Below are 56,280 nucleotides of genomic sequence, written 5' to 3'. Positions count from 1 at the left end.
CCGGACACGCCGGCGCCGGCCGATCCGCCGGTCAACGGTGGCGGGGACGCCCCGAGCACCCCGGACATGGCGGCCGCGGTGGCCGACATGAACGCGGCGCTCGAGGCGCTCGCCACGGCGCAGCGCGACGGCGACTTCGCCGGCCAGGGGCAGGCGCTGGAGGACCTGCAGGCGGCCGTCACCGCCTACCAGGAGGCGCAGCGGGCAGCCGGGGCAGCCGACTGACGACCCCGGGCGGCGGGTGCCCCGGCACCTGCCGCCCGGGAGCTGGTACGGTGTTGTCACCGACGCGGGGTGGAGCAGCTCGGTAGCTCGCTGGGCTCATAACCCAGAGGTCGCAGGTTCGAATCCTGTCCCCGCTACCACCACGAAGGCCCGGCCCCCAAGGGGCCGGGCCTTCGTCGTTCCTGGCCTCCGGTCGTGCTCGGGCCCCGGGCGGAGGACCGCTCAGCGGGCGTGGAGCGCGCCGGCGTCGGCGTGCTGGCGAGACCGGTGGTCCTCCTCCCGCGGCGTGCGGCGGTACGGCGTGGGGCGGGGGCGCCCGGGTGCCGCGGGGGAGCGGGTGCGGCCGTGCGCGGTGCCCGGATCAGCGGGCGGAGGGGTGAGCGCGTGCTCCGGCGGGTGCGGCCTGGTGGTCAGCGCCGCGAGGAGGGTGTGCGGCCGGGTGCGGTCCTGCTCCGGCACCGGCGGGCCGCCGGCCGGCGGCCGGGCCGGCGCGGCCGGGAACGGTTCGCGCCGCGGCGGGTGCGCCGGGTCGGGCAGGCGCAGCTCGGCGAGGTCCTTCCACGTCGAGTGCCGCAGCCCGTCGACGGTGCACCGCACGCGGGCGGAGACCCGGCCGTCGGGGGTGTGCCGCCAGCCGAGCAGCTCGCCGGAGTACCAGATGCCGCGGTGGTGGATCTCCACCGGCTGCGGGTTCCCGACGAACCTGCCCGCCGCCCGATCCGCCGCCACGAGCCGGACTGTAGGCGGGGCGGCCGCGGGGGAGCCGGAGGCGCGCACGCTCCTCCACCCCGGCCGTGGCGGCCCGTCCCACCGTTCACACGGGTCCGTGCAGTCAGCTGCGCGAGGACTGCCGCCGGCGGTCCGACCGGCTCCTGGGGCGCACCGCGCGTGCCTGGACGAGGCCGGTCAGGCGGCGCTCGCCGGGCAGGCGGGTGCGGCGGAGGGCCTGGGCCACGTACTCGCCGAGGAGCGCCCCCGCGGCGAGGGCCAGCCCGACGGTGATCGCCGTCCCGAGCATCGTGATGCCGCCGATCGTGTCGCCCTCGGTGAGCCGGCGCAGGCCGCGGTAGATCGTGAGCCCGGGCAGCAGCGGGATGATGCCGGCGGCGACGTAGACCAGTGCGGGGACCCGCTGCCGGGCGGCGAGCACGAAGCTGCCCAGGCCGATCGCGACGGCCGCCGCCGCCGTCGCCAGCGTGACCGAGAGCCGCGCCTGGTCCAGCCCGACGAACACGGCCCAGCCCAGCGCCCCGGCGGCGGCCGCGGGGGCCAGGGTGCGCCGGGGGGCGTGGTTGGAGACGGCGAAGGAGGCCGAGATCGCGGCGGCGGCGGCGAGCTGGAGCGGGACGTCCGCGAGGCTGCTGGACGGCGGGTCCCACATGGCGACCGGCACGCCCAGCCGCACCCCGATCGACAGGCCGACGGCGACGCCGCTGATGATCCCGGCGGTGAGCAGGAAGGTCTCGAAGGCCCGGGCGCTCGCGGTCACGTAGAAGCCGGTGATCGCGTCGTGCACCGCGCCGACGAGCGTGACACCGGGCAGCAGCAGCACGATCCCGCCGGCCACGACGAGCGAGGGGCGGACGCCGATGTCCACCGCCACCAGGGCCAGCGCCACTGACGTGGCGATCAGCCCGCCGACGGCGTTGAGGAAGAACGTCGGCAGGCCGCGGCGGCCCAGCCGGTCGATGGCGAGGTCGACGAGCACGGTCGCCCCGAACGCGGCTGCGGTCACCGAGGCGCCGGCGCCGAGCAGCACGGCCACCGCGGCGGCGAGCAGCGCCCGGGCGCCCGTCACGACCCACCGCCGGTAGGGCTGGCGGCTCCTCGCGACCGACTCCAGCCGGCGGTCGGCCTCCGCCGGGGTGACCCGGCCCGCGGCCAGGTCACCCACGACGTTGTGGACGGCGGTCGCGCGCGAGTAGTCCAGCTCGCGCCGCTGCACCAGGCGCAACCCGCTGACGGGCCCGGCGTCCTGGGCAGCGTGGCCGGAGACGGTGATCGAGGTGAAGGTGATGTCGCACTCCACCCGCACCAGGCCGCAGGAGCGGGCCACCACCGTGCAGGTGGCGGTCACCTCGGCGGCGCTGGCCCCGGCGGACAGCAGCAGCTCACCCGCCCGGAGGGCCAGGTCGACGGCGCGGTGGGCGTCCTGCATCGGGAGGGGATCCGGTGGCACCCGCCCACGATCCCCGACGCACCGGGGCCCGCGGGGGTGGGCCTCGTCACCCGCGGGAAGATGCAATTTCCGGTGCTTGCTGCAACTCTGGATGATCGTGCCGGCCGACGGGTACCACCCGGCCGGCGGTGCACGCCGGTCGTCGGCCGGCAGTCCCGTCCCCAACTGAAGGAACCGCCCCTCGTGCGAAGAACCTCCGCCGTCTTCTGGGCCTCGCTGGCCGTCGTGCTCCCCTTCATCCTCTGGGGAGCCCTCTCACCCTCGTCGCTGGACTCGGCCGCCGGCGCGGCCCGCTCCTTCGTCGTCGACCGGTTCGGCTGGTTCTACCTGCTGACCGCGACGATCGTGCTGGTCGCCGTCATCGTGCTCGCGGCCACGCGGTGGGGGCGGATCCGGCTGGGTGCCGACACCGACCGGCCGGAGTACAGCACCCGCGCCTGGTTCGCGATGCTGTTCAGCGCCGGGATGGGCATCGGCCTGGTGTTCTGGGGTGTGGCGGAGCCGGTGTCGCACTTCCTCACGCCGCCGACGGCCACCCCGGAGAGCACGGAGGCCGCCCGCGACGCGCTGCGCTACTCCTTCTTCCACTGGGGTCTGCACCCGTGGGGCATCTACGCCGTCCTGGCGCTGGCCCTGGCCTACGCCCGGTTCCGCCGCGGTTGGAAGGCGACCATCAGCGGCGCGCTGCGGCCGGTCCTCGGTGACCGCGTCGACGGCCCGCTCGGCACGGCCGTGGACACCGTCGCCGTCGTCGCCACCGTGTTCGGTGTCGCGACCTCGCTCGGCCTGGGCGCCGCGCAGATCAACGGCGGGCTGAACTCGCTGAGCGACGGCATCGCCATCGGCTCCGGCGTGCAGCTGGCGATCATCGCGGTGGTCACCGTCCTGTTCCTGATCTCCGCGCTGTCCGGCATCAACCGCGGGATCAAGTGGCTCTCGACCGCCAATGTCGTGCTCGCCGTCGCGCTCTTCGCGTTCGTGCTCTTCACCGCGTCCTCCGGCCGGCTGGTGGGCGCGTTCACCACGACCCTCGGCAGCTACTTCGCCGAGCTGCCCACGATGAGCCTGCAGACCGGCCCCTTCGACGCCGAGCGTTCGGAGTGGATCAACGGCTGGACCATCTTCTACTGGGCGTGGTGGATCTCCTGGTCGCCGTTCGTGGCGACGTTCATCGCGCGCATCTCGCGCGGCCGCACCATCCGTGAGTTCGTCGTCGGCGTGCTCGCGGTGCCCACGCTGGTCAGCGGGCTGTGGTTCTCGGTGTTCGGCGGCGCCGGCATCCTCGCCGAGCAGGAGGGCGCCGGGCTCGCGGGCCAGGCGACCGAGCAGCAGCTGTTCGCCCTGCTGGACACCCTGCCCGGCGGCGTGATCGCCGGGATCGGCGCGATGATCCTCATCGTCACCTTCTTCGTGACCAGCGCCGACTCGGCCACCTTCGTGCTCGGCTCGCTGAGCAGCCGTGGCGGTCAGGACCCGGCGCGGGTGGTCAGCGTGATCTGGGGCCTGGTCATCTCCGCCTCCGCCGCCGTCCTGCTCGTCAGCGGGGGCCTGGGCGGGGTGCAGACCCCGGCCGCCTGGACCGGTGCGGTACCGTGGTGGCACAGCGCGGGGTGGAGCAGCTCGGTAGCTCGCTGGGCTCATAACCCAGAGGTCGCAGGTTCGAATCCTGTCCCCGCTACCAAGCGCAGAGGCCCTGCCTGGATCCTTCCGGATCCGGGCAGGGCCTCTGTCGTAGGCGGCGGACGCCGACCCGCGGAACGCCGGCCGAGGACGTCAGGTGGGTCGGGTCACCCTCGTGGCGTGACCGCCGCGCGGACAGGCTCCACCGGGGTGCCGGCCGTTCCACCGGCGGCCGGTCCCGCCTCGGTGTGGTGGAGCACTGCGCTCCCGGCTCCCGCCGGGCCCTGCGCGTCGGCGGCGGACCGGCCGAGCAGCCAGACGACCAGCAGCACGGTGAAGATGACCACGATGACCCCCACGGCCAGGGTGATCATCCGCCGCCGGGCCGGCTTCCAGCCCCCCATGCGGGACTCCGGGTCGTTCGGTCCACCGTTGCCGCGGTGGTCCCCTCCTGCGCTCATCGGTCCTCCCGGGATGGCCCGGTGCCACGCCAGCGGCTACCGGAGGTCGGGGTGCGGTCTCAGCCCGCGTCCGGGTCGATCAGGGCGAGGCCGGACGCGGGGTCGGGCCGACGCCGCAGGTGGGTCGGGCTGGTGGTCACGACCATCTCCAGCGTGGGCCGGGTCACCGCGCGCAGGAGGTGGCCACCGACCGTGGAGCCGTCCCGCAGGCCGCAGACGACGTGTCCGTGGACCTGCCACCCGCCGTCCGCGTCCAGCGTGATGTCGCCGGCCAGCGTCAGGACCTCCGCCTGGCTGTCCACCGGGATCTCGAGGTAGCGCTGCTCCTCGAGGTCGTAGAAGCCCAGGGTCGCCTCGGCGAAGGCGCCGATCGCGGTGAAGGAAGCGGCCGGCAGGTCCACGCTGCGCGCCCATCCGGTCAGGGTGGAGACGACCTCGTCCCCGGTCTCGAAGACGAGCGCCTGCTGTCGAGGCGGGCCGTCGGTGAGCGTGATCGCCTTCATCGTTCCCTCCCGGGGGCGCGAGCTCCTGGTGCAGGCCCGGTACCGGCCCGCCCCGCCGCCCGTCGGCGTCGGTCCGCACGTCCTGACCGGCTGAGCGTCCCCCCTCACCTCGGCGGGCGGCACGGTCATCCGATCGTAAAGTCCCCCGTCGGTTCCGTCCCAGCTCGACGGGTAGCGCGAGGACGGACGGTGCAACCGACGGGAGGGATCTCCCCATGAGCCAGACTGTCGCCGACGTCCTGCTCGACCGCCTCCGGGAGTGGGGGGTCGAGAAGGTCTTCTCCTATCCCGGTGACGGGATCAACGGCATCCTCGAAGCCTTCGGGAAGCAGGACGGCCTGCACTTCGTCCAGTCCCGGCACGAGGAGATGTCCGCTTTCGAGGCGGTGGGGTACGCGAAGTTCACCGGGCGGGTGGGCATCTGCATGGCCACCTCCGGCCCCGGCGCCATCCACCTGCTCAACGGTCTCTACGACGCCAAGCTCGACCACGTGCCCGTGGTGGCGATCGTCGGGCAGACCGACCGGACCGCCATGGGCGGCTCCTACCAGCAGGAGGTGGACCTGCTGTCGCTGTTCAAGGACGTAGCGCACCACTACGTGCACGTGGTGAGCGCGCCCGAGCAGCTCCCCAACGTGATCGACCGCGCGATGCGGATCGCCGCGGCCGAGCACGCGCCCACCGCCGTGATCGTCCCGGCGGACGTGCAGGAACTGGAGTACAGCCCGCCGACGCACGAGCACAAGATGGTCCCGTCCAGCAGCGTGCACACCTCGACCCCGACGGTCGTCGCGGACGACCCGTCGATCCGGGCGGCCGCCGACCTGCTCAACAGCGGCAGCAAGGTGGCGGTGCTGGTCGGGCAGGGCGCGCGCGGGGCCCGCGCCGAGGTGGTCGAGGTCGCCGACGTCCTGGGCGCCGGCGTCGCCAAGGCGCTGCTCGGCAAGGACGTGCTGCCCGACGACCTGCCGTTCGTCACCGGCTCGATCGGGTTGCTGGGCACCCGCCCGACCTGGGACATGATGAACGACTGCGACACCCTGCTGACGGTGGGCTCCAACCTGCCCTACAGCGAGTTCTTCCCCGAGTACGGCCAGGCGCGCGGCGTGCAGATCGACCACGACGCGAAGTTCATCGGCATGCGCTACCCGTACGAGCTCAACCTCGTGGGTGACGCCGCCACCACCCTCCATGCGCTGCTCCCGCTGCTGGAGCGCAAGACCGACCGATCCTGGCGCGAGGGCATCGAGGACGACGTCCGGCGCTGGTGGGAGACCATCCACATGCGGGCGATGACCGACGCGAACCCGGTCAACCCGATGCGGCTGTTCTGGGAGCTCAACGACCGGATGCCGGGCAACGCGATCATCACCGCGGACTCCGGGTCGGCGGCCAACTGGTACGCCCGCCACCTGCGGTTCGGCCCGGACGTGCGTGGCTCCCTGTCCGGGACGCTGGCCACCATGGGCCCGGCGGTGCCCTACGGCATCGGCGCCAAGTTCGGCCACCCCGACCGGCCGGTCGTCGCCTTCGTCGGTGACGGGGCGATGCAGATGAACGGCCTGGCCGAGCTGATCACGATCTCCCGGTACTGGAAGCAGTGGGCGGATCCGCGGCTCGTCGTCGCGGTGCTGCACAACAACGACCTCAACCAGGTCACCTGGGAGATGCGCGCCATGGGCGGCTTTCCGAAGCTGGCCGACTCGCAGACCCTGCCCGACGTCTCCTACGCGGACTTCGCCGCCGGGCTGGGCCTCGAGGCGATCACGGTCGACGACCCGGAGCAGGTCGGGCCTGCCTGGGACCGGGCGCTGGCGGCCGGCCGGCCGGCCCTGCTCGACGTGCACGTCGACGCCGACGTGCCGCCGATCCCGCCGCACGCGACGCTCGAGCAGATGACCGAGACGGCCAAGTCGCTGTTCAAGGGGGACGAGGACGCCTGGGGCGTGGTCAAGCAGGGGGCCAAGACCAAGATCCAGGAGTTCCTCCCGCACCGGAGCTGACCGATGGCGGTCACCGACCTGCCCCCGCCCACGGACCGGCCGCCGGAGCCGGCCGGGCCCGGCCGGGTGGACGTCGCGGCGCTGGCGGCCGACCTGCGCCGCCGGGTCGACGGCGGCGTCCGGTTCGACGAGGGCACCCGTGGCGCCTACTCCACCGACGCCTCGAACTACCGGATGCCGCCGTTGGGGGTCGTGGAGCCCTGCACCGTGGAGGCGGCGGTCGAGGCGGCCGCGGTCTGCCGGGAGCACGGCGTGCCCCTGCTGTCCCGCGGCGGGGGCACCAGCCTGGCCGGGCAGACCACCAACGCCGCCGTCGTCCTGGACTGGAGCCGGCACTGCAACCGGCTGCTGGAGCTCGACACCGACCGGCGGACCTGCGTCGTGGAACCGGGGATCGTGCTCGACCACCTCGATGCCCGGCTCGCCGGGCACGGGCTGACCTGGGGGCCTCAGCCGGCGACGCACTGGACCTGCACGGTCGGGGGGATGCTCGGCAACAACGCATGCGGCGCGTCGGCGCAGGTGTACGGCAAGGCCGTCGACAAGGTCTCCCGGCTGGAGGTCCTGCTGGCCGACGGCACGCGCATGTGGGTGGGCCCCACCTCCGACGAGGAGTACGACGAGATCATCCGGGCGGGCGGTCGCCCGGCCGAGGTCCACCGCGGCCTGCGGGAGCTGCGGGACCGCTACCTGGCCGAGATCCGCACCGGGTTCCCGCGGATCCCGCGGCGGGTGTCCGGCTACAACCTGGACGCCCTGCTCCCGGAGAACGGCTTCGACGTGGCCCGGGCGCTGGTGGGCAGCGAAGGGACCCTCGTCACCGTGCTGCGCGCGGAGCTGCAGCTCTCCGAGCTGCCGCGGTTCCGCCGGCTGGCGGTGCTCGGCTACCGCGACGTCGTCGCGGCCGGTGGCGACGTGGCCCGGGTGCTCCCGCACCGGCCGCACCGGCTGGAGGGCGTCGACGAGGTGCTGCGCCGGAACCAGGACGAGCTCGGCATGAACCCGCGGGCCCTGGAGAAGCTGCCCGGCGGCAGCGGCTGGCTGCTGGTCGAGCTCGCCGGGGACGTCGAGGAGGAGCTGGCCGGCCGGCTGGACGGGATGATCGCCGATCTCCGGTCCGGCCCCGAGCCGCCGGAGGTCCTGGTCCTGACCGATCCGCAGGACCAGGCGGACATGTGGGCCTTCCGCGAGTCCGGGCTCGGGGCGACCGCGCATCCGCCGGACGCACCCGACACCTGGCCGGGGTGGGAGGACTCCGCGGTCGCCCCCGAGCAGCTGGGCGACTACCTCGCCGACCTGCGTGCACTGCTCGACCGGCACGGGCTCACCCCCTCGTCGCTGTACGGCCACTTCGGCCACGGCTGCGTCCACCTCCGCATCCCCTTCCCGCTCGGGGAGGCCGGCGGGGAGGACCCGTACCGGTCGTTCCTGGAGGACGCCGCCGACCTGGTGGCCCGGTACGGCGGGTCGATGTCCGGCGAGCACGGCGACGGGCAGGTGCGCGGTGAGCTGCTGCCGCGCATGTTCGCCCCGGAGCTGGTGGAGGCCTTCGGGCGGACCAAGGCGCTGCTGGACCCGCAGAACCGGATGAACCCGGGCAAGGTCGTGGCCCCGTACCCGCTGGACGAGCACCTGCGGCTCACCGGCGGGTACCCGGCCTGGGAACCCCCCGTCGCGTTCGCGTACCCGGAGGACGGCGGGTCGTTCGCGAACGCCGCCGCGCGGTGCGTGGGGGTCGGCAAGTGCCGTTCCTCGCTGGAGTCCGCGTCCGGCCAGGTCATGTGCCCCAGCTACCAGGTGACCGGGGACGAGGAGCACTCCACCCGTGGCCGGGCGCGGCTGCTGTTCGAGATGCTGCGCGGTGACGTGATCCGCGACCGGTGGCGCTCGACCGCCGTCCGCGACGCGCTGGACCTGTGCCTGGCCTGCAAGGGCTGCCGCAGCGACTGCCCGGTCGACGTGGACATGGCCACCTACAAGGCGGAGTTCCTGTCCCACCACTACGCGGGCCGGCTGCGCCCGCGGACGCACTACACCCTCGGCTGGTTGCCGCTGGTCGCCCGCGTCGCCGCGCTGGCGCCACGAGTGGTCAACGTGCTGACCCAGACGCCCGTGCTGCGCACGGTCGCCAAGCGCGTCGGCGGGGTGACCCCCGAACGGGACCTGCCGCTGTTCGCGCCGCGGCGTTTCACCTCCTGGTACCGGGAGCGGGGACCGCGGGGCACCGGGGAGCGCGGCGAGGTGCTGCTCTGGCCGGACACCTTCACCGAGTTCTTCCAGCCGCACATCGGCCAGGCGGCGGTGACGGTCCTGGAGGATGCGGGCTTCACGGTCCGGATCCCCGACCGCGAGCTGTGCTGCGGGCTCACCTGGATCTCCACCGGTCAGCTGGGCACGGCCTCGCGGATCCTGCGCCGGACGGCGGGCGCGCTGGCACCGGACCTGCGCGCGGGCACCCCCGTGCTGGCGCTGGAGCCCAGCTGCACCGCGGTCTTCCGGTCCGACGCGCCCGAGCTGCTCCCGGACGACGAGGACGTCCGGCTGCTCGCGGAGCGCACGCGGACTCTGGCCGAGCTCCTGGGCGAACGGGCCGCCGACTGGGCGCCGCCCGCGGCCGACCGCGCCGCGGTGGTGCAGACCCACTGCCACCACCACTCGATCATGGGCTTCGACTCCGACCGCGAGCTGATGCGCAGGGCCGGGTTCGACGCCGACGTGCTGGACTCCGGCTGCTGCGGGCTCGCCGGCAACTTCGGGTTCGAGCGCGGTCACCACGACGTCTCCATGGCGTGCGCCGAACAGGTGCTGCTGCCCACCGTGCGTCAGGGTGATCCGCAGGCGGTCGTGCTCGCCGACGGCTTCAGCTGCCGGACGCAGGTCGAGCAGGGGGGGACCGGCCGGCGGGCCGTGCACCTGGCCGAGGCCCTGGCCGGGCTGGTCACCGGCGCGCGACTCGGGGACCGCCCGGAGCAGGTGCTGGCGCCCGCCCCGCGGCCGCCCGGCCGCCTCGCCCAGGCGCTGGCGCTGGCCGCGGCCGCCGGCGCCACCGGTGCCGCGGTGGGCGGGCTGGTCACCGGCGTCCGGCGGGTCGTGACCGGGGGGCGGCCGTGACGGCCGCCCCCGACACCCCGGTGCGGGGCGTGGAGGTCGCCGTCTACCAGGTGCCGACCGACCTGCCGGAGGCCGACGGCACCCTGCGGTGGGACGCGACGACGGCGGTCGTGGTCCGCGCCCGGGCGGGCGGGCGCACCGGGACCGGCTGGACCTACGCGGACGCGGCGACCGCCGCGGTGGTGCGGGGGCTGCTGGCCGGCGTCGTCGAGGGCCGGTCGGCGCTGCACCCCCAGGGGGCCACCCACGCCATGGCGCGGGCCGCACGGAACGCCGGGGTGCCCGGCTTGGTCGCCATGGCGATCTCCGCGGTCGACGTCGCGCTCTGGGACCTCAAGGCCCGGCTGCTCGACCTGCCGCTCGCGGCCCTCCTCGGCACCGTGCGGCAGGACTCGCCGGTGTACGCCAGCGGCGGCTTCACCACCTACGACGACGCGCGGACCCGCGAGCAGCTGGCCGGCTGGCTCGACCGGGGGTTCGACCGGGTGAAGGTCAAGATCGGGGAGTCGTGGGGCGGCGCGGAGGGCCGTGACCTGGCCCGCACCCGGCTGGCCCGGGAGGTCGTCGGGGACGGGGTGGACCTGCTGGTCGACGCCAACGGCGGCTACACCGCCAAGCAGGCGGTCCGGGTCGGCCGGGAGCTCGACGACCTGGGGGTCGTCTGGTTCGAGGAGCCGGTCTCCTCCGAGGACCTGGCCGGGCTGCGGCTCGTACGCCGCACCCTGGACTGCGACGTCGCCGCCGGGGAGTACGGGGCCCGCATCGAGGACTTCGCCGCCCTGTGCGGGACCGGCGCCGTGGACTGCCTGCAGGTCGACGCCAGCCGCTGCGGCGGGGTCACCGAGTGGCTGCGGGCGGCCGCGGTCGCGGCGGGGCACGGGCTGGAGGTCTCCGCGCACTGCGTCCCGACGTTGCACGCGCACCTGGGCCCGGCCACGCCCAACCTGCGCCACCTCGAGTGGTTCCACGACCACGAGCGCGTGGAGGCGCGGCTGTTCGACGGCGCACCGGAGCCGCGGTCCGGGCGGGTCCGCCCCGACCCGGGCGCACCCGGGCTCGGCGTGACCCTCCGGGAGGCCGACGTCGCTGAGCTGCGGATCGGCTGACCGGCTCAGGCCGGCTGCTGGCGGGACCGCCGCCGCGCGTACCAGTACGCGAGCAGGGCGAGCACCGGCGGGGCGACGACGAGGGACGCCCGGAGCACCCTGATGACGGTGGCGACCGGCGCGCCGATGACCTGCGCGATGACGTCGCTGGCGGCGCCGAGCGACAGCAGCACCGTCACCGTGACGAGCAGCGCCACGAAGGCGACCCGGACGGGCGCGTGGAAGGGGTGCTCGCTGAGGTCCTGCTCGGCGGGGGAGCGCCGCCGGAACAGCGCTTCCAGCAGCGGCCAGAGCAGCGCCGCGCCGCCGAGGGCCGCCGGCAGCAGCACCCCGCCGAGCAGCGGGTTGGTGATCGTCGCGCCGAGCACGGTCACGTCGACGGCCGGGAGCAGCAGGATGGCCCCCTCCATCGGGAACAGGTACCAGTCGGGGTACATGTCGTTGCCGGCCACCCCCGGCAGGAACGGGCCGATGTGCGTCACGTCCCCGAAGGGCACCAGCGTCGCGGCGAGCACCAGCAGCGCGCAGACCAGCGCCACCAGCTGCGCGGCGCGCGACCGGAGGCCGACCCCGGTGGGCACGGCGACCAGCCACCGGCCGTCGGTGTCCCGCCGGCGGGGGAGGACCGTGTGCCGGTGGCTGACCACGAGCCAGAGGTGCGCGGCCAGGCCGAGCAGGAAGGCCACCGGCAGGAGCAGGACGTGCAGCCAGAACAACCGGGCGACGACGTCGTCGACGTCGGGTCCGGCGAACACGAGGTCGGCGAGCTCGGTGCCGACGTAGGGGATGCTCGCCGCGATCGTGTAGCCGATCCGGACGCTGCTGCCGGTGACCACGTCGTAGACCAGGTTCTGCCCCGTCCAGCCGAGGGCGAGGGCGAGGGCGAGCAGGACCAGCCCGACGAGGTAGTTGACGAAGCGGCGCCCCCGGAACGCGCCGGCCAGGAGGACGCGCAGCGCGTGCAGCAGCAGCGCGGCCACGAACAGGTAGCTGGCCGCGCGGTGCACCCGGCGCAGCAGGAGACCCCCCGGCACGTCCTCCTCGATCGTGACCACCGACGAGAACGCGGCGGGCAGCTCCCGTCCGGCGTACAGGGCGGCCGAGCCGTCGTACTCCACGAGCTCGGTGGAGGGTTGGTAGAAGAAGGTCAGCACCACGCCGGTCAGCAGCAGCACCACGAACGCGATCACCGCGACCGGTCCGAGCAGGAACGACCAGTGCGTCGGCACGAACAGCTCGCGCAGCCACCGGGGCCGGGTGGGGACCTCCTGGACGCTCATCCGCGCACCGGCCCGATCGGGGTCGGGAACCCGTCCGTCGCCACGAGGAAGCCGTCGCCGTCGACCCCGAGGGGCAGCTGGGGCAGCGGCCGGGACGCCGGGCCGAACGTCGGCACCGCGCCCCGTGCCGCGTCGAACGTCGCCTGGTGGCACGGGCAGAAGAGGGAGTCGGTGTCCTCCTGGTAGAGGCCGACCGGGCAGCCGGCGTGCGTGCAGATCTTGGAGTACGCGACGATGCGGTCGCCGACCACCCAGTCGAGCACCGTGGGTGGCTGGGCCTCCTGCGTCGCCAGCCGCACGAGCACCACGGCCGAGAGGTCGGCGCGGACCGACCCCTCGGGCCAGACGGTGCCGAACCCACCCACCGGCACGTCGGCGGCACGGATGCGCTGCCCCTCCGCGGTGACCAGGTGCACGCCGCGCCGCCAGGCCGTGACCGGCCCGCCGTCCCGGCCGGACCACGCCAGCAACCCGACACCGGTCAGCGCGCCGACGCCGAGGCCGCCCAGCCCGCCGAGGACCCACCTCCGGCGCACGGGGGTGGCGACGGCGGCTGCCGCTGCGGTCGCCACGGGGGCGTCGCCCGGGCAGCGCTCGTCCGGCCAGACCAGCTCCCGCGCGACCGGGCCGCGGACCTGCCCCACGACGACGGCCACGGCCAGCAGGGCACCGGTCAGCGCGAGCCCCAGCGCCGACGTCGGCCAGTCCAGGAACACGCCCGCGACGAAGGCCACGAGCAGGGCGGCGGCGACGGCGCCGACGCCGACCGGCACCGGACGGCGCAGGCGGTCCCCGGCGGCGCCGGGACGGACCCCGGTCACGGCCGCGTGCCCCCCGTCTCCTCCGTCTCGTCCACCGGTGGACCGTCCGGCCGCAGGTCCGGCCGCCGGCCGCGCCGGGCGACGACGAAGAGCGTCCCGACGACGGTCAGGGCCAGCAGCGCGGTGAAGACGCCGCCGTACACCCGGCCGATGTCGGACAGGCCCAGCGGCGTGGTCTCGGCGTCGGAGAGGTCCTGCACGTAGGCGGCGATGTCGGCGGCGTCCTGCTCGCTGATCACCTCGTCGCCGAAGCGGGGCATCTCGAAGGGGCCCACGCGGAGGGCCTCCACGATCCCGGTGGGGTCGATCCCGGTGACCTCCGGGGCGATCGTCCCGTCGGCCGAGATGCCGCCGTTCCCGGCGGCGCTGTGGCAGGGCGCGCAGTTGGTCAGCCACAGCGGCTGCCCGCGGCCGGGGTCGCCCGGACCGACCTGGGGGATCCCACCGGTCAGCTCGAACTCCCCGGCCATCCAGGCGACCACCGCTTCCCGCTGCTCGTCGGTGAGCCGCTCCTCGACCGCGCCGACCTCCCGGTGCAGGAGCGGCATCCGCCCCGTCCGGATGACCAGGTCGACGTAGGCGACCGGCAGACCGCGCAGGTCCGGCCCCGCCTCCACCCCGGTGCCGGGGATGCCGCTGCCGTCGTTGTTGTGGCAGATGCCGCAGTACCGCTGGTAGACCGTCCCGCCCTCGGTGAGCTCCGCGGTCCGCGGTGCGGGGGCGGCCTCGACCGGCGCCGTCGCCAGCGTGAGCCCCGCGCACGCCAGGACCAGCGCCAGGACGAGCAGCCAGCGCGCCGGGCGGCGGGCGCTCACGGTGTCCCCAGCGAGTACAGGTAGGCGACGATGGCGTCGACGTCCTCGTCGGTCACGCCCAGGTCGGGCATGAGGTTGCCGGGGTCGATCCGCTGCGGGTCCTGGATCCACGCCTCGAGGTTCTCCCGGGTGTGCGGCAGCGTGCCCGCGACCGTCCGCCGCTCGACGATCGTGCCCAGCGGCGGGCCGACCCGCCCCTGCGGGCCGGCGACGCCGGGTACCTGGTGGCAGGAGGCGCAGCCGTACTCGCGCAGCAGCTCCCGCCCGCGCTCGGGGGAGGCCTGGAACTCCCCGTCCCCGCCCGTCGCGTCGGTGCAGGCCGTCAGCCCGGCCGCGGCGGCGACCAGCGCCGCGGCCAGCCGGGCCCGGGGGCCGCGCGGTCGCCCGGTCACCAGCACGGTCCGTACGCGAGGACGGGCGGCAGCGCCAGCACGATGAGGCCGACCGCGAGCAGGTTCATGGTGAGGCCGGTGAGCGCCAGCATCCGGTTGCGCGCGGGGCTGGGCACCGGGTCCCAGGCGCCGGCGGGGGGTGCCTCCTCCGGGTCGCGACGGCGCCGCCACGGCAGCAGCGGCCGGGGCTCCGGGCCCGGGACCGCGGCGGACTCCGGCTGCGGCGGCAGGTGGCGCATCGCCCACCAGGACGCCCAGCTCGCGGCGACGGCCGCACCGGCGAGCAGCACGGTGAGCCCGACCAGGTAGGCGGGGAGGACCGGGCTCTCGGTGGGGCAGGCCACCTCGACGGCCCAGTAGCCGGCCAGCAGGTGCAGCAGCCAGGCCGAGGTGCCGCCACCGACGCCGAACCAGAAGAGGACGGGGCGGCCGGCGGGTCGCCTGGTCTCCGGGGTCGCGGCGGTCACCAGAACCTCGGTGCCAGGTAGAGGGTGGCGGCGACGACGATCCAGGACCAGACGACGAAGTACCAGTAGTGGGCGGCGGTCACCACCATCTCCTGCTCCCGCGGTCGCATGCCGCCGGACCGCACCCGCAGGAGGACCACGCCGAGCCCGAGCAGCGCCAGCACGGCGTTGACGTGGTGGAAGCCGGCGAGGGCGAGGAAGAGGGAGCCGTAGACGTCGCGCTGCGGGTCGATGTCGTTGGCCGAGTAGTCGGCGAACTGCACCGCCAGGAAGGCCGCCCCCAGGGCGAGGGCAGCGGCCAGCGCGGCGGGGCCCCGGCCGTCGCTGCGGCCGGCCCGGGCCGCGAGGTGGACCGCGGCCACCGGGACGGCGCTGAGCACGAGCAGCCCGGTGGCGACCGCCGTCAGCCCCAGCGCGGGGGCCGGGGCCGGGGCGGGCGGCCAGGTGTCGAACCCGTCCCGGAGGTAGAAGTAGGAGAACAGCAGCGCCGCCAGCATCGACACCAGGACCAGCTGGAGCAGCAGCATCCCCCACCACCCGGTGCCCCGGGCGATGTGCGGGGCCGGGCGCGGAGCGGCCTCCCCGGTGTGCCCGCTGGTCCTCACCGCTGGTCCTGCCTGTCCCAGATCCACGCCACCCCGGTGACGACGGCGGCGAGCACACCGGTGAGGGCCAGCGGGTAGACGTCGATCATCGTGCCGATCAGGGCGACGGTGAGCGCGACGGCCATCACCAGCGGCCACCACGACTTCTGCGGCAGGGTGACCAGCTCCTCGGGGGCGGCGTCGAGGACGCTGGTCAGCACGACCTGGCGCACGGGTGCACGCGGCTCGCGCAGCTCGTCCTGCCAGGTGGCCGGGTCGTACCTCGGCCGGAAGGGGCGGGTGTCCCAGAGGGGTGACCGGCTGGCGACCTCGGGGATGCCGCGGAAGTTGTAGGCGGGCGGCGGCGAGGTCGCGTACCAGTCGAGGGTCTCCCCGCCCCAGGGGTCGTCGCCGGCGCGCTCGCCGTAGCGGGCCGAGTGCACCACGTTCCCCAGCGTCATGAGCAGGCCGAGCGTGAGGACGACGGTGCCCCAGGTCGCGATGGCCTGCGTGAGCTCCCACCCGGTGCTCTCGGCGTAGGTGTACAGGCGCCGCGGCATGCCCTGGAGACCGGTGATGTGCAGGGGGAAGAACGTCACGTTGAAGCCGATGAAGGTCAGCCAGAACCCGATCGTGCCGAGGCGTTCGTCGAGCAGCCGGCCGGTGATCTTCGGCATCCAGAAGTGGACGGCGGCCAGGACGGGGAAGAGGATCCCGCCGATGAGCACGTAGTGGAAGTGCGCGACGACGAAGTAGCTGTCGTGCGCCTGGGTGTCGAAGGGGACGGAGGCGACCATCACCCCGGTGACCCCGCCGAGGACGAAGATCACGATGAACCCGACGACGTACATCATCGGGGTCTTCCAGACCGCCCGGCCCTGCCAGATGGTGGCGATCCACGCCGAGATCTGGATGGCGCTCGGGATCGGGATGAACAAGCTGGCCACGGAGAAGAAGGCGAGCCCCAGCTGCGGGATCCCGGTGGTGAACATGTGGTGCACCCACACGCCGAACGACAGGATGCCGATGGCGACGGTGGAGACCGCGATCAGGCTGTAGCCGACGATCCGGCTGCGGGCGAAGACGGGCACGATCGTGGAGACGATGCCCAGGCCGGGCAGCAGGATGATGTAGACCTCGGGGTGGCCGAAGAACCAGAAGAGGTGCTGCCAGAGCAGGGACTCCCCGCCGGCCGCCGGGTCGTAGAAGTGCGTGCCGACCTTGCGGTCCAGCTCGAGCAGCACGCTGGCGACCACCAGCGGCGGGAACGCGAAGATGACGGCGATCCCCGTCACCAGCACGTTCCACGCCAGCAGGGGCATCTGGCTGATCTTCATGCCCGGCGCCCGGTAGCGGAGGATCAGCACCACCAGCTCGATCGCGCCCGCGATCGTCGCGATCTCCACGAAGGTCACGCCGAGCAGCCAGAAGTCGATCGAGGAGCTCGGGGAGTACTCGGGGCCGGTGAGCGGGGTGTAGGCGAACCACCCGCCGTCGGGCACCTGGCCGAACAGGAAGCTGCTGTAGAGGAAGATCCCGCCGAGCACGTAGATGTACCAGCCGAACGCGGTGAGCCGCGGGAACGGCAGGTCGCGGGTGCCGAGCATCAGCGGCAGGAAGTACATCGCGAACGCTTCACCCACCGGCACGGCGAAGAGGAACATCATCGTCGTGCCGTGCATGGTGAACAGCTCGTTGTAGGTCTGCGCGTCGAGGAAGGTGCTCTCGGCGCTGCCCAGCTGCCAGCGCATGAGCACCGACTGGATGCCGCCCAGGCCGAAGAAGACGAACGCGGTGACGAGGAAGCGCTGGGCCACCTGCTTGTGGTTGAGCGCGGTGAACCAGCCGGCCGCCCCGGGTTGGGTGGCCCAGGTGGCGGCGAGCCGGTCCTCCGTGGCGGGCGGGTCCTGGAGGGTGGTCACCGCAGGCCCTCCAGGTAGGCCAGCAGCGCCTGCAGGTCCTCGCCCGAGAGGTTGCTCGGCGGCATGCGGACGCCGGACTTGAGCCCCTGCGGGTCGAGGATCCAGCCGGCCAGGTTGCCCCGCGTGTTCTCCAGCATCCCGGCGGCGATGGTGTCGCGCGTCGCCAGGTGGGTCAGGTCCGGCGCGAAGTCCGCGCCCTCGCTGACGTCCTCGATGCGGTGGCACTGGCCGCAGCCGGCGGCCAGGAACACCTCGCGGCCGGCCTCCGCCAGGTCGCTGCCCGGTTCGGCGGGACCCGCCTGCAGGGCGCGCAGGTGCTCGCTGAACTCCTCCTCCTCCTGGGCGACCAGGACGAACTGCATGCGGGCGTGCTGGATGCCGCAGAACTCCGCGCACTCGCCGAGGTACCGGCCGGCCTCGTCGACCTGCAGGGAGAGGACGTTCGTGTGGCCCGGGAACAGGTCGAGCTTCCCGGCCACCGGGGGGATCCAGAGGCTGTGGATCACGTCCGCGGACGTCAGCTCCAGCCGGACCGGCCGGTCGACGGGGACGTGGATCTCGTTCGCCGTCACGACGCCGGCCTCGGGGTAGCGCACCTCCCACCAGAACTGGTGGCCGACGACCTCGACGGTCAGCTCCCCGGGCGGCGCGGGCCGTGAGGTCTGGACGCCGACCACCAGGCTGTAGACGAAGACGATCGGCAGCACGACGACGGGGACGACCACCCCCCACACGGCGATGAACGCCTTGGCGCCGCGGTCGTTCGCCCGCGGTTCCCGGTGCGCGCGGTGCCGCAGCGCCAGCACCAGGAAGACCACGGTGGCCAGCCACAGCAGGCCGCCCAGGACGATCATGAACCAGGTGAGGCCGGCGATCTGCGCCGCCTCGGGACCCACGGGGTCGAGCACCGAGCCCGGCGCCGGTGCCGCCACCGGAGCGGGTTCGGCAGGCACGGTCGCGGACCTCCGGGGCAGGTGGGCGGGAGCGCCTCCCCGGGCGGGCCCGCTGCGGTCCCAGCCGACCCTAGCGGCTCCGCCGTGCCGCACAACTGCACCGTCGCGCCACGCCCGGTGGCACGATCCTGGGCACGATGACCGAGTCCAGCCCCGGCGGAGCGGGCCCGCCCGCGCTGTCCCTCCACGAGGTGGCCTGCCGGTACGGGGGCCGCACCGTGCTCGCCCCCCTCACGCTGCGGCTCGCGCCGGGGGCGGTGTGCGTCGTCGGCGGGGCGAACGGCGCCGGGAAGACCACCCTGCTCCGGATCGCCGCCGGGCTGGTCGAGCCGACGTCGGGCAGCCGCTCGGCCACCGGGCGGGCGCTCTACCTGCGCCCCGGCGCGGGGACGCGCCGCCGGCAGCGGGCGGTGGAGGCCGTGGCCTTCGCCGGTGCCCTGGCCGGGCGGCCGGAGCCGGCCGCCTCCGCAGCGGCGGCCCTGGCGTCCTGCGGGCTCCCCGAGGAGCTGTGGCACCGGGAGGCCGGCCGGCTGTCCGCGGGGCAGCACGCCCGGGTCACCCTCGCCGTCGCCCGCGTCGTCGCCCCGGCGGTGGTCTGCCTGGACGAACCGATGGAGCACCTCGACGCCGAGGGGCGGGCCGCCGTGCGCCGGACGGTGGCCGCGCTGGCCGGGGAGGGGGCGGCGGTGCTCGTCGCGGGTTCGGAGGTCGCCCGGCACCTCGGTGCGGCCGACGCCCGGCTGGAGCTCACGGCGGGCACCGTGACGGTGCTCGGGTGAGCGGTCGGGGCGCGGGGCGGCAGGCCCTCCCCGCCGGCACCCTGGGCACGGTGGCGGTGCTGGTGCGGAGGGACGCGCGAGTTGCCCTGGGCGGCGTCGACGGCTTCGCGTCGGTGCTGCCCTTCGTCGCGGCCGGCGTCGTCCTGGGCGGCCTGGTGCTCGGCCCCGACCCGGCCGCGCTGCGCACCGCGGCACCCGGCCTGGTGTGGCTGCTCGTGCTCACCGCCGCCGTCCCGCTGGCTCGGGTGGTCGCCGCGGCCGAGCGGGACGAGGACTCCTGGGACCTGCTGCGCGGCCTGGTCCCGCCCGGGGTGCTGCTCCTGGCCAAGGCGGCCGTCCTCTGGGCAGCGCTGGCGGTCACCTGGGGCACGGGGACCGTCCTCGCCGTCCTCCTGCTCGACGGGGCGGTACCCGTCGCCGGGTTCGCCGCCGCGCTGCTGGGCCTGGTGGGGGTCGCGGCGAGCACGACGGTGTTCGGAGCCCTGCTGGCGGCGTCCGCCCGTGGGGCGGGCCTGCTGGCCGCGCTCGTCCTGCCCGCCGGGCTGCCCGCGTTGCTCGCCGGGACGCAGGCCGGGACCGCCGCCGACCCCCTGCCGTGGCTCGCCCTCCTGGTCGCCTACGACCTGGTCGCCGGGGCGACCGCCTGGGCCGTCTTCCCCTTCCTCCTCGAGGAGTGAGAGGCTGGCCGGGTCCCGCCGACCCAGCCGTCCCCGAGGCCTCACGGTCGGGGGACCGCTCGACAGGAGGAGCGCGCGTGCCCAGGACCCCGGCGCCCGGTGGAGCGCTCCTCCCCGCCACCGCGGGTGTCGCCTCCGGGATCGCGCTGGTGCTGGCGCTGCTCGTCGCCCCCGAGGACGCGGTGCAGGGGCCCGCGCAGCGGTTGATGTACGTGCACGTCCCCGCCGCCTGGGTCGCCTACCTCGCCTTCGCGACCGTCCTGGTGTGCAGCGTCGCCTACCTCGTGCGCCGTGACCTGCGCTTCGACCGGTGCGCGCAGGCCGCTGCCGAGCTGGGGGTCGGGCTGACCGCGCTGGCCATCGGGCTCGGCATGCTCTGGGGCCGGCCGGTCTGGGGCGTCTGGTGGACCTGGGACGCCCGGCTGGTCACGACGACGGTGCTGCTGCTGGTCTACGTCGCCTACCTGGGCGTGCGCCGGATGGCCGACGACCCGCACGTCGCCGCCCGCCGGTCCGCCGCGGTCGGCGTCGTCGCGTTCCTGAACGTGCCCGTGGTACACTTCTCGGTCGTGTGGTGGCGGACGCTGCACCAGCCGCCCACCGTGCTCGGCCCCGACGGCAGCCCGCCGATCGACCCGGTCATGGCGTGGGCGCTGGCGGCGGGCGTGGTCGCCTTCACGCTCCTGGCGGTGCTGGTCGTCCGCCGCCGGGTGGCCGGGCTGCGGGCGGCCGGGTCCGGGACCGCGGCCGTCCTTCCCGCGGACGGCGCCGCGCCGGTCATCACCGTCGTCCCGGGGGGCGGGCGGTGAGCGGCCAGCTGGCGGTGGTCCTCGGCTTCCTGCTCACCGCCCTGGTGTGGCTCGCCTACCTGTGGGTCACCCGCCCGGGGCGGGACGGCCGGTGACCCGGCCGGCGCAGCGGCGCCGCACCCTCTCGCTGCGGCTCCTCGTGGTGGTCGGGGCCGTGGGCGGGGCGCTGGCCCTGCTGGGCGTCAGCGGGCTGGCCGACACGCTCGTCTACTACCGGACGCCGACCGAGCTCCTCGCGGAGCCGCCACCGGAGGACGAGCGGCTCCGCCTCGGCGGCCTGGTGCAGGTGGGCTCGGTCGAGCGCGTCGGGTCGGAGGCACGGTTCGCCGTCACCGACGGCGTCGCCACCCTCCCCGTCGTCTACTCCGGCGCGCTGCCGGCGGTGTTCGCCGAGGGGCAGGGCGCCGTCGTCGAGGGGCGGCTGGGGGCCGACGGCGTCTTCGTCGGCGACCTGGTGCTGGTCAAGCACTCCAACGAGTACCGGCCCGTCGGGGAGGCCGGGTGACGGCGCTGCTCGGGACCGCCTCGCTGGCCTCGGGGGTCGTCCTGGCGGTCACGGCCCTCGCGGCCTGGGTCGGGGTGGCGGCCGGTCGCGTGCCGGCGCGTTCCGCGCGGCGGCTCACCTACGCCGTCCTCGGTGCGGCGCTGGCGGCCGCCGCCGTCCTCGAGTGGGCGCTGCTCACGCACGACTTCGGCGTGCGGTACGTGGCGGAGAACGGGGGCCGCGCCGTCCCCCTGTACTTCCGGGTGACCAGCCTCTGGTCGGCGCTGGAGGGCTCGCTCCTGCTCTGGCTGGTCGTGCTCGCCGGCTACACCGCAGCCGTCGCGCGCCGCCCCGACGCCCGGGCGGCCCGGCACCACCCCTGGGTGCTGGTGACCCTGTCGGCCGTCGCCACCTTCTTCTTCGCGCTGGCGCTGTTCGGCGGCAACGCGTTCGAGCGGGTCTCCCCGGTCCCGGCCGACGGACCGGGCCCCAACCCGCTGCTGCAGGACAACCCGCTCATGGGGGCGCACCCCCCGCTGCTCTACCTGGGCTACGTCGGGCTCGCGGTGCCGTTCGCCTACGCGGTGGCGGCCCTCGTCACCGGCGACACCGGGCGGGGCTGGCTGCTCGCCGTCCGCCGCTGGACCCTGGTCGCCTGGACCTTCCTGACCCTGGGCATCGTCCTCGGCGCCTGGTGGGCCTACGCGGTCCTCGGCTGGGGCGGCTACTGGGCGTGGGACCCGGTGGAGAACGCCTCGTTGCTGCCCTGGCTGACCGCCACCGCGCTGCTGCACTCGGCGATGGTGCAGGAGCGCCGGGCGACCCTCCGGGTGTGGAACGTCTGCCTGGCGGTGGCCGGCTTCGTGCTCGTGCTGGTCGGCACCTTCCTCACCCGGAGCGGCATCGTGGACAGCGTCCACGCCTTCAGCCGGTCGACGCTGGGCGCGCTCCTCCTGGGCTTCATCGGCGTCGTCCTGGCCGTCGTCGCCGTGCTGCTGGTGTGGCGCGCCGACCGGCTCGGACCCGACGGGACCCTGCACGCCCGCCTCTCCCGGGAGACTGTGTTCCTGGGCAACAACGTCCTGCTCGTCGGGCTGGCCTTCACCGTCCTCCTCGGCACGCTGTTCCCGGTGTTCGCCCAGCTCGCCGACGGCAGCCAGGTGTCGGTGGGCCCTCCGTACTTCAACCAGATGGCGGTGCCGGTCGCCCTGGTCGTCCTGCTGCTCATGGCACTGGGTCCCCTGGTGTCGTGGGGCGGCGACACGGTGCCGGCGCTCGCCCGCCGGGTGGCGGTGCCGCTCGCCGTCTCGGTCGCGCTGGTCGCCTCCCTGGTGGCGCTGGGCGTCTCCGGGGCCGCGGCGCTGACCGCGTTCGGTCTCGCCGCCCTGGTCCTCGCCACCTCGGTGCAGCTGGTCGGGCAGGGCGCCCGGGTCGCCCGGCGGGCCACCGGCCGGTCGTGGCCGGGGTCGCTGCTGGAAGCGGTCCGCCGCCGGCGGCGGCTGCACGGCGGGCTGGTCGTGCACATCGGGGTCGCGCTGGCCGCGGTCGCCGTCGCGGCGTCCTCCTCGTTCTCCACGGCGACGGAGCAGCGGGTCGCGGTGGGGAACGCGGTGGCGGTGGCGGGCTGGACGGCGCGGCTGGACGCGGTCGAGCGCGAGCGCACGGCGCAGGAGATGCGCGTCGTCGCGCGGGTGGCGCTGGCGGAGGACGGCCGGGCCCGGGGTGCGGCGGCGCCGGAGCTGCGCACCTTCCCGGCGCACGCGATCACCGTGGCCTCCCCGGCGGTGCGCTCCACGCTCGCCGGCGACGTCTACCTGACCGTCACCGAGGTCGACCCGGACGGTGGCTGGGCGCTGCTCCGCATCGCCGTGAACCCGCTGGTGTCCTGGCTCTGGGCCGCCGGTGGGGTGATGGCCCTCGGGGCGGTCCTCGCGGGCTGGCCCGCCCGCCGGGTGCGGGGGCACCGGGCGACGCCGGGCGAGCCCGTGCCGAGCCTGGCGCCGGGGGAGCGGTGAGCGGCCGGCGGCGGGGGCTGCTGCTGGTGGCCGCCCTGCTCGCGGGCTTCGCGCTGGTGGTGCCGCTGGCCCTCGCGCTCGACCGCCCCCGCGAGGCGGCGTCCGCCACCGCCATGGTCGGCGGTCCGGCCCCGCCGCTGGCGGGCACCACGCTCGACGGAGGCCACGCCGACCTCGCGGAGCTGCGCGGCTCGGTGGTCCTGGTCAACGTCTGGGCGTCCTGGTGCGCGCCCTGCCGGGAGGAGATGCCGCTGCTGGTGGAGACGGCCGGGCAGTGGGGGCCGCAGGGCCTGCGGCTCGTGGGGATCGACGTCAACGACGACGACGCCGCCGCGCGGGAGTTCCTCGCCGGGGTGGGCGGGACGTCGTTCCCGAGCATCGTCGACGCCGACGGCCGGCTGGCGGTCGAGTGGGGCACCACCGGCGTGCCCGAGACCTTCGTGGTCGACCGGGACGGGACCGTCGTCGCACGGCGGGTGGGTGCGGTCTCCGCAGCCTGGCTGGCCGAGGAAGTGCTGCCCCTCCTGGAGGAGGCATGAGCGGCCGGCTGCGGGTCGCGGCCGTCGTGCTCGCGGCCCTCGCGCTGGTCGCCGCCCTCTGGTGGCGCCAGGAGCCCGCCCCGCGCACCGACCCGGCGGAGGCCGCCCGCGAGATCGCGACGGGGCTGCGGTGCCCCACCTGCGCCGGTGAGTCGGCGGCGGACTCGGCGGCGCCGGCGGCGCGGGGCATGCGCGCGGTCATCGCCGAGCGGGTGGCCGCGGGCGAGACGCCCGAGGAGATCCGCGCGCACTTCGTCACCCGCTACGGCGAGTGGATCCTGCTCGACCCGCCGCGGGAGGGCGTGGGCTGGGCCCTGGTGGTGCTGCCCGGCGTCGCGTTGCTCGGCGGCGTGGTCGCGGTCGGCGTCCTGGTGACCCGCCGGAGGCCCACCGCCCGGCCCGCGCTGACGCCCGCCGAGCGGGCAGCCGCCGAGGCGGCGGTGGCCGCCGCGCTCGGCCGCCGCGACCGGCTCACCGGTTCCGGCGACGACGAGCGGCTGGAAGCGGCGCTGCAGCTGCTGGACGACGTGCGTTCCGGCTCGCGGTCCGGGGGGCCCGCGCAGGCGGCCGAGGACGAGGTGCTCGCGGAGGTCCTGCGGATCACCTCGGCCGAGCCGTCCCCCCGCGAGGCCCCGGCCGGGCGCGACGGCGCACCCGCCGGCGCCGCGCCGGCGCGGGCACGGCTGCCGCGGCCCGCGGTCCTCCTCCCGGTGGTGGCGGTGGCCGTGGTCGGCACGGTCGCCGCGGTCGCCGTCCCGCGCGCCCTCGCACCCGCCGCGGCCGGGTCGGAGGAGGTGGGCGTCCCGGCCGGCCGGGAAGGGGCGGCGGCGGACGACCTCGCCGGCGAGCTGCTCCGGCAGGCCCGGGCACTGGACGACGAGGGCCGGTTCGCCGAGGCGGCGACCGCCTACCGGGCGGTGCTCGAGGAACGGCCGGAGGACCTGGCGGTGGCGCTGTCGCTGGCCTTCGCGCTGCTCCGCGACGACCGGCCGGGGGAGGCCGTGCCCCTGGTGCGGACCGTGCTCGACGCGGTGCCCGAGCACCCGGAGGCGCTGCTCATGCTCGGCTCCGCCGAGCACGCCCTCGGGGACCCGGCGGCCGACGCCACCCTGCGGCGCTTCCTGGAGCTGGCCCCCGGCCACCCCGCCGCCGACGCGGTGCGCGACCTGCTGGGGGAGGCGTGACCGCGCACCCCGCCCGCGCGCTGCTGCCGCTCGCGGTCGCCGTGGGCCTCACCGGGTGCACCGCCGAGTCCCCGCCGCCGGCGGCCGGCCCACCGGCGGCCGAGCAGCGGGTCGGGTTGACCGAGTGGGAGATCGTCACCGAGGGCCGGCCGCTGGCCGCGGGGGACGTCGAGCTGGTGGTGACCAACGCCGGGGCCGCGCCGCACGACCTCGCCGTCCGCGTCGACGGCGACCAGCGCGCGGTCACGCCGGTGCTCGACCCCGGGGAGGTGCACGAGCTGGGCTTCACCGTGGCGGCGGACGAGCGCGTCGAGCTCTGGTGCACGGTGACCGGTCACCACGCGGCGGGCATGCACACGCTCCTCGGCGTCGTCGCCACGGGGACCGGGCCGTGAGCGCCCCGCGTCCCGGCAGCACGCTGGCCCACGCGCTGGGTGGCGACGACTGGTCGGCGACCACGATCGCCGTGCTCGGGCTGGCCGCCCTGGGCTACACCTGCCTGCTGGCGTGGTCGGCCCCACGCCGCCGGTCCCCCTGGGCGGTCGCCGCCCCGGGAGCGGCGTGGCTGGCGGGCCTGGCGGCCCTCGGCGCCGCGCTCGCCTCGCCGCTGGAGCGGCTCGCGGAGGACTCCCTCACCGCGCACATGGTCCAGCACCTGCTGCTGACCATCGTGGCCGCACCGCTGCTGGTCGTCGCCGACCCGGTGCCGCGGGTGCTCAGCGCCCTGCCGCCCCGCGCCCGGGACGTGGTCGCCCGGCCGTGGGCGGCCGTGGTCCGGGGTGCCCGCCGTCCCGGCGTCGTCCTCGTCGTCGCCGTGGGGTACCTCGCGGTCGTGCTCCTGTGGCACCTGCCCGGCGCCTACGAGGCCGCGGTGCGCTCGGAGGCCCTGCACGTCGCCGAGCACCTGACGTTCCTCGCCGCGGCGGCCGTCTTCTGGTGGTGCGTGCTGCGGATCCCGCGCCGGCGGCTCGGCCAGCTGGTGGCCGGGCTGGTCGCCGTCCTGGTGCCGGCGTTCGGGGAGGCGGTGCTCGGCGGGGCCATGATGCTGTCGTCCACCCCCTGGTACGAGGTGTACGTCGGGACGGCGGCCGACCACGGCTTCGACCCGGTGGCCGACCAGCAGGTGGCCGGCGCGGTCCTGTGGGCCACCGGCACGCCGGTCTACCTGCTGGCCGCCGTCGTGCTCGTGCTGCGGCTGGTGCGCTCCGCGCCCGCGGAGGACGGGCCTCCGGTGCCGGTCCCGCCCATGCCCGGCCGGGCCCGCCCGGCGCTGGACGCCGCAGGCCGCTGAGCCCGCTCAGCCCGTCGCCGGGGGGCCCTCGGTGGTGGTGACGGCGCGGACGTCCTCGCGGAGGCTGTCCACCACCTCGTCCGGGACGATCGGCCACGCCCGGCAGAGCTCGGCCAGGGCGCCGGCCGCCAGCGCACCGGCGCCGCCGGCGAGGAGGCCGCTCGCCAGGGCGGCGGAGGTCGTGGGGCTGAGCCTGCGGTCCAGGAGGCGCAGCAGCAGGGCGGTGGAGCCGCCGACGGCCATCGCCCCGAGGACGCCGGCGGCGCCGAGGAGCGCGCCGGCGCGACCGGCCTGCCGTGCCTTCCCGGCCAGCTCGGCCTGGGCGTGCTGCAGCTCCTTCCGGACCAGGGTGGAGAGGTCGGCGCCCAGGGACTGGAGCAGGTCGCTGGTGGAGCTGCTCGGGCTCGGCTCGCTCATGGCGGTGCTCCTCGCGCTCGGTCGGGTGGCGGGTGCGGCACCGCGTCCGCTACCCGGGGGCACCGGGCGCCGAACCCGGACCGCGAGCGCGGACGTCAGGTCGCGGGCGGTCGCAGGGGCGGCGCCGTCGGCACCCCGAAGACCTCGCGCAGCGCCACCCGCGCCGCGTTGTCGCCGCACATGCCGTGGACCGCGGGCCCCGGTGGGGTGGCCGAGGAGGCCAGGTAGGTGCCGGGTACGGGGGTCCTGTACGTGTTCCACCGGGGCACCGGGCGGGCGAGCATCTGCCGGAGGGACGCCTCGCCGTTGGAGATCTCCCCGCCGACGTAGTTGGGGTTGTAGGCCTCCATCTCGGGTGCGCGCATGGTGTGCCGCGCGAGCACCGTGTCGCGGAAACCGGGGGCGAACCGCTCCACCTGCGCCTCGATCCGGTCGGTGAGGTCGGCGTCGGAGCCGTTCGGCACGTGCGCGTACGCCCACAGCACGTGCCCGCCGGACGGAGCCCTCGTCGGATCGGCCACGGTGGGCTGCACGGCGATCACGAACGGCCGCTCGGTGTGGCGCCCCGAGGAGGGGGCGGACTCGGCGGCGACCGTCTCCTCGAGGTCGCCGGAGAGGTGCACCGTGCCGGCGCGGCGGACGGCGGCATGGGTCCAGGGCACCGGCTCCGACAGCGCCCAGTCGATCTTGAACACCCCCGGGCCGTGGCGGTACCGCGACACCCAGCGGCGGTACCCCTCGTGGACCCGGTCGCCGGCCATCCGGACGAAGGCCCGGGGCGTGGTGTCCAGCAGGACGGCGGGAACGCCGTCGAACTCGCGCAGGTCGGTGACCTCGTGCCGGGTCACCACCTCGCCGCCCTGCTCCCGGAGCGCGCCGACCATCGCGTCGGCCATCCGCTGCGAGCCGCCCTCGACCAGCGGCCAGCCGCCGTGGTGGGCGAGCATCCCCTGCAGCAGCCCCAACCCGCCGGTGATCGCGCGGGTCAGGTCCAGCGTCCCGTGCGCTGCCGCTCCGGCCAGGAGCGCCCGCGGGGCGTCGGTGCGGAACCACCGGCGGGCCAGCCAGCGGACGTTCGGCAGGCCGTTGACGGCGAACGAGGCCATCGCCGGGAGGCTCCGCGTGGGGATGCGACGCAGCGCGCTCCCGAGGAAGTACTCCACCAGGTCGTCCCCCGCGTCGACCAGCGGGCCGAGCAGCCGGCGGTAGGCGGGGCCGTCGGGCCCGAACCCGTCGGCCGTCTCCTCCAGCGACCGGTGGGCCACCGCGGCCCGGCCGCCGTCGAGGGGGTGGGCGTAGGGGATCTCCGGGTGGAGCAGCCGCACGCCGCGGGACGGGAGGTCGAACTCGCGGAAGAACGGCGCGGTGGCGGCCATGGGGTGCACCGAGGCGCAGACGTCGGAGAGGAAGCCCGGCCGGGTCAGCTCGGCCGACCGGATCCCGCCACCGGGCCGCGCGTCGCGCTCGAGGACCTGCACCCGCAGGCCGGCGGCGGCCAGCCGCAGGGCCGCTGCCAGCCCGTTCGGCCCCGAGCCGACGACGACGGCATCCGGCTTCCCGCTCACCGTCCCCATGCTGGGCGAGGACCTGCCCAGGGGCCAGCCGACGGCGGCGATCACCTGCTCGGACGTGCGGGTCGCCCGGCGGGTGGCTAGCGTCGGGACCGGCAGCCGAACGGGCCGTGGTGTGCAACCCGAGACCGTGCCTGCACGCCCGGCACCCCGTCCGCCTCCCCGAGGGGCGGGCCCGCAGGAGGTGCGCGTGAAGACCTGGCTCGATGCGTGGCCGGTGGTCCGGCAGCTCACCGGCGAGGACCGGTCCGGCCGCGGCGACGCCGTCCGGAGCAGGCGGACCGACACCCTCACCCCCCGGACGGCCACCGCGGACCGGGTGGTGCAGAGCGTGTGCCCCTACTGCGCGGTGGGCTGCGGCCAGCGGGTGTACGTGCAGGACGGGGAGGTCACCCAGATCGAGGGGGACCCCGACTCGCCGATCAGCCGTGGCCGGCTGTGCCCCAAGGGCGCGGCCAGCAAGAACCTCGTCACGAACTCGACCCGCGAGACGAGGGTCCGCTACCGCCGCCCGTACGGGACGGAGTGGGAGGACCTCGACCTCGACACCGCGATGGACATGATCGCCGACCGGGTCATCCGTACCCGGCGCGAGACCTGGCAGGACGAGGTCGACGGCAAGCGCGTCAACCGCACGATGGGGATAGCGAGCCTCGGAGGGGCGACCCTCGACAACGAGGAGAACTACCTCATGAAGAAGCTCTACACCGCCCTGGGCGCGGTGCAGGTCGAGAACCAGGCGCGCATATAGCACTCCTCCACGGTCCCCGGTCTGGGGACCACGTTCGGTCGCGGCGGCGCGACGATGCCGCAGCAGGACCTGGCCAACTCCGACTGCATCGTCATCCAGGGCTCCAACATGGCCGAGGCCCACCCGGTGGGCTTCCAGTGGGTGATGGAGGCCAAGGCGCGGGGCGCCACGGTCATCCACGTCGACCCGCGGTTCACCCGCACCAGCGCGCTGGCCGACGTGCACGTGCCGCTGCGGGCGGGGAGCGACATCGCCCTCCTCGGCGGGCTGATCAACCACGTGCTCTCCCACGGCCTGGAGTTCCGCGAGTACGTCACCGCCTACACCAATGCGGCGGCCATCCTGCGCGAGGACTTCCGGGACACCGAGGACCTCGACGGGCTGTTCTCCGGGTACGACCCCGGGAAGGGGCAGTACGACGAGACGACGTGGCAGTACGAGGGCACGTCGGTGACCGCCGCCGCCGGGCAGCGCCAGGCCCCCAAGCCCGGGGCCTCGGGCTCCGCGGGAGGCGGGCAGCCGGGGAGCGCACCGGACGCCGAGGAGCACTCGGAGGGCAGCTCGGAGCAGGCCGGCAGCGGGGGGATGCCCGTGGGCGGGAAGCCGCAGCGCGACGAGACGCTGCAGCACCCGCGGTGCGTGTTCCAGGTGCTCAAGCGCCACTACGCGCGCTACACCCCGGAGATGGTGCAGGAGGTCTGCGGCATCGAGCCCGCCGTGTTCCTGAAGGTGGCCGACGCGCTGACCAGCAACTCGGGGCGCGAGCGCACCAGCGCCTTCGTCTACTCGGTCGGCTGGACCCAGCACACCGTGGGTGTGCAGTACATCCGCGCCGCGAGCGTGCTGCAGGCGCTGCTGGGCAACATGGGCCGGCCGGGTGGCGGGATCCTCGCCCTGCGCGGGCACGCCAGCATCCAGGGGTCGACCGACATCCCGACGCTGTACAACCTGCTGCCCGGGTACATCCCGATGCCGCACGCCCGCGAGGACCGGGACCTGGACGACTTCGTCGCCGAGGCGTCGGGCTCGGTCGGCTACTGGGGCAACATGCGGAAGTACGCCGTCAGCCTGCTCAAGGCCTGGTGGGGGGAGGCCGCGCAGCCGGAGAACGACTTCTGCTTCGACCACCTGCCGCGGCTGACCGGCGACCACAGCAACTACACGACCATCGCCGAGCAGATCCAGGGCACCGTGCCCGGCTACTTCCTGGTCGGCGAGAACCCCGTCGTGGGCAACGCCAACGGGAAGATGTCGCGGCTGGGGCTGGCCAACCTCGAGTGGCTCGTCGTCCGGGACCTGCAGATGATCGAGTCCGCGACCTTCTGGCAGAACGGCCCCGAGATCGAGACCGGCGAGCTGGTCACCGAGCAGATCCCCACCGAGGTCTTCTTCCTGCCCGCGGCCGCGCACGTGGAGAAGGACGGCTCGTTCACCAACACCCAGCGGCTGCTGCAGTGGCACTCCCAGGCGGTGGAGCCGCCGGGGGACTGCCGCAGCGACCTCTGGTTCTACTTCCACCTCGGCCGCACCATCCGCGAGAAGCTCGCCGGCTCCACCGACCCCCGCGACCGGCCGGTCCTCGAGCTCACCTGGGACTACCCGACGCACGGGCCCCACGACGAACCCAGCGCGCACGCGGTGCTCCGCGAGATCAGCGGTACCGGGCCGGACGGCACGGCGGTGTCCGGGTACACCGAGCTGGCCGACGACGGCTCGACCAGCTGCGGGTGCTGGATCTACTCCGGCGTCTTCGCCGACGAGGTGAACCAGGCGAACCGGAAGAAGCCGCGCACGGAGCAGGACCTGGTGGCGCCCGAGTGGGGCTGGGCGTGGCCGATGAACCGCCGGGTGCTGTACAACCGCGCCTCGGCCGACCCCCAGGGGCGCCCGTGGAGCGAGCGCAAGAAGTACGTGTACTGGGACGAGGACACCGGGAAGTGGACCGGGCCCGACGTCCCGGACTTCCAGGCCACCAAGCGGCCCGACCACGTCCCGGACGAGGGGGCGACCGCCGAGGACGCCCTCTCCGGCACCGACCCGTTCATCATGCAGGGCGACGGGAAGGCGTGGCTGTTCGTGCCGGCGGGGCTGGCCGACGGGCCGATGCCGACGCACTACGAGCCGGCCGAGTCACCGGTGCCCAACCCCTTGTACGAGCGGCAGGCGAACCCCGCGCGCAAGGAGCTCCGGGGCGCCTGGAACCGGGCCAACCCGGCGATGAGCGAGGTCTTCCCGTTCGTCGTCACCACCTACCGGCTCACCGAGCACCACACCGCCGGCGGGATGAGCCGCACCCTGGAGTACCTCGCCGAGCTGCAGCCCGAGTTCTTCTGCGAGGTGAGCCCCCAGCTCGCCGCCGAGCGCGGGCTGGAGCACATGGGCTGGGCCACGCTGGTCAGCGCCCGCAACGCCATCGAGGCGCGGGTGCTGGTCACCGAGCGGATGCGCCCGCTGCGGATCGCCGGCCGCGAGGTGCACCAGATCGGCATCCCATACCACTGGGGGCAGAACGGCATCACCACCGGTGACTCGGCCAACGAGCTGCTCGGGGTCGTGATGGACCCCAACGTGCACATCCAGGAGTCGAAGGTGGCCACCTGCGACATCCGGCCCGGGCGGCGGCCCCGCGGACCGGCGCTGGTCGAGTTCGTGGAGGAGCACCGCCGCCGGGCCGGCGTCGCCAGCGGACGGCTCGGGCCCAACGGCCGGGCCCCGATCGAGGAGCGGTCATGACGACGATCAGTTCGGCGAGCACCGCGTTCTCCGGCGACGACCCGCGCAACCGGCTGTTCGGGCCGGTCCCCGACGTCGCCGGTGAGCGGGGCTACGGCGAGGACCACCCGCCCCGGGTCGGCTTCTTCACCGACACCTCGGTGTGCATCGGCTGCAAGGCCTGCGAGGTGGCGTGCAAGGAGTGGAACACCCTCCCGATGGACGACGCCGAGGGGAACCGGGCCCAGCTCGGGCTGACCGGGGCCTCGTACGACAACACCGGCATGCTGGGCGCCAACAGCTGGCGGCACGTCGCCTTCGTCGAGCAGAGCCGCGCCGTCGACCTGCCGATGCCCACCGTCGGTGCGCCGGGCAGCGCCGGTGGGCAGCGCCCGCTGGCGGATCCGCCGGTCGTCCACCCCGGGGTGCCCGCGTCGTCGACCACGGCGGAGCAGAGCGCACCCCAGCAGACCACGTCGGGCGACCGGGAGATCCGGTGGTTGATGAGCTCCGACGTCTGCAAGCACTGCACGCACGCCGCCTGCCTGGACGTCTGCCCGACCGGCTCGCTGTTCCGCACCGAGTTCGGCAGCGTCGTCGTGCAGGAGGACATCTGCAACGGCTGCGGGTACTGCGTGCCCGCCTGCCCCTACGGCGTGATCGACCAGCGGCAGGACGACGGCCGGGTGTTCAAGTGCACCCTGTGCTACGACCGGCTGACCGACGGGCTCCAGCCGGCGTGCGCGAGCGCCTGCCCCACCGAGTCCATCCAGTTCGGCGACCTCGACGAGCTCCGGGCCCGTGCCGACGCCCGGCTGGCGGCACTCCAGGAGAAGGGGGTCGAGGGCGCCCGCCTGTACGGGCACGACGAGGACGACGGCGTGGGGGGAGCGGGCGCGTTCTTCCTCCTGCTGGACGAACCGGAGGTCTACGGCCTGCCGCCGGACCCGGTGGTGACCACGCGTGACCTGCCGTCGATGTGGCGGCACGTCGCGGCGGGTGCGGCGCTGGTCGTCGGCGTGGTGGCCTCGGCCTTCGCGGGACGACGCCGGTGACGGCGGCCGAGGGCGTCCCCGGGGCCGCCTGGCGCCGGGCGGACGGCCCGCCCGCGCAGGACCGGGAGCGGCGCCGCCGGTCGGGGGGCCGGCCGCCCCGCCCCGGCGAGTCGGTGGTGGGCGAGGCCGAGTTCACCTCCTACTACGGGCGCCCGGTCATCAAGCCGCCGGTGTGGAAGACGCCGGACGTGCCGCTGTACCTCTTCCTCGGCGGGGCGGCGGGTACCTCGGCGCTGCTGGGGACCATGGCGGAGCTGACCGGCCGCCCGGCCCTGGCCCGGGCGGCGCACCTGACCGCGGGAGGCGGAGCGCTCACGTCGGTGGGCTTCCTCATCCACGACCTGGGCCGGCCCGCGCGGTTCCTCAACATGCTGCGGGTCTTCAAGCCGACCTCGCCGCTGTCGGTGGGGTCGTGGGTGCTGGCGCCGTTCAGCGCGCTGACCACGGCGACGGCCGGTGCCCACCTGCTCGGCCGCTTCCCGCGGCTGCGGCTGCTCACCGGGCTGGGGGCGGCGGCGCTCGGCGGGCCGATGACGACCTACACCGCCGCGCTGCTCGCCGACACCGCCGTGCCGTCCTGGCACGAGGCGCACCGCGAACTGCCGTTCGCGTTCGCCGGTTCGGCGATGGCCGCGGGCGGCGGCATCGCCGTCGCCTGCAGCCCCGCGGAGGAGGCCGGGCCTGCCCGGCAGGTGGCCGTCACGGGTGCGCTGGTCGAGCTGGCCGCCATGCACCGCATCGAGCACGGGCACGGGTTGGTGAGCGAGCCGTACCGCACCGGACGGGCGGGCCGGCTGCTGCGGGCGGCCCGCGCCTGCACGGTGACCGGGACGGCGCTGACCCTCGCCGCCGGCCGGCGGCGGGTCCCCGCGCTGCTCGGCGGGGCCCTCCTGGCGGCCGGCTCGGCGGTCACCCGCTTCGGCGTCTTCGACGCCGGCCTGGCCAGCGCGCGGGACCCGAAGTACACCGTCGAGCCGCAGCGGGCCCGCGCGGCCGAGCGGGACGCCGCGGCCGCCGGCGCCCCGTCCTGAGGGCCGTCAGCGCGCCCGGCGCCAGGCGGCCAGCCCCGAGGCGACCGCCCCGGCGCCGAGTGCGGCGAGGGTCCCGTGGTGGCGGGAGGCCCAGATCTGCGGATCCCGGTCCCGTGTCCGGTGCCGGAAGCTGCCCCGGGCCCCGAAGTCGCGCCCGTCGGGCCCGTCGGCCGGCTCCCAGAGGTTGACCGGGTCGCCCGGCGAAGCGGGCTCGCCGCGCTGCTGCCCCTCGTACCCGTTCCGGGCGAGGTACCAGTCCATGAACTGGGGCCAGACCTTGTTGCCGACGATCGTCCAGACGGTCGGGTTGCCGACCCACCACGCACGGCGCCGGGGGTGCTCGCTCGCGTGCACGAGCGCCAAGGCCATCGTGTCGACCGGGTAGATCGGGGGCACCGGCTGCGGCCGTTCGGGCAGCTTGTTGAGCACCCAGTCGAACTGCGGGGTGTTCACCCCCGGCAGGTTGACCATCGTGACGCGCACGTTGCTGCCGTCGTGCCGCAGCTCGGTCATGAGCGACTCGGTGAAACCCTTGATGGCGTGCTTGGCCCCGCAGTAGACGCTCTGCAGGGGGATGCCGCGGTAGGCGAGCGCCGAGCCGGTCTGCACGATCACCCCGCGGTCGCGTGGCCTCATCCGCCGCAGCGCCGACATGGTGCCGTGCACGAACCCCAGGTAGGTGACCCGGGTGACGCGCTCCCACTCCTCCGCGGTGATCTCGTCGAACGGCGCGAACACCGTGCTGAAGGCGACGTTGCACCAGACGTCGATCGGCCCGAGCTCCTCCTCCACCCGGTTCGCCGCCGCCTCGACGGCCGCCGCGTCGGCGACGTCCACCGGGACCACCAGCGGGGTACCGCCGGCTTCCCGGACGTCCGCGGCGGCCCCGGCCAGGCCTTTCTCACCCCGGGCCAGCAGGGCGACCCGGTCCCCCCTGCGGGCGAAGGCGACCGCGGCGGCGCGGCCGATCCCCCCGCTCGCGCCGGTCACGACGACGACCTGACCGGTCCCGGCTCCGTCCGTTCCGCGCACGGCAGCTCCCTCCCGTGGTGGGCGCGGCCCGCCGCGCCACGTGGGTGCAGCGCCCCTCGGCGCCTTCGGTCCCCATCGGTGTGTTCGCCGGGCGCGGACCGCAAACCCGTCCCGGCGGCCGACCGGGTCGTCGAGCAGGGCGCGGGGAGCCTCAGTCGCCGGCGGCCGCGTCAGGTGCGTGGGCGTTCCCGCCGAACAACCGCGCGGCGACCTCGCGCCGGGTCGTGGTGAGCCAGGCGTGCTGCCGGTTCGCCTGCTCGACGAGCTGGTCGAGCCGGTCGGCGTCCAGGCGGTGGTCGGCGTCGGCCACCTCGCGGAGGCTCTCGAAGCCGCTGCGCTTGGCCCGGACGGCGGAGGCGAGGAACTCGAACTCCACGAGGTCGCTCAACGGGGAGCGGGAGAGCAGGCGGCCGTTGAGCTTCAGCCGCGAGACCTTCTCGCCGAGCCAGAGCGCGACCTGCTTGTGCCGCTGCACGGGGAGCCCCAGGTCGTCCATGATCGCCCGGAGCGCGGCGTTCTCCTCGTGCAGCTCGGTCAGCAGCTGCTGGAGCGGGGGCTCGTACTGCGTGCCCCCGTGCACGCCGATCATCCGCCGCACGAGCTCGATGCCCCCGATCGAGGCGGCCAGGTGGTCGTTGAGGTAGACGGCCAGCAGATCGACGTTGTGCAGGCCGGTGGGGGGACGGGACACGGGACCTCCTGGGGAGAGCGGCTGGGACCAGTGTCGCGGTCGCGGGGGTGCTCCGCGCGAGGTCCCGCCGGGGGACCCGCCGTGGCACGCAGGGGTGTACGGTGGGGAGACCGACGCGGGGTGGAGCAGCTCGGTAGCTCGCTGGGCTCATAACCCAGAGGTCGCAGGTTCGAATCCTGTCCCCGCTACCACTGTGATGTCGCAGGACATCGGCATAGCCCGGGCCCCACGGAAGTGGGCCCGGGCTAGCGCTTTTCCGAGGTGGGTCCGGCTGGTCGGCTGGTGGTCGAGGGGCGGACCGAGGGTGAGCGCGCGCAGTTGCTCGCCGGTGGCGGTGGCGGTGTCGATGACGCGGATGTGCAGGTCGTGGACCGGGACCAGCACGTGGGTTCCGGCGTCGGGTCGCGGGCAGGATGTCGGCAGAGGGAGCGGGGAGTGCCGGTCGTCCGCCGTGGCACAACCAGCAGCCGATGCCCGTCGGCGGTGAGCACGCCGGTGGCGTGGTCGCCTCGGAGCTCGATTCCGGTGACGTGCAGCGGACGGGGCCACCCCGCACCGATCGACGAATCCGGTCCCAGACGGCCAAGCGTCGGTCAGCCGAGGAGTCCGACCAGCCGGGGTGACCCCGTCCGCCTACACCTCACTGTCAGCCGACGCGATGCCGGAGCAGGCGGAGGTCGTCCACGGTCGGCCGGGCAGCCGGACCGCCCGGAGCGGGTGGGTCCTCCACGGCGGTGGGGTCGGACGGCAGCGGGGCGGCTGCGGCCGCCGACGGCATCCTGAGCGTCGCCACCCACTGGAACCAGGTACGGCCCCCGGCATCGGTGACGGTGACCGGTCCGGCGACCAGCATCGTGGCCCCGTCCAGCGCGCTCTCCGGGATCTCGCGGCGTTCGACGACGTCACGCAGCCGCGTGCGCAGCGCCGAGCGGGCCGCGGCGGCGTCGTCCCAGGGCAGCATCGCGGTGGCCCCGATCTCCATGGACCCACACTCCTTCCCGCATGTTCCGGTTCGCCAGTCGCAGGGGCACCCGGGCCGTGCGCCATCGGCCCTGGTCATCGCGGCCCCGATCGGGTACCGGCGACCGGCGGCGTGCCGACGTGGTCCGGGCCGTGGCGCCGGCCGAGCGGCACCGACCAGGTGAGCCGCGTGCCCCGGGGGTGGGCGGGGCAGATGTGGAAGGCGCCGCCGTGACCGTCGGCACGGCGCCGGAGGCCCGCCAGGCCGCTGCGCCGGGTGGCGTCACCCACGCCGCTCCCGTCGTCGGTCACCCGCAGGGTCAGCCGGCCGTCGCCGGTCCGGACGTCGACGTCCACGGTGGACGCCCGGGCGTGCTTGGCGGTGTTGGTCAGCGCCTCCCGGGTGACGGCGAGCAGGTCGCCGACGACATCGGGTGGCAGATCGTCCGGTAGCCCGGAGATGCGCAGCGAGGGGTCGAAGCCGAGAGCAGGACGGACGTCGGCGAGTACCTGCAGCAACCGGTCGCGCACGTCTTCCCGTCGAGTGCGCAGCGGGGAGTCGAGGTGGAAGATCGCCGCGCGGATCGTGTCGATGACCTCGTCCAGGTCGTCGACCGCAGTGCGCAGCCGGTCGGCCGCCCGGCCGGTGAGCGCACCACCGGCGACGCCGTGCAGCTTCAGCCCCGTGGCGAACAGCCGCTGGATGACGTGGTCGTGCAGGTCGTCGGCGATGCGTTGACGGTCGGCCAGCAGGGCGTGGAGCTGGTGCTGCGCCCGGGCTTCAGCGCGCTCGAGGGCCAGCGCGGCGTGGTGGGCGAACGTCGTGGCCCCGTCGGCGTCTGCGTCGGTGAACCCGGGACGACCGTCGAGCCGTGCCGCGACGAGCGCGCCGTGGACGCGGCCGGAACCCAGCAGCGGCACGGCCATCGCCGGGCCGAGCTCGACCTCACCGGTCAGCTCGGCGTCGGTCAGGTGCGGCAGGCGGACCGGTTCGGTGGAGGTCAGCACCCGCCCGGCCAGCGACGTCTGCACGGGCAGGCGGCGTCCCCGCAGGCGATCGGCGCCGGCGCCCACGCCGACCTCGACGGTCAGCTCGTCGCCTGCGGGGTCGGTGGGCCGCAGGACGAGCACCAGCTCGGCCTCGCCGATCTCGCAGGTCCGCTCGGCGATCAGCCGCAGGGGATCCGGCCCGCTGCCCGGTCCGGCCGACAGGACCTCGCGGGTGACCTCCACCGAGGCCACCAACCACTCGCCACGGGCACCGGAGCCCTGGTGCAGCCGGCCGCTCGCGTCACCGACCGGGGCGGCGAAGGCGCTGAGCAGCTCCCTGTCCCCGGCGGTGAACGGCGCTCGGTCGCCGGACATGGTGCACGCCCCTTCTCGGCGCTCCGACCTCGGTGACGGACCCCGGCTCGACCTGCGAGCCCGACCTGGCATGCCGTCGCCGGGCAGCGGCGCCCGCAGCTCGTCGGCAGGTCGGGTCACCGGGTGAGGGTCAGGCAGATCCAGCACAGCGGCCACTCCTCGGCCCCGTCGTCCGGCCAGCGCCAGTCCCGTGGGTCCAGCAGCACCACCGGGGCGGTGCAGACCGCCCGACCGACGATCAGCCCCTCACCGACCACCGCGTGCAGCCTGCCGCTCGGCATCTGCACCGTCTCCCCGGACCAGTCCCGGTCGGCCAGGTCGTCGGCGCCCACGGTCCACGGTCCCTGACCGGCCTCGCCCCGACTCCGCCCCGACTCACCCCGGCTCGTCGTCATCCCACCTCCCGACTCCGCTGCCCGCAGCCACGGCGGGTGCTCCGGACCCCTCGGCGGCGCTCGACCGGGTCGAGCGCCGGTTCCCGCGATCCCTTCCGGCCCGTGACGCCTGGGTGCCACTGCACCGCAGGACGGGCGGGAACTTCAAATACTGGAACGGATGTTGCTCGCTTTCCGGCCGACAGCCGCGCGTCGCGGACGACCCCGGCGGCTCGTTTCCTGGTAGACCGGCGGAACCTGGGTACCGGTGGACCCAACGGCGCGCCGGATCCTGGAGGGCGTGCGCAGGGGGTGACGAGACGTGCCGTCGGCGAGAGGTGTGGACCGCTTCGAGGTCTCGACCCGGGATGTCGTGCGGGCGCACGAGGCCATCCGGGACACCTTCGCCCCGCACCGGCTGCGGGTCCGCGGCTCCCCGGAGAACTTCGCCTACCGCCAGGCGACAGCTTCCGTCGGTGGTCTCGCCGTCGATGTCCTGCAGCACACGATGAGCGTCCGTGAGGACGTCGATCCGGTCCACGACACCTGGATCGCCGTGCTCGGCGGAGGTGATCTGGAGGTGTCGCACGACGGCGAGCAGGTCCGCATCGTCGCCGGCGACGTGGTCATGTTCCCCCAGGGCGCTGCGTTCACCTGCGAGTGGCGGCGGCTCGACCTCCACGTCGTCCGGGTCCCGACGAGCGAGATCACCCGGCGCGCCGCTGCGCAGAGCGGGCTGGACCCGGGCGAGTTCCGCTTCGAGGCCATCACCCCGGTGTCCGCCGCCGCAGCCCGCTACTGCCGGAACTCGGTCGGCTACCTGCACTCGCTGTTCGCCGGCGACGCCCCGCCTGTCGCCGAGCCGATCTTCCGGGCCGCCGCGATCGATGCCGCCGCGGCGGCGGTGCTGGCCGCCTTCCCCCACACGGCGACCGGCACCTCGGGCGCCGCTCCGCCCGGGCAGGTCATGCCGGCGGCGGTGCGGCGCACGGTCGAGTACATCGACGCCCACGCCGGCGAACCGCTGACCCTGGCCGACATCGTCGACGCCTCCGGGATCGGGCCGCGGGCGCTGCAGGCGGCGTTCCGCCGGTACCGGGACACCACCCCGACCGCCTACCTGCGCCGGGTGCGCCTGGATCGGGTGCACCGCGAGCTGCAGGCCGCCGATCCGACCACCGACACCACGGTCGCCGCCGTCGCGGCGCGCTGGGGATTCGCCCACCACGGCAGGTTCGCCGCCGCCTACCGGCAGGCCTACGGCCGCACGCCGCAGCAGACCCTGCTGTCCTGACCACCCGCGGGTGGTACGGGGCGACCCGGCCACGGCGGACCGGTCGCCTGCGGCCCGGTCGGGGACGTGGTCGTTCCCGCCGAGCACCCGCGCGGCGACCGCTGGAGGCTCTCGGAGCCGCTGCGCTCGGCTCGCACGGTGGCGGGGTGAACTCGAACACCCCCAGTCCGCTCAGCAGCGCGCGGGCCATCAGCCGGCCGCTGAGCTCCGGCCGCGAGACCTCCTCGCCGGCCCGGAGGCGATCTGCTCGTACCGCTGCACGGGGAGGCCCAGGTCTTGTCGGTCGTGCGAGCTGCTGGAGGCCCGGCCAAGCAGGTGACCGGGCCTCCGTGCCTGCGCGGGCGGGCGGCTCGCGGGGTGTGTTGTGTGTCACCACGATTCTCTCTAGCGTGCGGAGCACGACCGCCGCCCAGGGAGGACCTCTCGTGTCCGTCGACGCCGCACCAGCTCCCGGAACCGTTCCGCAGCCCCGCAGGGCGGGCGCCGCCGACCTCGGCATCGACCTGTCCGACCGCGACTTCTGGTCCCGCCCGCCGGCCGAGCGGCACGCCGTCTTCGACCGGCTCCGCGCCCAGCGCCCGTTCGCCTTCTTCGCCGAGCCGGAGATCCCCAACCTGCCGAGCGGGCCCGGATACCACGCGGTCACCCGCTACGCCGACCTGGAGGCGATCAGCTCGCAGCCCGCCGTCTTCTGCTCGGGTGAGGGAGCCGTCTCCATCCAGGACATCCCGGCCGACCTCAACGAGTTCTACGGCTCGCTGATCAGCATGGACGACCCGCGGCACGCCAAGATCCGCCGCATCGTCGCGAAGACGTTCACGCCGCGGATGCTCGAACGGGTGGTCGACTCGGTGGCGGTCGTCGTCGACGACGTCCTGGCCGCGGTGCGCCGGAAGGCGGCCGAGGGGGACGGCACGTTCGACGTGGTCGCCGACCTCGCCGCCCCCATCCCGCTGCGGGTCATCTGCGACATGATGGGCGTCCCGGAGCAGGACCGCGCGATGGTGCTGGCCAAGTCGAACGTCATCCTCTCCGGCGGTGACCCGGAGCTCGTCGAGGACGAGGAGGACCCGCTCACCGGGGTGCTCATGGCGGGCATCGAGCTGGCCGGGCTGATGGAGCGGCTGGCCGCCGAGCGGCTGGCGCACCCGACCGACGACCTGACGACGGCGCTGGTGACCACCGAGGTCGAGGGCGAGAAGCTCACCCACCAGGAGATCGCCTCGTTCTTCATCCTGCTGCTGGTGGCCGGCAACGAGACCACCCGCAACGCGATCTCCCAGGGGCTGCTGGCGCTGCAGGAGCACCCCGACCAGCGTGCCCGCTGGGTCGCCGACCCCGGGCTCACCCGCACGGCGGTCGAGGAGATCGTGCGGTGGACCAGCCCGGTCACCTGGATGCGCCGCACCGCCACCCGCGACGGCGAGCTGAACGGCTACCCGTTCGCCGCGGGGGACAAGTTCCTGCTCTTCTACGCCGCGGCCAACCGCGACCCCGTGGTGTTCCCCGACCCGCACCGCTTCGACCTCGGCCGCGACCCCAACCCGCACGTCGGGTTCGGGTCGAAGGGGCCGCACTTCTGCCTGGGCGCGCACCTCGCCCGGCGCGAGCTGGCGGTCACCTTCACGCGGGTCTTCGAGCAGCTGCCCGACCTGGAGGTCACCGGCCCGCCCGACCGGCTCCGGTCCTCGTTCGTCAACGGGCTCAAGCGGTTGCCGGCCCGGCTGGCGGGCGGCCGGTGAACCGCCTGGAGGCCGACCTCGAGCGCTGCGTGGGGTCCGGCGCCTGCGAGGCCCTGGCGCCGGACCTGTTCGAGGTGGGCGACGAGGGGACCGTGACGGTGCTGCGCCCGCGTCCCGAGGGCGCGGAGCTGCGCGACGCCGAGGAGGCGGTGCGGCAGTGCCCCACCCGCGCGCTGCGGCTGGTCGCGGAACAGCCCGCCCCGGCGGCGGGTTGACCGCGGCATGGAGACCACCGTCACCGACGTCCCCGAGGCCGACCGGTTCGAGATCCGCGACGGCGACCGCGTGCTGGGGCTGGCCGCCTACGAACGCCGCGGCGACACCGTCGTGTTCACCCACACCGAGATCGACCCCGACGCCGGGCAGTCAGGGCTGGGCAGCACCCTGGTCCGCGCCGCCCTCGACGAGGTGCGGTCGCGCGGGGGGTCCGTGGTGCCGCGCTGCTCGTTCGTGGCCGGCTGGATCGAGCGGCACCCCGACTACGCCGAACTCGTCGCCGACCGGGACCGCTGAGAGAGGACCCCGTCCTCCCCGCCCCTCGCAGGCTCAGGGTGGGACCCGGGACGGGGCCGTCAGAGGACCTTGGTGCCGTACATCTCGCCGAGCGGGTCGGCGATGAGCTCGATGCGGGCGCCGTCGGGGTCGCGGAAGTAGACCGACACCCCGCTGTGCACCTCGTGCGCGATCCCGGCCTCGGTCAGCCGCCGCACCAGCTCCTCCCAGCGCTGCGGGTCGACGCTGATCGCCATGTGGTGCAGCCCGCCGAGCACCTCGGCGTACGGGCCGACGTCCAGGCCGGGGAAGTCGAAGAACGCCAGCAGGTTGCCGTTGCCGATGTCGAAGAAGAAGTGCGAGGAACCGGGGTAGTCGCGGTTCTCGATCAGCTCGGTCAGCGGGAAACCCAGCACGTCCTGGTAGAAGCGCACGGTGCGCTCGACGTCGCTGCTGATCAGCGCGGTGTGGTGCAGCCCCCGCGCGGTCGAGGCCGGCCGGGTACCGGCCGGGCGCAGGTGCGCGGCCCTGATGCGGTCGCGCTCCGCCTCGAGGGCGGGCAGGTCGCGGTCCTGGTCGGTGGTGCTCACGGCGTCTCCTCGTCGGTCGGTGGTGACCGCCACAACCCGTGGGACGCGGATCTCCTTCCCTGCGGATGCCCGCGGTGCCACCGGCTGCCAGGGTGGAGGTCGTGCGCGTTCTCGTGGCCGGGTGGTTCAGCTTCGACGAGGTGATCGCCACCGTCGGCGACGAGCTGGGGGCGGAGGCCGTCACCGGCTGGCTGACCGAGCTCGGCATCGACCACGACGTCGCCTGGGCGCCGTACCTGGAGCGGGGCGTGCACTGGCGCGACGTCGACCCGGCCGGCTACACGCACCTGGTCTTCACCACCGGGCCGGTCGGTGACCTGCCGGGTCTGCGCGACCTGACCGCCGCGTTCGCCGGGGCACGCCGGTGGGCGGTCAACGTCTCCGTGGTCGACGACGCCGCCCGGACGATGTTCGACGCGGTGTGGGAGCGGGACGCCCCGGGGGTGACCCGGCCGGACCTCGCGATCGGGGCGCCCGCGGCCGACTCGCCCGTCGTCGCCGTCGCCTTCGCCCCGCTGCAGGGGGAGTACGGCGACCGCAGCCGGGCCGACCGCGTGCGCGGCGTCATCGAGGAGTGGCTCGCCTCCCGGGCCCTGCCGTGGTTCCCCGTCGACACCGACCTGTACGAGAAGCCGCACCCACGCCGCCCGGCTCAGGTCGAGGCGCTGCTCCGGCGGTGCGACGTCGTGGTCAGCATGCGGCTGCACGGCCTCGTGCTCGGGCTCAAGAACGACCGCCCGGTCATCGCGTGCGACCCGATCGCCGGTGGGGCCAAGGTGGCCGGCCAGGCCCGCGCGCTGGACTGGCCCCTGCTGCTGGACGCCGACGAGGTGACCGCGGAGACCCTGGACGCCGCGCTGGCCCGCTGCATGTCCGGTGAGCTGGCCGGCGCGGTCGGCCGCTCCCGGGACCGCGGGGAGGCCGGGGTCGAGGAGGCGCGGCGCTGGTTCACCGTGCAGCTGGGGCGCTGAGCGGGCGCTGCGCCAGGGCGAACCGCCGCTCCACCTCCGCCGGGACCGGCCGCCGCTGCCGGAGAGCGGCAGGCAGCCGGCGGGCCCAGCCGACCAGCGCCGCCCGCGCGGCCGCGTCCGACGGCGCCCGCCGGGCCAGCCGGGCGGTGGCTGCCATCGCCACCGGGAGCGGCCGGCGCAGCCAGTCCACCAGCAGGTCGTTGCGGGTCTGCAGCGCCCAGCGCTGCGGTGGGACGCCCGGCGGACCGGCCGGGTCGTGCCAGGCGACGACGTCGTCGGCGAAGCTCTGCTGCCAGCCGGCGGCCGCGAGGTCGAGCGCGAGCAGGTGTTCCTCGCCGGCGAAGAACAGCAGCGGGGAGAACCCGCCGACGGACAGGTACGCGTCGCGGCGGACCACCGTCGCGAACGCGGGGTAGCTCAGCACGTCCGGTCCCGGCGCCCCCGGCGTCCGCCCCAGGACCGCGGCCCGGTGCTTGCGGGTGACCGCGTCGACCGAGCCGTCGGCGGCCATCCGCACCCGCCCGGCCAGCAGCGCCACCCCGGGGTGGGCGTCGAGGAGGTCGGCGGCCCGGTCGAGGGCGCCGGTGTCCCACCACGAGTCGTCGTCGGCGAAGGCGACGTACGGGGTCCCGGCCCCCTGCACCCCCACCGTCCGCGCCACCGCCCCGCGGTTGGACGGCAGCTCCACCACCGCCACGGCCGGGTGCCGGGCGCGGACCGCGGCCACGGTGCCGTCCGCGGAGCCGTTGTCGACGACGACCACCGGGTGGGCGCCGTCGTCGAGGTGGGAGAGCGAGCGCAGCAGGGAGCCCCGCCGGTCCCGGGTGGCGACGACGACGGTCACGCGAGGGCTGGTCACCCGGTCCTGCGTACCGCGGCGGCGTGGTCCTCGAACACCGCCCGGGCACCGTGCGGTGAGGGCCGTCGGCCTGCGACGGGTGCGGCGGACGGGGGCGTCCCGGTCGCGGGATAGCGTTGCGGGAGCGGACGAGGAGGACCACCGTGATCGAACTGCGCACCCCCGGCGAGCTGGACGCGATGCGTGCCGCCGGCGCCGTCGTCGCCGACATGCACGCCGCGGTCCGCGCGATCGCGGCACCGGGTGTGCGGCTGACCCAGCTCGACGCGGTGGCCCGGGACGTCCTCGCCGACGCCGGCGCCACCTCACCCTTCCTCGGATACGCGCCGCTGCCCACGACCCCGCCGTTCCCCGGGGTGCTCTGCCTGTCGGTGAACGACGTCGCGCTGCACGGCATCCCCACCCCCGAGGTGCTCGAGGACGGCGACCTGCTCAGCGTGGACGCCGGTGCGGTGCTCGACGGCTGGGTCGGGGACGCCGCGATGACCTACCCGGTGGGCACCCCGCGGCCCGAGGACCTCGCGCTGGTGGAGACGACCGAGCGCGCGCTGGCGGCCGGCATCGCGGCGGCCGTCGTGGGCAACCGGATCGGCGACATCTCCGCCGCGATCGGTGCGGTCGGCCGGGCCGGCGGGTGCGGTATCAACACCGACCAGGGCGGCCACGGCGTGGGGCGCACCATGCACGAGGCGCCGTCGGTGCCCAACGAGGGTCGCGCCGGCCGCGGGGTGCCGCTGCGCCCGGGCCTGGTAATCGCCATCGAGCCGTGGTTCCTCGCCGGCGGCAGCGACGACTACACGGTCGACGCCGACGGGTGGACGCTGCGCAGCGCCGACGGCAGCCGGGCCGCGCACGTCGAGCACACGGTCGCGGTGACCGCGGACGGCCCGAGGATCCTGACCCTTCCGCGCTGAGGGGCGCCGCCGTGGGCCCGGTGTCCCGCCGGGCGGTCGTACGGTGCACGCCGTGATCCTCGAGCACGCAGAGCTGTCCGTGGCACCCGGCCGCGAGGCCGAGTTCGAGGCGGCGTTCCGGTCCGCGGCCCCGATCATCTCCGCGTCGCCGGGCTTCCGGAGGCTGATGCTCTCCCGGTGCGTGGAGCGGGAGAACGTCTTCCTCCTGCTCGTCGAGTGGAACAGCCTGGAGGACCACACCGAGGGCTTCCGCGGGTCGCCGGCCTACCAGGAGTGGCGGCGCCTGCTGCACCCCTTCTACGACCCGCTCCCCGTGGTGGAGCACTTCCGCCCGCTGTTCATCGTCGGACCGACCCCGGCGGGCGCCTGACCGTCACCCCAGCGCCTGCTCGAGGTCGGCCACGAGGTCCTCGACGTCCTCGATGCCGACCGACAGCCGGACCAGGTCGGCCGGCACCTCGAGCGGCGAGCCCGCGGCGCTGGCGTGGGTCATCCGCCCCGGGTGCTCGATCAGCGACTCCACCCCGCCCAGCGACTCGGCCAGCGTGAACAGCCGCGTCCGCTCGCACACCCGCAGCGCCGCCTCCTCGCCGTCGCGGAGCCGGAACGAGATCATGCCGCCGAAGCCGGACATCTGCTTGGCGGCCACCTCGTGACCGGGGTGGTCGGGGAGCCCCGGGTAGAGCACCGCCGCGACCTCCGGCCGGCCGACCAGGAACTCCGCGATCCGGGCCGCGTTGGCGCAGTGCCGGTCCACCCGGACGCCCAGCGTCTTGAGGCTGCGCAGCACCAGCCAGGAGTCGAACGGGCCGGCGACCGCCCCCATCGCGTTGTGGTTGTAGGCGAGCTTCTCGCCGAGTTCGGCGTCGCGGGTGACCAGGGCCCCGCCGACGACGTCGGAGTGCCCGCCGAGGTACTTGGTCGTCGAGTGCACGACGACGTCGGCGCCCAGCGTCAGCGGCCGCTGCAGGTAGGGCGAGGCGAAGGTGTTGTCGACGACGAGCAGCGCGCCGGCCTCGTGCGCGACCGCCGCCGTCGCCTCGATGTCGGTGATGTTCAGCAGCGGGTTGCTGGGGGTCTCGCACCAGACCACCCGCGTCGTCGGCCGGATGGCCGCGCGCAGCGCGTCGGGGTCGTCGAGGGCGACCGGGGTGTGCTCCAGCCCCCACTCCGACAGCACGCGGGAGATCAGCCGGAACGTGCCGCCGTACGCGTCCCCGCCCAGGACGACGTGGTCTCCCGCCCGGCACGCCGTGCGGAGCAGGGTGTCCTCGGCGGCGAGCCCCGACGCGAACGCCAGGGCGGTCGTCCCCTCCTCGAGCGCGGCCAGCGCGGCGTGCAGGGTGTCGCGGGTCGGGTTGCCGCTGCGGCTGTACTCGTAGCCGCCGCGCAGCCCGCCGACGCCGTCCTGCTTGTAGGTGGTGGTCAGGTGCAGCGGCGGGATGACCGCGCCGGTGGCCGGGTCGGGCTCCTGCCCGGCGTGGATGGCGCGGGTGTTGAACCCGGTCACCGGGCCACCCCCGCGAGGTGGCCGAGCACGTCCTGCCGGGTGACCACGCCGGCGGGCTTGCCGTCGACGTGCACCAGCAGCGCGTCGGCCGAGCCCAGCTGGGCGACGGCGGCGCTGACCGCCTCACCCGAGCCGACGATGGGCAGCGGCGGGCTCATGTGCTTCTCCACCCGGTCGGCCAGCGAGGCGCGGCCGGCGAACAGCGCGTCGAGCAGCGTCTTCTCGTCGATGGAGCCGACGACCTCGCCGGCGGTGACCGGCGGCTCCGCCCGCACGACGGGGAGCTGGCTGACCCCGTACTCGCGGAGGATGTCGATGGCGTCGCGGACGGTCTCGTTCGGGTGCGTGTGCACCAGCGTGGGCGTCTCGCCCGACTTGGCGTGCAGCAGCTCGCCGACGGTCTCGCCGCCGGTGGCCTCGACGAAGCCGTAGTCGGCCATCCACGCGTCGTTGAAGATCTTGCCCAGGTAGCCGCGGCCGCCGTCGGGCAGCAGCACCACGAGGACGTCGTCCTTCGTCAGCCGCTCGGCCACCCGGAGCGCCGCCACCACCGCCATGCCGCAGGAGCCGCCGACCAGCAGGCCCTCCTCGCGGGCGAGCCGGCGGGTCATCGCGAACGAGTCGCCGTCGGAGACCGCGACGATCTCGTCGGCGACCTCCTTGTCGTAGGTGCTGGGCCAGAAGTCCTCGCCGACGCCCTCGACCAGGTACGGGCGGCCGGTGCCCCCGGAGTAGACCGAGCCCTCGGGGTCGGCGCCGATGACCTGCACCCGGCCGTCGGAGGCCTCCTTGAGGTACCGGCCGACGCCGCTGATCGTCCCGCCGGTGCCCGCCCCGGTGACGAAGTGGGTGATCCGGCCGTCGGTCTGCGCCCAGATCTCCGGCCCGGTCGTCTCGTAGTGCGAGCGCGGGTTGTTCGGGTTGGAGTACTGGTCGGGCTTCCACGCACCGGGGGTCTCCCGGGCCAGCCGGTCGGAGACCGAGTAGTACGACCGCGGGTCGGCGGGGTCGACGGCGGTGGGGCAGACGACGACCTCCGCACCGTAGGCCTTGAGCACGTTGATCTTCTCCTGCCCGACCTTGTCGGGGCAGACGAAGATGCAGCGGTAGCCGCGCTGCTGGGCGACCAGGGCCAGGCCGATGCCGGTGTTGCCGCTGGTCGGCTCCACGATGGTGCCGCCCGGCTGCAGTTCACCGCCGGCCTCGGCGGCATCCACCATCCGCACGGCGATCCGGTCCTTCACCGAACCGCCGGGGTTGAGGTACTCGACCTTGGCCAGCACCAGCGGCGCGTCCGGGCCCAGGTGGCGGGTCACGGACGACAGCCGGACCAGGGGGGTGTTGCCGACCAGGTCGACGACGGACTCGGCGTACTGCACGGGGGCGCCTCCTCGTACCCGGGCCGGCCTCGTCGCCGCCCCGGTCGTGCTCATCCCACCAGACGGGGCCGGTCAGGGCTTGAGGACCACCTTCGTGCAGTCGTCCTCCTTGTCCCGGAACATGCGGTAGCCCTCCGGCGCCCGGTCCAGCGGCAGGGTGTGCGAGATCAGGAAGGTCGGGTCGATCTCGCCGTCGCGGATCTTCTCGTAGAGCGGCTTCAGGTAGCGGTGCACGTGCGCCTGGCCGGTGCGCACGGTCAGCGACCGGTTCATCAGAGAGCCGACCGGGAACTTGTCCATGAGCCCGCCGTAGACGCCGATGATCGAGACGGTGCCGCCGTTGCGGCAGGCCATGATCGCCTCGCGCAGCGCGTGCGGGCGCTCGGTCTCGGCCATGACGGCGGTCTTCGCCCGGTCGTAGGCGTCGACCGCGGCGGTCGGATGGGTCGCCTCCAGCCCGGCGGCGTCGATGCACCCGTCGGGACCGCGGCCGGCGGTGAGTTCCTTCAGGGCGTCGAGGACGTCGACCTCCTCGTAGTTCAGGACGTCGGTGGCGCCGGCCTCGACCGCCTTGTCCAGCCGGTAGCCGAACCGGTCGATGGCGACGATCCGCTCGGCGCCCAGCATCTTGGCGCTGGCCACCGCGAACAGCCCGACGGGCCCGGCGCCCCAGACGGCGACGACGTCACCGGGCGAGATGTCGCACATCTCCGCGCCCATGTAGCCGGTGGGGAGGATGTCGCTGAGGAAGAGGACCTGCTCGTCGGTCAGGTCGTCCTCGATCTTCAGCGGGCCGACGTCGGCGAACGGCACGCGGGCGTACTCGGCCTGGCCACCCGGGTAGCCGCCCACCAGGTGCGAGTAGCCGAAGATGCCGCAGGGGGAGTGGCCCCAGAGCTTCTCGGCCATGCCGGCGTTCGGGTTGGAGTTCTCGCAGACGGAGAACAGGCCCCGCTCGCAGGCGTTGCACGCGCCGCAGGCGATGGGGAACGGGACGACGACGCGGTCGCCGACGCGCAGGTTCGAGACCCCCTTGCCGATCTCGACCACCTCGCCCATGAACTCGTGGCCGAGGATGTCGCCCTTCTTCATCGTGGGGATGAAGCCGTCGTAGAGGTGCAGGTCGGAGCCGCAGATGGCGGTGGAGGTGATCTGCACGATCGCATCGCGGTCGTTGAGCAGCCGCGGGTCGGGGACCTCGTTGACCTCGACGTGGTTCTTGCCCATCCACTGGGTGGCGCGCACGGGGTGTCCTTCCTGGGGTCGGCGGGTCAGGAACGGGGCGCGGCGGGCTGCTGCTTCGCCATCCGGCGGGCCAGCGGGCCCTCGGGCGTGCCCTCGGAGCGGACCACCTGCCCGGTCTCGAGGATCTGCTTGAAGCGGGCGAGGTCGTCGCGGACCTGCTGGTCGGGGGCCTCGCCGAACAGCTTCGCGACCGCTTTGCCGGCCTTGCCGCCGGGCTGGGCGTAGGCCAGCCGCACCCGAACCTCGGTGCCCTGCTCCCCGGGGGCGGGGCGGAACTCGACCACCCCGGCGTTCTCGACGTCGGCACCGGGCAGCGACCGCCAGCGGATCCGCTCGCCCGGGGACTCCTCGACCACCTCGGCGTCCCACTGCACGGTGCGCCGGCCCGGTGCCTCGGCGACCCAGTGCCAGCGCCCGATGCCGGCGGGGCGCACCTCGCGCACGTGCGCCATGAACTCGGGCAGCCGGGAGAAGTCGTGCCAGCGGGCGTAGACCTCCTGCGGCGGCCTGTTCACGGTGGCGGCCGCGGAGACGTCGATCGCGCTCTTCCAGGGCGCCGAGGAGGGCAGCAGCTCGCGGGCGGCGCTGCGGCTGCCGGCCCGGCGGGACCGGGCGGCGGTGAGCAGGTCGAGCGCGGCCAGGCCGGCGACGGCGGCCGTGGCGGTGCGCAGCCGGCGCCCGCGCTCGCCACCGCGGCTCGACAGGGCCACCCCCATGGCGGTCAGGTCGATCGCGTCGCCGGCCACCCGGGTCCAGGCCCATCCCGGCCGGCCGGCGAGCAGCGGTCCGGCGTGCAGCAGCTCCCGGGCGCCGACGAGCGGGATCACCGAGAGCGCGGTCGCCGAGTCGTCGACGCCGGAGAACCGCGCGACGCCCTTCGGGTCGCGCAGCATCGCGACGCCCAGGCCGGTGCTGGCGAGGCCCAGGACGCGTGCGGTGCGGCGCGGACCGCGGCTGGCGGAGCGGGAGCTCATGGGGGTTCTCCTGACGGTCGGTCCGTCGATGCGGGGAGCGCGCCGGCGGGCGGGTGCGACGGGACGGTGGCGGCGGCGACGGCTGCACCCGGCCGCCTACCCGTGACCAGCACCCGGAAACTCCGCGGCACGCGGCCACGTCCGGTGACCGTCCGGGCACGGTGGTGGTGCGGCCGTCCGCGCGCCGTCGCCCGGCGGTGGCAGCGGCGGGGTGGAGGTCGTCGCGGGGGAGCGGGCGGGGCCCGCCGGACCTAGCCTCGGCGGGGTGGGCACGCCGGACGGAGCGCGCCGTCGGGGAACCGCCCTCCCGGCCACCCGCCGGGCCGTCCGGCGCCGGAGGGCGCTGCTCGCCGTGCTGCTCGTCGCCGGCTACGTCGCGCTCGCCGTCGCCGTCCTCACCGGCTCACCTCTGGTGGCGGCGGACCTCGCTGCCCTCCGCTGGCAGCCGGCCGCCCGGTGGCCGCACCTGGAGCCGCTGGTGTCCACCTCGGTCCTGCTCGGGCAGCGGTTCGTGTGCCTCCTGGCGATCGGCGGCTGGCTGGCCGTGCGGTTCGTGCGGGACCGGGACCCCCGGCCGGTCGTGGTGGTGGCGGTCACCACGCTCCTGCTGAACCTCACGGTGGGGGCGGCGAAGACCGCCTTCGGGCGGCTGGGGCCGCTGCAGCTCGGCGGGGACGCCCTGCTGCCGGGAGGCGCCGAGGTCTTCACCGACGGCATGGTGTTCCCCTCCGGGCACGCCGCCAACGCCGTCGCCATGTGGGGGGTGGTGGCCTACCTGGCCCGGCGCCACCGCCGGGGAGCCCCGGTCCTGGCCGCCCTCGTCGCGGCCGGCGTCGGCGCCTCGACCGTCTACCTCGGCACGCACTGGGTCAGCGACGTCCTGGCCGGCTGGATCGCCGGCGCGCTCGTGCTCCTCGCGCTCCCGGCGGTCGGCTCCCTGGCCGACCGGGTCTGCCGGCGCCGGTCCGCCGGCGCGCCGGTGCACGCGGCGCCGTCCCGCCGCACGGCTGCGGCCCTGCCGCCCCTCCCGCGGCCGGGATGGGCGAGGGATGCGGCGTGACCGCTGGCGGAGGTCTCGGCGGTCCGGCGAGGATGCGGGCATGCCCACCACGCCTCCCGCCGGTACCCGCACGCTCGGTCGCGACGGCCTGACCGTCTCCGCCCAGGGCCTGGGCTGCATGGGGATGAGCCAGATGTACGGCCCAGCGGACCGCGCGGAGTCGATCGCGACCGTCCACCGCGCGCTGGAGCTGGGCGTGACCTTCCTGGACACCTCCGACGTCTACGGCAGCGGCCACAACGAGGAGCTGGTGGGCGAGGCGATCGCGGGGCGGCGCGACGAGGTGCAGCTGGCGACGAAGTTCTCGCTGTCCCGGACACCCGACGGCGGGGTGCGGATCGACGGCCGCCCCGAGAACGTGCGCGCCTGCGCGGAGGCGAGCCTGCGCCGGCTGGGGGTCGAGGTGATCGACCTGTACTACCAGCACCGGGTCGATCCGCGGGTGCCGATCGAGGACACCGTCGGTGCCATGGCCGAGCTGGTGGCCGAGGGGAAGGTGCGCCACCTCGGGCTGTCGGAGGCCAGTGCCGCCTCGATCCGCCGCGCCGTCGCCGTCCACCCGATCGCCGCGTTGCAGAGCGAGTGGTCGCTGTGGACCCGCGACCTGGAGGAGGAGGTGCTGGGCGTCGCCCGGGAGCACGGCATCGGCATCGTGCCGTTCAGCCCGCTGGGCCGCGGCTTCCTCACCGGGGCGATCCGGAGCCCCGAGGACTTCGGTGCCGACGACTGGCGGCGCGGCCACCCGCGGTTCACCGGCGAGGCGTTCACGGCCAACCTGCGGCTGGTCGACGCCGTCCGGGAGCTCGCCGAGGAGAAGGGCGTGACGGCGGGGCAGCTGGCGCTGGCCTGGGTGCTCGCGCAGGGGGACGACGTCGTGCCGATCCCCGGCACCAAGCGCCGCACCTACCTGGAGGAGAACGTCGCCGCGGCCGCCGTCGAGCTCTCCGCCGAGGACCTGGCCCGGCTGGACGGCATCGCGCCCCCGGGGGCGGCCACCGGCGGGCGGTACGTGGACAGCAGCTACGCCTACGGCGACAGCCCGGAGCGCCGGCCGGCGCCGTGACCGGGGTGCACGTCGGCGCCGACCTGGGGACCAGCGGGCTGAAGCTGGTCGCGCTGCACGACGACGGCGCCGTGGTGGCCGAGGCCGAGGCGGCGTACGTCCACGACCGGCCGGCTCCGGACCGCGCCGAGATCGACGTGGCCGTCTGGCGGCGCGCCCTGGACGCCGCGCTCGCCGAGCTGGCCCCGGCGCTGCGCGGCGCTCCGGTGCGGGCCCTGGGGCTGTCCGGTCAGATGCACGGCACCGTGCTGGTGGACGGCGCCGGCGCCCCGGTGCGCCCGGCGGTGCTCTGGCCCGACGCCCGGGCGACCGGTGAGCTGGCCGCCTGGCGGGCGCTGCCCGCCGCCGACCGCGCGGCGCTGGCCAACCCGCTCGTGCCGGGGATGACCGGGCCGGTGCTGGCCTGGCTCGCCCACCACGAACCGGAGACGCTGGCCCGCGCGGCGGCCGTGCTGCTGCCGAAGGACGCGCTGCGGCTCGCGCTCGTCCCGGGCAGCCCGCCGGTCACCGACCGCAGCGACGCCTCCGGCACCCTGCTCTGGGACGTCCCCGCCGACGGCTGGTCGGCCGCGGCGACCGCCGCCGCCGGGGTGCCGCCCGGCCTGCTGCCGGCGGTGCGGCCCGGGACGGAGGTGGTGGGCACCGCACGCCTGCCGGGCGGGGACGTGCCCGTGGTCGTGGGGGCGGCGGACACCCCGCTGGCCCTCCTGGCGGCCGGTACGGCGAGCGGCCTCCAGGTGAACCTCGGCACCGGCGCGCAGCTGCTGCGCCCGGGCTGGCCGCCGCAGCCGGTCGAGGCCCCCGTGGTGCACGGCTACGCCGACGCCGACGGCGGCTGGTACGCGATGGCGGCGCTGCGGAACGGCGGCTCGGCGTGGGCCTGGGTGTGCGACGTCCTCGGCCTCTCCTGGCCGGAGCTGTTCGCGGCCGCCGCATCGGTCCCCGGTGCGGGGGGCGTCGTCTTCCGGCCCTTCCTCACCGGCGAGCGCGGGGGAGTGGCCGGACCGGACGACCGGGCCGGCTGGGTCGGCCTGCACCCGGGCACCACGCGGGCGCACCTGGCGCGGGCCGCGGTCGAGGGCGTCGTCCGGGCGATCGGCGCCGCGGCGGCGCTGCTCGGGCTCCCCGACGACGACGCCCCCGTGGTGGTCACCGGCGGCGGTGCGCGGACCGCGCTCGTGCAGCAGCTGCTCGCCGACGAGCTGCGGCGCCCGGTGCGGGTGCTGCACCTGCGCAGCGCGTCGGCCGTCGGTGCGGCGGTGCTGGCCGCCCGCGGTGCCGGTGCGGACGTCGTCCCCGCACGGGTGTGCGGGCCGGTGGTGGAGCCGTCCCTGCCCTGATCAGGAGGGCGGGACCGGCGGGGCCGAGGTCAGCTGGTGGACCGTCTCGGTCTGCGCCAGCTTCTCCAGCGCGGCGTCGTGCAGCCGGCCGTTGGTGGCCAGCGCGCTGCCGCCGGCCGGCCCGGGAGCGCCGGTGACGTCGGTGAACCGGCCACCGGCCTCCCGGACGATCACGTCGAGCGCCGCGAGGTCCCACAGCGACACCTCGGGCTCGCAGGCGATGTCGACCGCGCCCTCGGCCAGCAGCACGTAGCTCCAGAAGTCGCCGTAGGCGCGGGTGCGCCAGACCGAGCGGGTCAGGTCGAGGAACCCCTCGAGCCCGCCGCGCTCCTCCCACCCCGAGAGGCTGGAGTAGCTCAGGCTGGCGTCACCGAGCTGCGACACCTCCGACACGCGGCACCGGGTGGCCGACTCCAGCCGGCGCCCGGTCCAGGCGCCGACGTCCTTGGCCGCCCACCAGCGCTTGTTCAGCGCCGGCGCCGACACCAGGCCCACCACCGGCTCGTCGCCGTCGAAGAGCGCGATCAGCGTGGCCCAGACCGGCACGCCGCGGACGAAGTTCTTCGTCCCGTCGATCGGGTCCAGCACCCACCGGCGCGACCCGTGACCGGTGGTCCCGAACTCCTCGCCGAGGACCGCGTCCCGGGTGCGGGCACGGCCGAGGGTGATCCGCAGCTGCTCCTCGACGGCCCGGTCGGCGTCGGTCACCGGCGTGAGGTCCGGCTTGGTGTCGACCGTCAGGTCCTGGGCCTTGAAGCGGTCCATGCTGATCGAGTCGGCCTGGTCGGCCAGCACGTGTGCCAGCCGCATGTCCTCTGAGTAGCCCCGACCCGACGTCATGGGCACCCAACCTAGCGGTGCGTCAGTCGAAGACGGCGGAACTGACCCCGCTGGGACCCTCGTACTCCCGGTCGTCGATCTTCTTCAGCGCCTCGAGGACCTCGTCGTCGCCCCCGTGCTGCTCGGCGTGCTTGACGATGTCGTCCTTGCTGGCGGGGTAGTCGATGCCGGACAGGGCCTTCTGGATGTCGATCGGGCTCACCATGCGCCGCTCCCTACCCGCGCACCCGTCGACGATGCACCGATTACCGTCGGGTCGTGGACGCGGCGACGATCGCGGGGCTGCTCGCGGACCCGGTGCGGCTCAAGGTGGTCGCGGCGCTGGCTCTCGGCGCCGGGACGATCGAGGAGGTCGCCGATGCCGCGGGGCTGGGGCTCAAGGAGGTCGCCCTCGCGGCCCGCCGGCTCGCCCGCGCCGGGCTGGTGCACCGTGACGGCCACGCGCTGGTGCTGCACGCCGAGCGGTTCGGGGCGGCCGCGCGGGCGGCCGCGGAGGCCGCGCCCCCGCCCGAGCCGCTGTCGGACGACCCGGTGGCCGACGCGGTGCTCTCGGCCTTCGTCCGCGACGGGCGGCTGGTGTCCATCCCCTCGCAGCGCAGCAAGCGGCTGGTGGTGCTCGACCACCTGGTGCGCGTCTTCGAGCCCGGCGTCCGCTACCCAGAGCGCGAGGTGAACGGGCTGCTCGCCGTCTGGCACCCCGATGTGGCGGCGCTGCGCCGCTACCTGGTCGACGAGGGGTTCCTCACGCGCGAGTCGGGGGTCTACTGGCGCAGCGGCGGCTACGTCGAGGTGTGAGGTCGGCATCGCGACTTGTCGACAGGTGGGTGTGTCGACATGTCGCCCCCCCGCGAGCCACGCCGCGTGCCGACCTCTCGCGCGAGCCACGCCGACGCCGGTGACGTGCCGGCACGGGGCGTGCGGGGGCAGGGGGTCCGCTCAGTAGCCGGGGCCGACCTGGCCGACGGCGTCGAGCAGCACCCGCACCGCGTCGAGCTGTTCCCGGCGCACCGGTGGGCCGTCGGCGGCCCACGCGTCCAGCGCGCAGTCGGGGTCCTCGGCGGTGTGCCCGCACCCCGGTGGGCACTCCGTCGCGGCCTCGGCGATGTCCTCGAACGCCACCAGTACGTCGTCGGCGGTGACGTGGGCGAGACCGAAGGAGCGGATGCCCGGGGTGTCGATGACGGTGCCGCCGCCCGGCAGGTCGAAGAGCACCGCCGAGGAGGAGGTGTGCCGCCCCTTGCCGATCTTGCTGACGTCGCCCGTGGCGCGCAGCGCGTCCGGCACCAGCCGGTTGACCAGGGTCGACTTGCCGACGCCGGACTGGCCGACGAACACGCTCATCCGGTCGCGGACCCGGTCGAGCAGGTCGGCCAGCGGGAGCTCCCGCGACATCGGCACCGCCTCCAGCCCGAGACCGGCGTAGCGGTCGAGCAGCGGCCGCGGGGAGGCGAGGTCGGTCTTGGTGAGGCAGAGCAACGGCTCCAGCCCCCCGGCGTAGGCCGCCACCAGGCACCGGTCGAGGAAGCCCAGCGCGGGTTCGGGGTCGGTGACGGAGGTGACGATGACCAGCACGTCGGCGTTCGCGACGACGACGCGCTCGGTCGGATCGGTGTCGTCGGCGGTGCGGCGCAGCGACGTCGTCCGGTCCTCGATGACGACGATGCGGGCCAGCGAGTCCGGGCGCCCGCTGGTGTCGCCCACGAGCCGGACCCGGTCGCCCACGACCACGCCGTGCCGGCCCAGCTCCCGGGCCCGCATCGCGGTGACGTCGACCGGCGCGCCGCCGGGGCCCTCGACCCGCACCGTCATCCGCCCGCGGTCGACCGCG

54 protein-coding genes, 3 tRNA genes and 2 pseudogenes (2 of these 59 cut by a window edge) are annotated in these 56,280 nt (G+C 75.2%); 31 read left to right on the top strand and 28 right to left on the bottom strand.

The features are described 5' to 3' along the window. Both E9549_RS01430 and E9549_RS01425 read left to right on the top strand, forming a co-directional pair. Positions 1 to 225, top strand: partial view of a UPF0182 family protein gene (locus tag E9549_RS01430; protein ID WP_236824799.1) — the 3' end only. The gene continues 2,754 nt to the left of window position 1, outside the view; only the last 225 of its 2,979 coding nucleotides appear in the window; its start codon lies beyond the left edge, outside the window; the stop codon is at positions 223 to 225. Between the two features lie 63 nt (positions 226 to 288). Further along, positions 289 to 365: transfer RNA gene (locus tag E9549_RS01425), tRNA-Met, on the top strand. Positions 366 to 447: 82 nt separating this feature from the next. On the opposite strand, the gene E9549_RS01420 is transcribed toward E9549_RS01425, so the two are convergent. Together E9549_RS01420 and E9549_RS01415 are read right to left on the bottom strand one after the other, a co-directional pair. Then, positions 448 to 954 carry a hypothetical protein gene (locus E9549_RS01420; protein ID WP_236824788.1) on the bottom strand — a complete coding sequence of 169 codons (507 nt, stop codon included), beginning with the start codon at positions 952 to 954 and terminating at the stop codon, positions 448 to 450. A gap of 103 nt (positions 955 to 1,057) precedes the next feature. Beyond that, positions 1,058 to 2,404, bottom strand: coding sequence for a threonine/serine exporter ThrE family protein (locus E9549_RS01415; protein ID WP_236824787.1), 1,347 nt, complete (start codon positions 2,402 to 2,404; stop codon positions 1,058 to 1,060). Between the two features lie 60 nt (positions 2,405 to 2,464). Between E9549_RS01415 and E9549_RS24420 the strand changes: the two are divergent. Together E9549_RS24420 and E9549_RS01395 are read left to right on the top strand one after the other, a co-directional pair. Further along, positions 2,465 to 3,937: pseudogene (locus E9549_RS24420) on the top strand (BCCT family transporter); the annotation flags it as partial. 71 nt (positions 3,938 to 4,008) lie between these two features. Further along, positions 4,009 to 4,085: transfer RNA gene (locus E9549_RS01395), tRNA-Met, on the top strand. Positions 4,086 to 4,191: 106 nt separating this feature from the next. On the opposite strand, the gene E9549_RS01390 is transcribed toward E9549_RS01395, so the two are convergent. Both E9549_RS01390 and E9549_RS01385 read right to left on the bottom strand, forming a co-directional pair. Beyond that, positions 4,192 to 4,485, bottom strand: coding sequence for a hypothetical protein (locus E9549_RS01390; RefSeq protein ID WP_236824783.1), 294 nt, complete (start codon positions 4,483 to 4,485; stop codon positions 4,192 to 4,194). Positions 4,486 to 4,544: 59 nt separating this feature from the next. Then, on the bottom strand, positions 4,545 to 4,988 hold the full coding sequence (locus E9549_RS01385) for a PPC domain-containing DNA-binding protein (RefSeq protein ID WP_236824782.1): 444 nt from the start codon (positions 4,986 to 4,988) through the stop codon (positions 4,545 to 4,547). A gap of 215 nt (positions 4,989 to 5,203) precedes the next feature. Between E9549_RS01385 and E9549_RS01380 the strand changes: the two genes are divergently transcribed. The 3 genes from E9549_RS01380 to E9549_RS01370 are packed head-to-tail and all read left to right on the top strand — an operon-like array spanning position 5,204 to position 11,208. Further along, positions 5,204 to 6,991: a thiamine pyrophosphate-requiring protein gene (locus E9549_RS01380; RefSeq protein ID WP_236824781.1), complete on the top strand. Its 1,788-nt coding sequence runs from the start codon at positions 5,204 to 5,206 to the stop codon at positions 6,989 to 6,991. 3 nt (positions 6,992 to 6,994) lie between these two features. Continuing rightward, positions 6,995 to 10,102 (top strand): FAD-binding and (Fe-S)-binding domain-containing protein, encoded by a 3,108-nt coding sequence (locus E9549_RS01375; protein ID WP_236824780.1) that lies wholly within the window; start codon positions 6,995 to 6,997, stop codon positions 10,100 to 10,102. Then, entirely contained in the window at positions 10,099 to 11,208 is a 1,110-nt protein-coding gene (locus tag E9549_RS01370; protein WP_236824779.1) for an enolase C-terminal domain-like protein, read from the top strand. Before E9549_RS01375 ends, E9549_RS01370 begins: the two co-directional genes overlap by 4 nt. 5 nt (positions 11,209 to 11,213) lie before the next feature. Here the strand turns inward: E9549_RS01370 and E9549_RS01365 are convergent, their stop codons facing one another. The 8 genes from E9549_RS01365 to coxB are packed head-to-tail and all read right to left on the bottom strand — an operon-like array spanning position 11,214 to position 18,442. Continuing rightward, a complete protein-coding gene (locus E9549_RS01365; protein ID WP_236824778.1) occupies positions 11,214 to 12,488 on the bottom strand; it encodes a cytochrome b N-terminal domain-containing protein in 1,275 nt (424 codons plus the stop codon). Next, positions 12,485 to 13,309, bottom strand: a complete 825-nt coding sequence (locus tag E9549_RS23925) for a ubiquinol-cytochrome c reductase iron-sulfur subunit (RefSeq protein ID WP_236824777.1) — start codon at positions 13,307 to 13,309, stop codon at positions 12,485 to 12,487. Before E9549_RS23925 ends, E9549_RS01365 begins: the two co-directional genes overlap by 4 nt. Beyond that, on the bottom strand, positions 13,306 to 14,124 hold the full coding sequence (locus tag E9549_RS01355; protein WP_236824776.1) for a c-type cytochrome: 819 nt from the start codon (positions 14,122 to 14,124) through the stop codon (positions 13,306 to 13,308). Before E9549_RS01355 ends, E9549_RS23925 begins: the two co-directional genes overlap by 4 nt. Next, complete coding sequence (locus tag E9549_RS01350) at positions 14,121 to 14,516, bottom strand: cytochrome c family protein (protein ID WP_236824775.1); 396 nt, start codon at positions 14,514 to 14,516, stop codon at positions 14,121 to 14,123. Before E9549_RS01350 ends, E9549_RS01355 begins: the two co-directional genes overlap by 4 nt. Continuing rightward, positions 14,513 to 14,983 carry a hypothetical protein gene (locus E9549_RS01345; protein WP_236824774.1) on the bottom strand — a complete coding sequence of 157 codons (471 nt, stop codon included), beginning with the start codon at positions 14,981 to 14,983 and terminating at the stop codon, positions 14,513 to 14,515. Before E9549_RS01345 ends, E9549_RS01350 begins: the two co-directional genes overlap by 4 nt. Beyond that, complete coding sequence (locus E9549_RS01340; protein ID WP_236824773.1) at positions 14,980 to 15,588, bottom strand: cytochrome c oxidase subunit 3; 609 nt, start codon at positions 15,586 to 15,588, stop codon at positions 14,980 to 14,982. Before E9549_RS01340 ends, E9549_RS01345 begins: the two co-directional genes overlap by 4 nt. Next, positions 15,585 to 17,489 (bottom strand): cytochrome c oxidase subunit I, encoded by a 1,905-nt coding sequence (gene ctaD, locus E9549_RS01335; RefSeq protein WP_236824772.1) that lies wholly within the window; start codon positions 17,487 to 17,489, stop codon positions 15,585 to 15,587. Before ctaD ends, E9549_RS01340 begins: the two co-directional genes overlap by 4 nt. Beyond that, a complete protein-coding gene (gene coxB / locus E9549_RS01330; RefSeq protein WP_236824771.1) occupies positions 17,486 to 18,442 on the bottom strand; it encodes a cytochrome c oxidase subunit II in 957 nt (318 codons plus the stop codon). Before coxB ends, ctaD begins: the two co-directional genes overlap by 4 nt. Positions 18,443 to 18,579: 137 nt before the next feature. Here coxB and E9549_RS01325 point away from each other — a divergent pair, with 137 nt between their 5' ends. The 9 genes from E9549_RS01325 to E9549_RS01285 all read left to right on the top strand — a co-directional run bounded on the left by E9549_RS01325 (position 18,580) and on the right by E9549_RS01285 (position 26,220). Further along, positions 18,580 to 19,221: an ATP-binding cassette domain-containing protein gene (locus E9549_RS01325; RefSeq protein ID WP_236824770.1), complete on the top strand. Its 642-nt coding sequence runs from the start codon at positions 18,580 to 18,582 to the stop codon at positions 19,219 to 19,221. Then, on the top strand, positions 19,218 to 19,898 hold the full coding sequence (locus E9549_RS01320) for a heme exporter protein CcmB (protein WP_236824769.1): 681 nt from the start codon (positions 19,218 to 19,220) through the stop codon (positions 19,896 to 19,898). Before E9549_RS01325 ends, E9549_RS01320 begins: the two co-directional genes overlap by 4 nt. A gap of 77 nt (positions 19,899 to 19,975) precedes the next feature. Then, positions 19,976 to 20,707 carry a cytochrome c biogenesis protein CcsA gene (ccsA, locus tag E9549_RS01315; protein ID WP_236824768.1) on the top strand — a complete coding sequence of 244 codons (732 nt, stop codon included), beginning with the start codon at positions 19,976 to 19,978 and terminating at the stop codon, positions 20,705 to 20,707. A gap of 91 nt (positions 20,708 to 20,798) precedes the next feature. Continuing rightward, positions 20,799 to 21,212 (top strand): cytochrome c maturation protein CcmE, encoded by a 414-nt coding sequence (locus tag E9549_RS01310; RefSeq protein WP_236824767.1) that lies wholly within the window; start codon positions 20,799 to 20,801, stop codon positions 21,210 to 21,212. Then, complete coding sequence (locus E9549_RS01305; RefSeq protein ID WP_236824766.1) at positions 21,209 to 23,206, top strand: heme lyase CcmF/NrfE family subunit; 1,998 nt, start codon at positions 21,209 to 21,211, stop codon at positions 23,204 to 23,206. Before E9549_RS01310 ends, E9549_RS01305 begins: the two co-directional genes overlap by 4 nt. Continuing rightward, positions 23,203 to 23,745 carry a redoxin domain-containing protein gene (locus E9549_RS01300; RefSeq protein WP_236824765.1) on the top strand — a complete coding sequence of 181 codons (543 nt, stop codon included), beginning with the start codon at positions 23,203 to 23,205 and terminating at the stop codon, positions 23,743 to 23,745. Before E9549_RS01305 ends, E9549_RS01300 begins: the two co-directional genes overlap by 4 nt. Continuing rightward, positions 23,742 to 24,929 (top strand): cytochrome c-type biogenesis protein CcmH, encoded by a 1,188-nt coding sequence (locus E9549_RS01295; protein ID WP_236824764.1) that lies wholly within the window; start codon positions 23,742 to 23,744, stop codon positions 24,927 to 24,929. Before E9549_RS01300 ends, E9549_RS01295 begins: the two co-directional genes overlap by 4 nt. Next, positions 24,926 to 25,324: a hypothetical protein gene (locus tag E9549_RS01290; protein ID WP_236824763.1), complete on the top strand. Its 399-nt coding sequence runs from the start codon at positions 24,926 to 24,928 to the stop codon at positions 25,322 to 25,324. Before E9549_RS01295 ends, E9549_RS01290 begins: the two co-directional genes overlap by 4 nt. Continuing rightward, entirely contained in the window at positions 25,321 to 26,220 is a 900-nt protein-coding gene (locus E9549_RS01285) for a cytochrome c oxidase assembly protein (RefSeq protein WP_236824762.1), read from the top strand. Before E9549_RS01290 ends, E9549_RS01285 begins: the two co-directional genes overlap by 4 nt. Positions 26,221 to 26,226: 6 nt before the next feature. Here E9549_RS01285 and E9549_RS01280 read toward each other — a convergent pair whose 3' ends face one another. Together E9549_RS01280 and E9549_RS01275 are read right to left on the bottom strand one after the other, a co-directional pair. Further along, a complete protein-coding gene (locus E9549_RS01280) occupies positions 26,227 to 26,637 on the bottom strand; it encodes a phage holin family protein (protein ID WP_236824761.1) in 411 nt (136 codons plus the stop codon). Between the two features lie 95 nt (positions 26,638 to 26,732). Next, entirely contained in the window at positions 26,733 to 28,211 is a 1,479-nt protein-coding gene (locus tag E9549_RS01275; protein ID WP_236824798.1) for an NAD(P)/FAD-dependent oxidoreductase, read from the bottom strand. A gap of 181 nt (positions 28,212 to 28,392) precedes the next feature. On the opposite strand from E9549_RS01275, the pseudogene fdh reads away from it, so the two are divergent. From fdh to nrfD, 3 genes and pseudogenes are all read left to right on the top strand, one after another. After that, positions 28,393 to 31,692: pseudogene (gene fdh / locus E9549_RS01265) on the top strand (formate dehydrogenase). Continuing rightward, positions 31,689 to 32,726, top strand: a complete 1,038-nt coding sequence (locus E9549_RS01260) for a 4Fe-4S dicluster domain-containing protein (RefSeq protein ID WP_236824758.1) — start codon at positions 31,689 to 31,691, stop codon at positions 32,724 to 32,726. The pseudogene fdh and the gene E9549_RS01260 overlap by 4 nt, the downstream one beginning before the upstream one ends. Continuing rightward, entirely contained in the window at positions 32,723 to 33,757 is a 1,035-nt protein-coding gene (gene nrfD, locus E9549_RS01255; protein WP_236824757.1) for an NrfD/PsrC family molybdoenzyme membrane anchor subunit, read from the top strand. Before E9549_RS01260 ends, nrfD begins: the two co-directional genes overlap by 4 nt. 6 nt (positions 33,758 to 33,763) lie before the next feature. Here the strand turns inward: nrfD and E9549_RS01250 are convergent, their stop codons facing one another. After that, positions 33,764 to 34,789, bottom strand: coding sequence for an SDR family oxidoreductase (locus tag E9549_RS01250; protein WP_236824756.1), 1,026 nt, complete (start codon positions 34,787 to 34,789; stop codon positions 33,764 to 33,766). 151 nt (positions 34,790 to 34,940) lie between these two features. After that, complete coding sequence (locus tag E9549_RS01245) at positions 34,941 to 35,480, bottom strand: hypothetical protein (protein WP_236824755.1); 540 nt, start codon at positions 35,478 to 35,480, stop codon at positions 34,941 to 34,943. A 114-nt stretch (positions 35,481 to 35,594) separates the two neighbouring features. Between E9549_RS01245 and E9549_RS01240 the strand changes: the two genes are divergently transcribed. Continuing rightward, positions 35,595 to 35,671, top strand: a tRNA-Met gene (locus E9549_RS01240). A gap of 455 nt (positions 35,672 to 36,126) precedes the next feature. On the opposite strand, the gene E9549_RS01235 is transcribed toward E9549_RS01240, so the two are convergent. The 3 genes from E9549_RS01235 to E9549_RS01225 all read right to left on the bottom strand — a co-directional run bounded on the left by E9549_RS01235 (position 36,127) and on the right by E9549_RS01225 (position 38,137). After that, positions 36,127 to 36,462, bottom strand: coding sequence for a hypothetical protein (locus tag E9549_RS01235; protein ID WP_236824754.1), 336 nt, complete (start codon positions 36,460 to 36,462; stop codon positions 36,127 to 36,129). 74 nt (positions 36,463 to 36,536) lie between these two features. Next, positions 36,537 to 37,805: a GAF domain-containing sensor histidine kinase gene (locus E9549_RS01230; protein WP_236824753.1), complete on the bottom strand. Its 1,269-nt coding sequence runs from the start codon at positions 37,803 to 37,805 to the stop codon at positions 36,537 to 36,539. Between the two features lie 116 nt (positions 37,806 to 37,921). Next, the gene (locus E9549_RS01225; RefSeq protein WP_236824752.1) at positions 37,922 to 38,137 is read right to left on the bottom strand and encodes a hypothetical protein; all 216 of its coding nucleotides are present in this window, start codon (positions 38,135 to 38,137) and stop codon (positions 37,922 to 37,924) included. A 364-nt stretch (positions 38,138 to 38,501) separates the two neighbouring features. On the opposite strand from E9549_RS01225, the gene E9549_RS23920 reads away from it, so the two are divergent. The 4 genes from E9549_RS23920 to E9549_RS01205 all read left to right on the top strand — a co-directional run bounded on the left by E9549_RS23920 (position 38,502) and on the right by E9549_RS01205 (position 41,728). Next, positions 38,502 to 39,473, top strand: coding sequence for an AraC family transcriptional regulator (locus E9549_RS23920; RefSeq protein ID WP_236824751.1), 972 nt, complete (start codon positions 38,502 to 38,504; stop codon positions 39,471 to 39,473). Between the two features lie 425 nt (positions 39,474 to 39,898). Further along, positions 39,899 to 41,215 (top strand): cytochrome P450, encoded by a 1,317-nt coding sequence (locus E9549_RS01215; protein WP_236824750.1) that lies wholly within the window; start codon positions 39,899 to 39,901, stop codon positions 41,213 to 41,215. Further along, positions 41,212 to 41,430 (top strand): ferredoxin, encoded by a 219-nt coding sequence (locus E9549_RS01210; RefSeq protein WP_236824749.1) that lies wholly within the window; start codon positions 41,212 to 41,214, stop codon positions 41,428 to 41,430. Before E9549_RS01215 ends, E9549_RS01210 begins: the two co-directional genes overlap by 4 nt. A 7-nt stretch (positions 41,431 to 41,437) precedes the next feature. Continuing rightward, on the top strand, positions 41,438 to 41,728 hold the full coding sequence (locus tag E9549_RS01205; protein WP_236824748.1) for a GNAT family N-acetyltransferase: 291 nt from the start codon (positions 41,438 to 41,440) through the stop codon (positions 41,726 to 41,728). A 59-nt stretch (positions 41,729 to 41,787) separates the two neighbouring features. Here E9549_RS01205 and E9549_RS01200 read toward each other — a convergent pair whose 3' ends face one another. After that, on the bottom strand, positions 41,788 to 42,297 hold the full coding sequence (locus tag E9549_RS01200; RefSeq protein WP_236824747.1) for a VOC family protein: 510 nt from the start codon (positions 42,295 to 42,297) through the stop codon (positions 41,788 to 41,790). Positions 42,298 to 42,398: 101 nt separating this feature from the next. On the opposite strand from E9549_RS01200, the gene E9549_RS23915 reads away from it, so the two are divergent. Beyond that, complete coding sequence (locus E9549_RS23915; RefSeq protein WP_236824746.1) at positions 42,399 to 43,268, top strand: polysaccharide pyruvyl transferase family protein; 870 nt, start codon at positions 42,399 to 42,401, stop codon at positions 43,266 to 43,268. Here the strand turns inward: E9549_RS23915 and E9549_RS01190 are convergent. Next, a complete protein-coding gene (locus E9549_RS01190; RefSeq protein WP_236824745.1) occupies positions 43,246 to 44,127 on the bottom strand; it encodes a glycosyltransferase family 2 protein in 882 nt (293 codons plus the stop codon). The two genes, E9549_RS23915 and E9549_RS01190, sit on opposite strands and share 23 nt — an antisense overlap. A gap of 143 nt (positions 44,128 to 44,270) precedes the next feature. Here E9549_RS01190 and map point away from each other — a divergent pair, with 143 nt between their 5' ends. After that, positions 44,271 to 45,041: a type I methionyl aminopeptidase gene (gene map, locus E9549_RS01185; RefSeq protein ID WP_236824744.1), complete on the top strand. Its 771-nt coding sequence runs from the start codon at positions 44,271 to 44,273 to the stop codon at positions 45,039 to 45,041. A 52-nt stretch (positions 45,042 to 45,093) separates the two neighbouring features. Continuing rightward, positions 45,094 to 45,411, top strand: coding sequence for an antibiotic biosynthesis monooxygenase (locus tag E9549_RS01180; protein WP_236824743.1), 318 nt, complete (start codon positions 45,094 to 45,096; stop codon positions 45,409 to 45,411). Positions 45,412 to 45,414: 3 nt separating this feature from the next. Here E9549_RS01180 and E9549_RS01175 read toward each other — a convergent pair whose 3' ends face one another. From E9549_RS01175 to E9549_RS01160, 4 genes are all read right to left on the bottom strand, one after another. Beyond that, on the bottom strand, positions 45,415 to 46,551 hold the full coding sequence (locus E9549_RS01175) for a cystathionine gamma-synthase (protein ID WP_236824742.1): 1,137 nt from the start codon (positions 46,549 to 46,551) through the stop codon (positions 45,415 to 45,417). Beyond that, positions 46,548 to 47,930 carry a cystathionine beta-synthase gene (locus tag E9549_RS01170; RefSeq protein ID WP_236824741.1) on the bottom strand — a complete coding sequence of 461 codons (1,383 nt, stop codon included), beginning with the start codon at positions 47,928 to 47,930 and terminating at the stop codon, positions 46,548 to 46,550. The genes E9549_RS01175 and E9549_RS01170 overlap by 4 nt, the downstream gene beginning before the upstream one ends. A 72-nt stretch (positions 47,931 to 48,002) precedes the next feature. Then, positions 48,003 to 49,175 (bottom strand): zinc-dependent alcohol dehydrogenase, encoded by a 1,173-nt coding sequence (locus tag E9549_RS01165; protein ID WP_236824740.1) that lies wholly within the window; start codon positions 49,173 to 49,175, stop codon positions 48,003 to 48,005. 26 nt (positions 49,176 to 49,201) lie between these two features. Continuing rightward, positions 49,202 to 50,149, bottom strand: a complete 948-nt coding sequence (locus tag E9549_RS01160) for an SRPBCC family protein (RefSeq protein ID WP_236824739.1) — start codon at positions 50,147 to 50,149, stop codon at positions 49,202 to 49,204. Positions 50,150 to 50,414: 265 nt separating this feature from the next. On the opposite strand from E9549_RS01160, the gene E9549_RS01155 reads away from it, so the two are divergent. From E9549_RS01155 to E9549_RS01145, 3 genes are read left to right on the top strand one after another with little or no spacing between them, the layout of a single operon-like run. Then, positions 50,415 to 51,209: a phosphatase PAP2 family protein gene (locus tag E9549_RS01155; protein WP_236824738.1), complete on the top strand. Its 795-nt coding sequence runs from the start codon at positions 50,415 to 50,417 to the stop codon at positions 51,207 to 51,209. 40 nt (positions 51,210 to 51,249) lie between these two features. Further along, positions 51,250 to 52,272 carry an aldo/keto reductase gene (locus tag E9549_RS01150; protein WP_236824737.1) on the top strand — a complete coding sequence of 341 codons (1,023 nt, stop codon included), beginning with the start codon at positions 51,250 to 51,252 and terminating at the stop codon, positions 52,270 to 52,272. After that, positions 52,269 to 53,612, top strand: coding sequence for an FGGY family carbohydrate kinase (locus E9549_RS01145; protein ID WP_236824736.1), 1,344 nt, complete (start codon positions 52,269 to 52,271; stop codon positions 53,610 to 53,612). Before E9549_RS01150 ends, E9549_RS01145 begins: the two co-directional genes overlap by 4 nt. Here E9549_RS01145 and hisN read toward each other — a convergent pair whose 3' ends face one another. Together hisN and E9549_RS01135 are read right to left on the bottom strand one after the other, a co-directional pair. Then, positions 53,613 to 54,452, bottom strand: coding sequence for a histidinol-phosphatase (gene hisN, locus E9549_RS01140; protein WP_236824735.1), 840 nt, complete (start codon positions 54,450 to 54,452; stop codon positions 53,613 to 53,615). Positions 54,453 to 54,474: 22 nt separating this feature from the next. Continuing rightward, positions 54,475 to 54,657 (bottom strand): DUF2795 domain-containing protein, encoded by a 183-nt coding sequence (locus tag E9549_RS01135; RefSeq protein ID WP_236824734.1) that lies wholly within the window; start codon positions 54,655 to 54,657, stop codon positions 54,475 to 54,477. 53 nt (positions 54,658 to 54,710) lie between these two features. On the opposite strand from E9549_RS01135, the gene E9549_RS01130 reads away from it, so the two are divergent. After that, positions 54,711 to 55,247: a DUF2087 domain-containing protein gene (locus E9549_RS01130; RefSeq protein WP_236824733.1), complete on the top strand. Its 537-nt coding sequence runs from the start codon at positions 54,711 to 54,713 to the stop codon at positions 55,245 to 55,247. Positions 55,248 to 55,388: 141 nt separating this feature from the next. Here the strand turns inward: E9549_RS01130 and rsgA are convergent, their stop codons facing one another. Beyond that, positions 55,389 to 56,280: the 3' portion of a ribosome small subunit-dependent GTPase A gene (gene rsgA / locus E9549_RS01125; protein WP_236824732.1), read on the bottom strand. The gene runs 101 nt beyond the window's last position; the window shows 892 of its 993 coding nt (coding positions 102-993); its start codon lies off the right edge, out of view; the stop codon is at positions 55,389 to 55,391.

The organism is Blastococcus sp. MG754426 (assembly GCF_021699055.1).
Taxonomy (GTDB): Bacteria; Actinomycetota; Actinomycetes; order Mycobacteriales; family Geodermatophilaceae; genus Blastococcus.
Note: the sequence above shows the minus strand (reverse complement) of the source record. Positions and strands in the feature narration are given on the sequence as shown.

What these genes read in the sequence shown, in the direction of transcription:
- E9549_RS01390 (WP_236824783.1), bottom strand. Translation starts at nt 4,485, where the DNA reads ATGAGCGCAGGAGGGGACCACCGCGGCAACGGTGGACCGAACGACCCG.
- E9549_RS01385 (WP_236824782.1), bottom strand. Translation starts at nt 4,988, where the DNA reads ATGAAGGCGATCACGCTCACCGACGGCCCGCCTCGACAGCAGGCGCTC.
- E9549_RS01380 (WP_236824781.1), top strand. Translation starts at nt 5,204, where the DNA reads ATGAGCCAGACTGTCGCCGACGTCCTGCTCGACCGCCTCCGGGAGTGG.
- E9549_RS01375 (WP_236824780.1), top strand. Translation starts at nt 6,995, where the DNA reads ATGGCGGTCACCGACCTGCCCCCGCCCACGGACCGGCCGCCGGAGCCG.
- E9549_RS01365 (WP_236824778.1), bottom strand. Translation starts at nt 12,488, where the DNA reads ATGAGCGTCCAGGAGGTCCCCACCCGGCCCCGGTGGCTGCGCGAGCTG.
- E9549_RS01325 (WP_236824770.1), top strand. Translation starts at nt 18,580, where the DNA reads ATGACCGAGTCCAGCCCCGGCGGAGCGGGCCCGCCCGCGCTGTCCCTC.
- E9549_RS01295 (WP_236824764.1), top strand. Translation starts at nt 23,742, where the DNA reads ATGAGCGGCCGGCTGCGGGTCGCGGCCGTCGTGCTCGCGGCCCTCGCG.
- E9549_RS01280 (WP_236824761.1), bottom strand. Translation starts at nt 26,637, where the DNA reads ATGAGCGAGCCGAGCCCGAGCAGCTCCACCAGCGACCTGCTCCAGTCC.
- E9549_RS01275 (WP_236824798.1), bottom strand. Translation starts at nt 28,211, where the DNA reads ATGGGGACGGTGAGCGGGAAGCCGGATGCCGTCGTCGTCGGCTCGGGG.
- E9549_RS01260 (WP_236824758.1), top strand. Translation starts at nt 31,689, where the DNA reads ATGACGACGATCAGTTCGGCGAGCACCGCGTTCTCCGGCGACGACCCG.
- E9549_RS01235 (WP_236824754.1), bottom strand. Translation starts at nt 36,462, where the DNA reads ATGGAGATCGGGGCCACCGCGATGCTGCCCTGGGACGACGCCGCCGCG.
- E9549_RS01230 (WP_236824753.1), bottom strand. Translation starts at nt 37,805, where the DNA reads ATGTCCGGCGACCGAGCGCCGTTCACCGCCGGGGACAGGGAGCTGCTC.
- E9549_RS01205 (WP_236824748.1), top strand. Translation starts at nt 41,438, where the DNA reads ATGGAGACCACCGTCACCGACGTCCCCGAGGCCGACCGGTTCGAGATC.
- E9549_RS01160 (WP_236824739.1), bottom strand. Translation starts at nt 50,149, where the DNA reads ATGAGCTCCCGCTCCGCCAGCCGCGGTCCGCGCCGCACCGCACGCGTC.
- E9549_RS01150 (WP_236824737.1), top strand. Translation starts at nt 51,250, where the DNA reads ATGCCCACCACGCCTCCCGCCGGTACCCGCACGCTCGGTCGCGACGGC.
- hisN (WP_236824735.1), bottom strand. Translation starts at nt 54,452, where the DNA reads ATGACGTCGGGTCGGGGCTACTCAGAGGACATGCGGCTGGCACACGTG.
- E9549_RS01135 (WP_236824734.1), bottom strand. Translation starts at nt 54,657, where the DNA reads ATGGTGAGCCCGATCGACATCCAGAAGGCCCTGTCCGGCATCGACTAC.